This window comes from Bacteroidota bacterium (genome assembly GCA_016195025.1).
In the GTDB taxonomy this organism is placed as follows: Bacteria; Bacteroidota; Bacteroidia; order Palsa-948; family Palsa-948; genus Palsa-948.
Genome location: JACQAL010000014.1, coordinates 1 through 45,134 on the forward strand (window position 1 = coordinate 1; position 45,134 = coordinate 45,134).

Annotated in this window: 38 protein-coding genes and 1 pseudogene; 20 read left to right on the forward strand and 19 right to left on the reverse strand. The window is 40.1% G+C overall.

Annotation, left to right across the window (positions count from 1 at the left end; translation table 11 throughout):
- The 6 genes and pseudogenes from HY063_01935 to HY063_01960 all read right to left on the reverse strand — a co-directional run.
- Positions 1–519 (reverse strand): aminotransferase class V-fold PLP-dependent enzyme (locus HY063_01935; protein MBI3500527.1); only part of this gene is annotated, 519 nt, incomplete at its 3' end.
- Entirely contained in the window at positions 516–1,844 is a 1,329-nt protein-coding gene (sufD, locus tag HY063_01940; protein MBI3500528.1) for a Fe-S cluster assembly protein SufD, read from the reverse strand. The genes sufD and HY063_01935, both read right to left, overlap by 4 nt.
- Before the next feature lie 2 nt (positions 1,845–1,846).
- The gene (sufC, locus tag HY063_01945; protein MBI3500529.1) at positions 1,847–2,599 is read right to left on the reverse strand and encodes a Fe-S cluster assembly ATPase SufC; all 753 of its coding nucleotides are present in this window, start codon (positions 2,597–2,599) and stop codon (positions 1,847–1,849) included.
- A gap of 17 nt (positions 2,600–2,616) precedes the next feature.
- Positions 2,617–4,022, reverse strand: a pseudogene (gene sufB, locus HY063_01950) (Fe-S cluster assembly protein SufB).
- A gap of 130 nt (positions 4,023–4,152) precedes the next feature.
- Complete coding sequence (locus tag HY063_01955; protein ID MBI3500530.1) at positions 4,153–4,479, reverse strand: iron-sulfur cluster assembly accessory protein; 327 nt, start codon at positions 4,477–4,479, stop codon at positions 4,153–4,155.
- 71 nt (positions 4,480–4,550) lie between these two features.
- On the reverse strand, positions 4,551–6,098 hold the full coding sequence (locus tag HY063_01960; protein MBI3500531.1) for a hypothetical protein: 1,548 nt from the start codon (positions 6,096–6,098) through the stop codon (positions 4,551–4,553).
- Positions 6,099–6,478: 380 nt separating this feature from the next.
- On the opposite strand from HY063_01960, the gene HY063_01965 reads away from it, so the two are divergent.
- The 8 genes from HY063_01965 to pyk all read left to right on the forward strand — a co-directional run bounded on the left by HY063_01965 (position 6,479) and on the right by pyk (position 15,644).
- Positions 6,479–9,055 (forward strand): T9SS type A sorting domain-containing protein, encoded by a 2,577-nt coding sequence (locus HY063_01965; protein ID MBI3500532.1) that lies wholly within the window; start codon positions 6,479–6,481, stop codon positions 9,053–9,055.
- A gap of 57 nt (positions 9,056–9,112) precedes the next feature.
- Positions 9,113–10,294 carry a hypothetical protein gene (locus HY063_01970; protein ID MBI3500533.1) on the forward strand — a complete coding sequence of 394 codons (1,182 nt, stop codon included), beginning with the start codon at positions 9,113–9,115 and terminating at the stop codon, positions 10,292–10,294.
- Positions 10,291–10,785, forward strand: coding sequence for a gliding motility lipoprotein GldH (locus HY063_01975; protein MBI3500534.1), 495 nt, complete (start codon positions 10,291–10,293; stop codon positions 10,783–10,785). The genes HY063_01970 and HY063_01975 overlap by 4 nt, the downstream gene beginning before the upstream one ends.
- A gap of 71 nt (positions 10,786–10,856) precedes the next feature.
- The gene (locus HY063_01980) at positions 10,857–12,242 is read left to right on the forward strand and encodes an iron-sulfur cluster-binding protein (GenBank protein MBI3500535.1); all 1,386 of its coding nucleotides are present in this window, start codon (positions 10,857–10,859) and stop codon (positions 12,240–12,242) included.
- Positions 12,243–12,335: 93 nt separating this feature from the next.
- Positions 12,336–13,304, forward strand: coding sequence for a tryptophan--tRNA ligase (gene trpS, locus HY063_01985; GenBank protein ID MBI3500536.1), 969 nt, complete (start codon positions 12,336–12,338; stop codon positions 13,302–13,304).
- Positions 13,305–13,377: 73 nt separating this feature from the next.
- A complete protein-coding gene (locus tag HY063_01990) occupies positions 13,378–13,683 on the forward strand; it encodes a GIY-YIG nuclease family protein (protein MBI3500537.1) in 306 nt (101 codons plus the stop codon).
- 106 nt (positions 13,684–13,789) lie between these two features.
- Positions 13,790–14,212, forward strand: coding sequence for an IPExxxVDY family protein (locus tag HY063_01995; protein ID MBI3500538.1), 423 nt, complete (start codon positions 13,790–13,792; stop codon positions 14,210–14,212).
- Between the two features lie 4 nt (positions 14,213–14,216).
- Positions 14,217–15,644, forward strand: a complete 1,428-nt coding sequence (gene pyk, locus HY063_02000; protein MBI3500539.1) for a pyruvate kinase — start codon at positions 14,217–14,219, stop codon at positions 15,642–15,644.
- An 87-nt stretch (positions 15,645–15,731) separates the two neighbouring features.
- On the opposite strand, the gene HY063_02005 is transcribed toward pyk, so the two are convergent.
- The 3 genes from HY063_02005 to HY063_02015 all read right to left on the reverse strand — a co-directional run bounded on the left by HY063_02005 (position 15,732) and on the right by HY063_02015 (position 18,899).
- Positions 15,732–16,031 carry a hypothetical protein gene (locus HY063_02005; protein MBI3500540.1) on the reverse strand — a complete coding sequence of 100 codons (300 nt, stop codon included), beginning with the start codon at positions 16,029–16,031 and terminating at the stop codon, positions 15,732–15,734.
- 104 nt (positions 16,032–16,135) lie between these two features.
- Complete coding sequence (gene tilS / locus HY063_02010; GenBank protein ID MBI3500541.1) at positions 16,136–17,512, reverse strand: tRNA lysidine(34) synthetase TilS; 1,377 nt, start codon at positions 17,510–17,512, stop codon at positions 16,136–16,138.
- A gap of 79 nt (positions 17,513–17,591) precedes the next feature.
- Entirely contained in the window at positions 17,592–18,899 is a 1,308-nt protein-coding gene (locus HY063_02015) for an anthranilate synthase component I family protein (GenBank protein MBI3500542.1), read from the reverse strand.
- Between the two features lie 253 nt (positions 18,900–19,152).
- Here HY063_02015 and HY063_02020 point away from each other — a divergent pair, with 253 nt between their 5' ends.
- The 7 genes from HY063_02020 (at position 19,153) to HY063_02050 (ending at position 28,086) form a co-directional block, all read left to right on the forward strand.
- Positions 19,153–20,466 carry a hypothetical protein gene (locus HY063_02020; GenBank protein MBI3500543.1) on the forward strand — a complete coding sequence of 438 codons (1,314 nt, stop codon included), beginning with the start codon at positions 19,153–19,155 and terminating at the stop codon, positions 20,464–20,466.
- Positions 20,467–20,475: 9 nt separating this feature from the next.
- Positions 20,476–21,057 (forward strand): Uma2 family endonuclease, encoded by a 582-nt coding sequence (locus tag HY063_02025; GenBank protein ID MBI3500544.1) that lies wholly within the window; start codon positions 20,476–20,478, stop codon positions 21,055–21,057.
- 127 nt (positions 21,058–21,184) lie between these two features.
- A complete protein-coding gene (locus tag HY063_02030) occupies positions 21,185–21,403 on the forward strand; it encodes a hypothetical protein (GenBank protein ID MBI3500545.1) in 219 nt (72 codons plus the stop codon).
- Positions 21,404–21,409: 6 nt separating this feature from the next.
- On the forward strand, positions 21,410–21,694 hold the full coding sequence (locus HY063_02035; GenBank protein ID MBI3500546.1) for a type II toxin-antitoxin system RelE/ParE family toxin: 285 nt from the start codon (positions 21,410–21,412) through the stop codon (positions 21,692–21,694).
- Between the two features lie 138 nt (positions 21,695–21,832).
- Positions 21,833–24,154 (forward strand): hypothetical protein, encoded by a 2,322-nt coding sequence (locus HY063_02040; GenBank protein ID MBI3500547.1) that lies wholly within the window; start codon positions 21,833–21,835, stop codon positions 24,152–24,154.
- Between the two features lie 293 nt (positions 24,155–24,447).
- Positions 24,448–24,807: an aspartyl protease family protein gene (locus HY063_02045; GenBank protein ID MBI3500548.1), complete on the forward strand. Its 360-nt coding sequence runs from the start codon at positions 24,448–24,450 to the stop codon at positions 24,805–24,807.
- A gap of 1,671 nt (positions 24,808–26,478) precedes the next feature.
- Positions 26,479–28,086, forward strand: a complete 1,608-nt coding sequence (locus HY063_02050; protein MBI3500549.1) for a glycosyltransferase family 39 protein — start codon at positions 26,479–26,481, stop codon at positions 28,084–28,086.
- 12 nt (positions 28,087–28,098) lie between these two features.
- Here the strand turns inward: HY063_02050 and HY063_02055 are convergent, their stop codons facing one another.
- The 4 genes from HY063_02055 to HY063_02070 form a co-directional block, all read right to left on the reverse strand.
- Positions 28,099–29,943 (reverse strand): hypothetical protein, encoded by a 1,845-nt coding sequence (locus tag HY063_02055; GenBank protein MBI3500550.1) that lies wholly within the window; start codon positions 29,941–29,943, stop codon positions 28,099–28,101.
- Positions 29,940–31,538, reverse strand: coding sequence for a hypothetical protein (locus HY063_02060; GenBank protein MBI3500551.1), 1,599 nt, complete (start codon positions 31,536–31,538; stop codon positions 29,940–29,942). The genes HY063_02055 and HY063_02060 overlap by 4 nt, the downstream gene beginning before the upstream one ends.
- A gap of 316 nt (positions 31,539–31,854) precedes the next feature.
- Positions 31,855–33,843: a hypothetical protein gene (locus HY063_02065; protein MBI3500552.1), complete on the reverse strand. Its 1,989-nt coding sequence runs from the start codon at positions 33,841–33,843 to the stop codon at positions 31,855–31,857.
- A 29-nt stretch (positions 33,844–33,872) separates the two neighbouring features.
- Complete coding sequence (locus HY063_02070; GenBank protein ID MBI3500553.1) at positions 33,873–35,666, reverse strand: ABC transporter ATP-binding protein; 1,794 nt, start codon at positions 35,664–35,666, stop codon at positions 33,873–33,875.
- A 140-nt stretch (positions 35,667–35,806) separates the two neighbouring features.
- Between HY063_02070 and atpG the strand changes: the two genes are divergently transcribed.
- Positions 35,807–36,694: an ATP synthase F1 subunit gamma gene (atpG, locus tag HY063_02075; GenBank protein MBI3500554.1), complete on the forward strand. Its 888-nt coding sequence runs from the start codon at positions 35,807–35,809 to the stop codon at positions 36,692–36,694.
- Positions 36,695–36,768: 74 nt separating this feature from the next.
- Here atpG and HY063_02080 read toward each other — a convergent pair whose 3' ends face one another.
- Together HY063_02080 and purN are read right to left on the reverse strand one after the other, a co-directional pair.
- The gene (locus HY063_02080; GenBank protein MBI3500555.1) at positions 36,769–37,161 is read right to left on the reverse strand and encodes an energy transducer TonB; all 393 of its coding nucleotides are present in this window, start codon (positions 37,159–37,161) and stop codon (positions 36,769–36,771) included.
- Positions 37,158–37,727 carry a phosphoribosylglycinamide formyltransferase gene (gene purN / locus HY063_02085; protein ID MBI3500556.1) on the reverse strand — a complete coding sequence of 190 codons (570 nt, stop codon included), beginning with the start codon at positions 37,725–37,727 and terminating at the stop codon, positions 37,158–37,160. Before purN ends, HY063_02080 begins: the two co-directional genes overlap by 4 nt.
- Positions 37,728–37,813: 86 nt before the next feature.
- Between purN and HY063_02090 the strand changes: the two genes are divergently transcribed.
- The 4 genes from HY063_02090 to pheS all read left to right on the forward strand — a co-directional run bounded on the left by HY063_02090 (position 37,814) and on the right by pheS (position 41,319).
- Entirely contained in the window at positions 37,814–38,059 is a 246-nt protein-coding gene (locus HY063_02090) for an acyl carrier protein (protein MBI3500557.1), read from the forward strand.
- A 93-nt stretch (positions 38,060–38,152) separates the two neighbouring features.
- Positions 38,153–39,403 carry a beta-ketoacyl-ACP synthase II gene (fabF, locus tag HY063_02095; GenBank protein ID MBI3500558.1) on the forward strand — a complete coding sequence of 417 codons (1,251 nt, stop codon included), beginning with the start codon at positions 38,153–38,155 and terminating at the stop codon, positions 39,401–39,403.
- Positions 39,404–39,452: 49 nt separating this feature from the next.
- Positions 39,453–40,181, forward strand: coding sequence for a peptidylprolyl isomerase (locus tag HY063_02100; protein ID MBI3500559.1), 729 nt, complete (start codon positions 39,453–39,455; stop codon positions 40,179–40,181).
- A gap of 103 nt (positions 40,182–40,284) precedes the next feature.
- Positions 40,285–41,319, forward strand: coding sequence for a phenylalanine--tRNA ligase subunit alpha (gene pheS, locus HY063_02105; protein ID MBI3500560.1), 1,035 nt, complete (start codon positions 40,285–40,287; stop codon positions 41,317–41,319).
- On the opposite strand, the gene lnt is transcribed toward pheS, so the two are convergent.
- The 4 genes from lnt to rpsI all read right to left on the reverse strand — a co-directional run.
- Complete coding sequence (lnt, locus tag HY063_02110) at positions 41,308–42,894, reverse strand: apolipoprotein N-acyltransferase (GenBank protein ID MBI3500561.1); 1,587 nt, start codon at positions 42,892–42,894, stop codon at positions 41,308–41,310. The two genes, pheS and lnt, sit on opposite strands and share 12 nt — an antisense overlap.
- 72 nt (positions 42,895–42,966) lie before the next feature.
- Positions 42,967–43,797, reverse strand: coding sequence for an elongation factor Ts (locus tag HY063_02115; protein ID MBI3500562.1), 831 nt, complete (start codon positions 43,795–43,797; stop codon positions 42,967–42,969).
- A gap of 27 nt (positions 43,798–43,824) precedes the next feature.
- A complete protein-coding gene (rpsB, locus tag HY063_02120; protein ID MBI3500563.1) occupies positions 43,825–44,646 on the reverse strand; it encodes a 30S ribosomal protein S2 in 822 nt (273 codons plus the stop codon).
- Between the two features lie 130 nt (positions 44,647–44,776).
- On the reverse strand, positions 44,777–45,134 hold a 358-nt coding region (gene rpsI / locus HY063_02125), incomplete at its 5' end, for a 30S ribosomal protein S9 (GenBank protein MBI3500564.1).

Genomic DNA, 45,134 nt, shown 5'->3' on the forward strand with positions numbered 1-45,134 from the left:
TTTTGTTTTTTCACTCAACAATTTTTTGAACTCATCTATTCTTAATTCTCCCGCATCATTTATTGGGATTACTTTTAGTACCGCGCCTTTTTCTTCACATAGTGTTTGCCAAGGAAGGATGTTACTATGGTGTTCCATTTCTGAAACAATTATTTCATCCCCTGTCTTCACCAACTTTTTTCCAAAAGCAGTTGCCGCGAGATTTATTGATTCTGTTGTTCCGCGCGTAAAAATTATTTCGTTGGGAGATTTTGCGTTAATGTGTTTCTGAATGGTTATGCGCGCATTCTCGTATTGCTCCGTTGCATCCTGGCTCATGCGGTGAACCCCTCGGTGAATGTTTGCGTTCTGCTCTGAGTAATATTTTACAATCGCATCAATTACCTGTCTGGGTTTTTGCGTAGTCGCTCCATTGTCGAAATATATCAATGGCTTTCCGTTCACCGTACGGGAAAGAATCGGAAAATCTTTTCGGATTTTCTGAACGTCAAGCGCGATATTTTTTTCTTTCGTTATCATTTCTCTAATTTACTATTGACTAATTCCTCAAGATAATTTTTCAGCGATTCAATTTGTATTGTGTTCAAAATATCATTCGCGAAAGCATTCAGCAGCAAACGCCTTGCACTTGCTTCGCCCAATCCTCGCGAACGCAGATAGAACAAAGCATCCTCATCTATTTTTCCGGTTGATGAGCCGTGCGAACATTTCACGTCATCGGCATAAATTTCCAGTTCTGGTTTGGTGTTGATTGTCGCATCATCGGTCAGCAGAATATTTTTTGAACTCTGGTAAGCATTTGTTTTTTGTGCATCGCGTTCCACAAAAATTTTTCCGTTGAAGACACCTGTGGATTTTCCATCGAGGATTCCTTTGTATAACTGGTTGCTTTGGCAATGTGCTTTGCCGTGATACACGCGCGTATGGTTATCCACAAACTGGGAATCCAATGTAATGAACAAACCATTCAGATGCGTTTCGCAATTCTCGCCTTCAATGGAAATGTTCAACGTATTGCGCACCCAGTTGCTGTCAAGCGTAATAGTATTCGTGTCGAAATGCGAATTTTTTTTCTGAACTACTTGCGTGTTGTGCAGCTGAAACACACTTGAATTCTCATTCTGGATTTTGTAGTAATTCAGTTTGGCATCCTCTTCCGCAAAAACTTCCGCCACAGAATTTACAATCACACGCTTATTCACGTTCAAGGAAATGCTATGCTCAATGATATGTGCTTCAGAGTTTTTTTCTGCGATGATTAAGTGCCTCGGGCTTGCCAGCAATTCATTTTCTCCGGTGCAGATGTGAATGATTTCTATTGTTTTTTCTAAAATAATGTTTGCCGGCAAATAAATAAATGCACCGTCAAACCACAATGCAGTATTCAACGCTACAAATGCATCAGAGTTATTTTCAAGTGATGAACCCAAATATTTTTCCAATAAAGCTCTATGCAGAAACAAACCGTCATTCGCCATACTTCCCACCACAACTCCTTTTGGAAGAGTTGCGCTCAATGTAGAGTCCTTATATAACCATCCATTTACAAAAACTAGTTTGACGGAATTCTTGTCAACGGAAATTTTAATATAGTCAAGAGCGAGGTTGTGGACATCATTATGAACTGCAGAAAATGTTCCCGCAAAAAATTTTCTTACATCCGTATATTTATATTCCTCGTTCTTTCTCGTGGGAATTCCTGCATTCAGGAATTTTTCAAACGATTCTTTTCTTTTTTCTTTCAGCCAATCGGGTTCTGCAGAAAAAGTTTTTCCAAGAAGGAATTGAAATTCTTCTTCGAGTTGTAACGGAATTATTTTTTTATTTTCTATTATCGCTACCATCTTTATGCGACTGCCACTTTTTTAATCCAGTCGTAACCTTTTTCTTCCAGTTCCATCGCCAGTTCTTTGCCTCCTGATTTCACAATTTTCCCCTCGTAAAGTATATGCACAAAATCAGGAACAATATAATTTAGCAAACGCTGGTAGTGTGTAATCACCACAAACGAACGCTCTTTCGAACGAAGTTTGTTCACGCCATTTGCCACAATGCGAAGTGCGTCAATGTCAAGCCCGCTGTCCGTTTCATCCATAATCGCAAGCGTTGGTTCCAGCATCGCCATCTGAAAAATTTCGTTGCGTTTTTTTTCTCCTCCTGAAAATCCTTCGTTCACCGAGCGGTTGGCAAGGTTGCCTGTGATCTCCACGAGCGCCTGTTTTTCTTTCACCATCTTCAGAAAATCTTTCGCGTCAATAGGAGAAAGATTTTTGTGTGCGCGGATTTCATTAATCGCTGTCTTCAGAAAATTAATGTTGCTCACACCGGGAATTTCCACTGGATACTGAAACGCAAGAAACAATCCTTCGCGCGCTCGGTCTTCAGACGACATCTCTAAAATATTTTTTCCTTTGAAAATCACTTCGCCTTCAGTAACCTCATACTCTTTTTTCCCAGCGAGCACACTCGAAAGCGTGCTTTTGCCGGAACCGTTCGGCCCCATGATGGCATGCACTTCCCCTGCCTTCACTTCAAGATTTATTCCCTGCAGAATTTCTTTTCCCGGAATTCCCGCATGTAAATTTTTTATTGATAACATGTTTTTTTGATTTTTTATTATCCTACACTTCCCTCTAAACTTACCGCTAAAAGTTTTTGTGCTTCTACAGCGAATTCCATCGGCAATTGATTTAAAACTTCACGGCAATATCCGTTCACGATGAGTGCCACTGCTTTTTCATTGTCAATTCCTCGCTGGTTGCAGTAAAAAATCTGGTCTTCCCCGATTTTACTTGTAGTGGCTTCGTGTTCGACTATTGCGGATTTATCTTTTATCTCTATATAGGGAAATGTATGCGCCCCGCATTTATCGCCCATCAGCAAGCTGTCGCACTGCGAAAAATTCCGTGCGTTGCTTGCGCCTTTCGCGACCCGCACCAATCCGCGATAAGAGTTATTACTTTTCCCTGCAGAAATTCCCTTGCTCACAATCGTACTTCGTGTATTTTTCCCGATGTGCGTCATCTTTGTTCCCGTATCGGCCTGCTGAAAATTATTTGTTACCGCAATAGAATAAAATCCGCCAACGGAATTATCTCCCTTCAGAATTACACTCGGATATTTCCATGTGATTGCTGAACCAGTTTCCACCTGCGTCCAGGATATTTTTGAATTTTCTTCCAGACAAATTCCGCGCTTCGTAACAAAATTATATACGCCTCCTTTTCCTTCTTTATCACCGGGGTACCAGTTCTGCACGGTAGAATATTTTACTTCTCCGTTTTTATGCGCCACGATTTCCACCACGGCAGCATGCAGTTGATTCTCATCGCGGGCGGGGGCAGTGCATCCTTCGAGATAGGAAACGTATGCGCCTTCATCGGCAATAATTAATGTTCTTTCAAATTGTCCGGTGCCTGCAGTGTTAATCCGGAAACATCGGAAAAGACCGCGCTGTTCAGTGACGCGTAAAAATTATCTGTATAAGGAACAACGCTTCCCATATATTTTTTCACGAGTTCGGGATGTTCCTGTACCGCTTCGCTGAACGAGCAGAAAATAATTCCTTTCTCGGCAAGCACTTCCTTGAAAGTTGTCTTCACGGAAACGCTGTCGATCACCGCGTCAATCGCAATGGTGGACTCAACGCCAGTCAAACGTTTTTGTTCCTCAAGGGAAATTCCGAGTTTCTCAAATGTTTTTAAAAGTTCGGGATCCACTTCATCCAAACTTGCAACGGTTGCTTTTTGTTTTGGTGCCGCGTAGTAAATAATGTCTTGGAAATCGATGAGCGGCCATTTCAAATGAGGCCAGTGGCGGGGTTCTTCCATGGTGAGCCAATGACGGAATGCTTTCAACCTCCACTCCAGCATCCACTCGGGCTCGTTTTTCTTTTTCGAAATAAAACGCACAATCTCCTCGCTCAAACCTTTCGGTGCCGAGTCCATTTCAATATTGCTCGACCAACCGTATTTATATTCGGTCGAAATTTGTTTTTCTAATATTTCGTTTTTGTCATTCATTTTCTTTTGTCTGTCATTTCGAGCGAAGTCGAGAAATCTTTTTTATGAGATTCCTCGCTTTCCTCGGAACATGCTTATTTAGATTCATTCCAAACATTTTTTCGGGCAAAAAAATTTTGCCTGGTATTTTTTACACTGCAAAACTTTCTCCACATCCGCAGGTGCGCTGAGCGTTAGGATTTTTGAATTCAAATCCTTTTCCGTTCAGTCCGCCTGAGAAATCCAACTCTGTTCCAACGAGATAGAGAAAACTTTTTTTGTCCACCACTATTTTCATTCCCTTGTCTTCAAAAACCTGATCGCCTTCTTTAATCTGGTTGTCGAATTCCATTTTATAAGAAAGTCCTGAACAGCCACCGCTTTCTACGCCCACACGAATGAACGTGTCTGCAGGTTTGTTCTCTTCCTTAATTAATGCCAGCGCTTTTTGCTTTGCGCTTTCTGAAACTGTTATCATAATTTATTTCCTTTTTATTTCTACACAAAGATACCGAAAAGTAGGTAGATGGCAAAAGAAAAGTTGGAGTCTTATTCTTTCGATTTCTCCTCCACAATCTGCCTGAAATACCGATTCTCCGCCTTGCTCTGCGCCCATGAAACGAAATCGAAAAACTCAAACACAGGCTGTTCAAGAGGATCTTTTTCAAGTGACTTTAAGTCATTGTATAAGGAGCGGTATTGTTCAGCCAAAACTTTTTTCTGTTTCTCTTTCATCAGCCGTTCCACGAATTTCAAAAACACATTTTCGAATTTATACGCACGCTCGCGATGTTTGAGATAGCGGTGCGTAGCGCGGTAGGTATAGGGAATGAGCGATTCATTTTTAAGTTCGATGTGGACAATGAGATTAAAAATTTTAGTGAAGCAGTGAATGTCCTGGTGCTGTTCGATGGATTTATCGTTGAGGATTTTGTTGTTCCAGCGAAGCGCTTGAGAAAACTTTTCAGAGCCGAAACACGCCACGGCAATGCTCGAATAAAAATATGCTTCGCGGAGTTTGTTGATTTTACTTGAGTATTTATCCAATCCGTCCTCGATGACAGGAATTAGTTCCATTGATTTTTCAAAATCACCGAGCGTATTATATAAGGTAATCTCGATGCTGAAAGTGGAAGAGAAAAGTTTTATCTCCATGTCCTTGTTCTTGCGGATGTCGAACGTGTGAGGCACTTCACGAAGTTTTTTCAAGTAGAAAAATGCTTCCTCAAATTTTTTTAATTGGCTGGAGATATAAATGATGTTAGTGAGCACAGAGAAATAAATATTCGGCTCTTCTTCAAAAATGTGTTTGGAATTCTCAATGAGTTCTACGTTTTTCTTCAGATGCTCGTAACTTTTTTTGTAATCACCGATTCCAAAATAATATGCCATGTAGATATGGTGGTAGAGATATTTTGTTTCGGTGGAAAGCGCTTCCGATTCTGTTTTGAGTAGCGTGTTGTCAATTATTTTTTTGAATTGCCGAAGTTCATCTATTGTTCTTGCTTTGCCCTGCTTGTATAAAATCATAAAGAGGTGGCTCTTGATGTTCCAATAGTCATTGAAGTTTTTTATTTTCTCTCCTATGAGTTTGTCTTCTTCAAGAAATTTATTTATGTGTTTTTCTGTTTTGCCAGAGTAGTTGTCTTTCTCAATTAATTTCTTTTCCCAGAGATAAATATCAAGCAAGGCAGAATACTTTTCATACTTCACAGCGATTTTTTTTGCACTTGATAAAACTTTCGCGCATTGGTCGTACAGCGATTTTTTGCAAAGAATTTCTGCGTAATGGATTTCGCGTTTCAGTTCCGCATCAATGGAAGAGCCGGCATGATAAATATCCAATGAACGAAGAATGGATTCATACAATCTTGCTTTAGCTATACTGAATTTCTTGATGAACTTTTCTTTTTTGAATTTCTCCAAAACTTTTGCCTCATCATATTCTTTATGATTTGCAATGGCATCAAACAGTTTCACATAATTGGTGTCGTTCGCATCGTAATGGCGGGAGGAAAAGATTTTGAAATACCGGATCTCCGCTGGTAAGAGCGACCAAATCAGTTTATGCAAATCATCGGAAGCAGTTCTGGACATGTAGCTTTAAATCAGATTAAAGTTTAATATATAAAGTTTAAAGTTCAATAACAAATGTAATAATTATGTTTTGGATATGTATATTAAAACAAGAATTGGTAAATGGTCTTGACTTGTATAATTAAGTCGTTTTATTAAATGTTGAATGTTAGAAGATAATAGGTTAAAACATCAAATATCTAACATCTAATCTCAAACGACTATTTTCTGATTAGTATAACTACTCCTCATTCTGATTTCAAAACCTCCTTTCGCCAACCGATATTTGTTTTACAAAAGAAAAGGAGCCATATAGCCGGCAGACAGGCATCAGGGAACTAAAGGGATGTTGCTTGCTGCCGGTGAGTGCTCCGGAAAAATAAAAATTAAAACTCACTACAATGAAAAAAATAACTCTCATGACTGCAATACAAATAATGTGTTGCTTAACATTTTGCAATGCACAATATGTAACTATTCCCGATACAAAATTTGCCGATTGGCTGAATGCGCATATTCCTGTGGCAATGAACAACAATCAAATGGATACAACTAATTCTGTAGTCACTTCTCTTGCGAGGATTGAAATTGAAAACGATTCTGTTTTTGATTTAACTGGGGTTCAATATTTTTCTTCGCTTATTACTTTGGATTGTGGAAACGGAGTCTATGCATATGCTCCTAACAGATTAAAATTTCTTCCGCCACTACCTCCAACTCTTGATACGTTGATTTGCGGAAGCAATCTTTTGGATAGTTTACCTTATTCTTTGCCGCCTACACTTAGATTTTTAAAATGTTATAATAATCCATTGCATCAGCTTCCTGTTTTGCCAAATGCGCTTACTTATTTAGAATGCTATTCTGATTCACTGAAAAATCTTCCTGCGCTCACGCCAGCACTTTATTTTTTGAATTGCGGATTTAATTCTTTGGATAGTATTCCAACTTTACCGGGCACACTTCAAATATTATATTGTAATTCTGATTCGCTGTACGTGCTTCCCGCGCTTCCTAATTCACTTGTTAGTTTAGATTGCGGAAATAATTTTTTGACATCTCTTCCTTCCTTACCAAGTTCCCTTCAAGGACTTGAATGCAGTAATAATGCGTTAGCAAGTCTTCCTGCTTTACCGTCATCGCTTTATTGGCTTGCTTGTGCACAAAATCAATTAGCTAATTTAACTGCATTGCCCAATTTGCTTTCAGAGCTGGATTGCGGATATAATCCACTGGCAAATCTTCCTGTTTTGCCCGCTTCTCTTTATTGGTTGAGTTGTGAGCAAGATCAGTTATCCATTCTACCTGCATTGCCAAATTCCCTGGCTTATCTTTATTGTGAGAATAATCAATTAACAAATCTTCCTCCGCTTCCGAGTTCATTGGTAGATGTAAGATGTGATTTTAATTTCCTCACCTCACTTCCTGCTTTACCAAACCTTCTCATTTATCTTTCATGCCAGAACAATAATATTCCCTGCTTTCCTCTTTTTCCGAATTCAATTGTTTGGCTAAATATTTATAACAATCCGTTCAACTGCTTGCCAAACTATATTCCGAATATGGATTTAACCACATTGTCATTTCCTCTTTGTTCTCCTGCCAATTCAAACGGATGTCCTCCGGCAGAGGGAATTGTGGGATTTACTTACAAAGACAATAACGGAAATTGCACGATGGACGCGGGAGATGGGGCTTTAATAAATATTCCAGTTCAGTTATATGATAATGCAAATAATTTTCTCGCAAAAACTTTTACTGCAATCAACGGGGTATATGATTTTCCCCAGCCGGCAGGAACGTATACTGCTTCAGTAGATACGGTGGCAATACCTTTTGTCATGTCCCTTTGCGCAAATCCGGGATTGGATTCGGTTGTCACTACAACTTTACTTGATACAAATGTGAATTTTGCTGTTGCCTGCAAGCCTGGATTTGATGTGGGCGTTCAGTCCGCCACAACTGGATGTCAACTGATTTTTCCCGGTTTTCAGCACGAATTATTTATATCAGCAGGCGATATGTCAAAACGATACAATCTTAATTGCGCAACAGGGGTGAGCGGGCAGGTTCAGATTTCTGTAACTGGCAACGTGAATTACATCGGGCCTGCACCGGGAGCTCTTATTCCTTCCGTTTCAGGAAATGTTTTCACTTATTCGATTTCAGATTTTAGTTTGATAAATAACTCTACTGATTTTAATTTGATTTTTCAGACCATGACCAGCGCGCAGGCAGGAGATATAATTTGTGCGAGTGTAAGTGTGTCTCCTACAGCGGGAGATATTGACACGACTAATAATATTTATTCATATTGTTATGTTGTAGAAAATTCTCACGACCCAAATGAAAAAGAAGTTTATCCCAAAACTGTTCCGATTGGTTATCAGGGGTGGTTTACATATACTATTCGTTTTGAAAATACGGGCACTGCACCGGCTATGAATATTCATCTTACGGACACCTTAGATAAAAATTTAGATCCATCTACGCTGCAGGAAATTAATTACAGCCATACGAACACGGCAATAGTAAATGGCAACGTCCTTGCGGTAAATTTTCCAAACATTAACCTTGCGGCTAATGCAACTGGCTTTGTTCAATACAGGATAAAACCCAAACAAACAATTGTAGGAAAATACATTCACAATATGGCATATATTTATTTTGATTACAATGAACCGATTGTAACAAATGACGCGGTGAGTTCTTTTCATGATATTCTACCTACCGGCACGAATGAATTAAAAGAAAATGAAATTTTTATTTTTCCTAATCCAACCTCTGAATTCATTTACTTAAACTATGCGAGAAAAAATCCGCAAGCACAATTTGAAATCCTTGATTTGCTCGGAAGAAAAATTCAAAGCGGAATGCTGCAAACCCGAATAGATGTTTCTTTACTTGAAAGCGGATTTTATATGCTTAAGATAACGGATGGAGATTTCAGGTTCTCAGCCAGTTTCGTAAAAGAATAGTTCTCCAATAATTTTTCTTAGGTTTGTATCTAAAGTTTAAACTCAGGTACAAACCTTATGTCTTGCTCAGGATGTTCAACCGGAAGAGGATGCGGCACTGCCAGCGGTGGTTTGCCGGGCGGATGCCGTAACAATGGCGCGTGCGGAATTGGCGGATGCAACAAACTGAATGTGTTCGACTGGCTGGCGGATGTGCAATTACCCTCTGAGCAAAAACCATTTGACTGCGTTGAAGTGCGTTTCAAAAATTCGCGCAAAGAATTTTTCCGCAACGTAAATAATCTTTCGCTTAAAGTCGGGGATGTGATTGCCACCGAAGCATCGCCTGGTTATGACATAGGAATTATTTCTCTTGCAGGCGAACTCGTGCGCACGCAGATGAAAAAGAAAAATGTAAATCCTGAATCTCAAGAAATAAAAAAAGTATACCGCATTGCAAAGCAGACAGACATTGACAAGTGGAAAGAAGCGCAGGCGCTCGAAGCGCAAACGCAGGTGAGGGCGCGCACAATGGCATTGTTCCTCCGGCTTCAAATGAAAATTTCAGATGTGGAAATTCAAGGCGACAAAAGCAAAGCGATTTTTTATTACACGGCTGAAGGAAGAGTAGATTTCCGCCAGCTGATAAAAGATTATGCGGGCGCATTCAGAATGCGAATTGAAATGAAACAGATTTCTCTCCGCCACGAAGCAGGAAGATTAGGTGGTATTGGAGATTGCGGAAGAGAGCTTTGCTGTTCCACCCGGCTAACAGATTTCCGCGCGGTGAACACAACGGCTGCGCGCTACCAGCAATTGTCCATCAATCCTGTCAAACTCGCAGGGCAGTGCGGAAAATTGAAATGCTGTTTGAATTATGAATTGGATTCTTATCTCGATGCAATAAAAGATTTTCCGAATACAGAAATTCCACTCGAGACGCAGAATGGAAGAGCATTTCACATGAAGACGGATATTTTCAGGCGCACAATCTGGTATGCGCACGAAAATGACAGAAGCGTTTTTGTACCGCTTTCTGTAGAGCGTGTGAAAGAAATTATAGCAATGAACAAAGAAGGAAAAAAACCCGAAGAGTTAAAAAAAGCAGAAGCATTTGTTCCGAAAATAAAAGAACCCGATTATCAGAATGTGGTAGGACAGGATAGCATTTCGCGCTTTGATAAAAATAAAAACCGCGACAGAGACAATAATAGAAACAGAGGAAGGAATAGAAATAACCGCAACAGGAATCGCAGATGAGAAAAAAGTTGGCAGTCGGCAGTCGGCAGTTGGCAATAGTTCTGCTGGTGTTTATGCTTTCTGCTTGTGATTCAAACAGAGTTTTTGAAGACAACACCGATATCCCCGATTATAACTGGGATGTGAAAAATAAAATTTCGTTTGATGTAGATATTCCCGATACTACTTCGCTTTATAATTTATATGTGAACGTGCGCAATGCGAGTCATTATCCGTATGCCAACCTTTACATTTTTGCCACCATCACTTTTCCTAATGGAAAAACAAGAAAAGATACCGTTGAATGTATTCTTGTCGATGAAAACGGGCAATGGAAGGGCGATGGCGCGGGCGATATCTGGGATAATCAAATTCTCTGGATGCCGAAAGTGAAATTCCCTCTGGCTGGAAAATATCATTTCCAGTACGAGCATGCTATGCGCACGGAGCAAGTTCCGTTTATTATGGATGTGGGTTTGCGCGTGGAGAAAGCGAAGAAGAAAGAAAAATAATGTTGATAATTCTTTTCCATTCATAGTCAAGAATAACTTTTCCTCTGTATTTTTGATTTCGATTTTTATTTATGGCAGTTTCCACCGCAGAAAAATTTCTGGATGACGCAGAAAAAAAAGTGTTCGACCCCGAACACCGCAGGAAACTTTTTTTCAATATTTCACAGTATGATAAAAAAGTTGTAGAAGGGAAAAAACAATTTTCTGATTTAGAACTTGCGAAGGAGCGCGCTTCTGCTTTGAAAGCAAAAGCAATTGACAACCTCGATAAATATTTAATTGAGTTTGAAGCGAACTTTATCAGGCGCGGAGGAAAAGTGATTTGGGCGCGCGATGCAGAAGAAGCGAATCAGGAAATTCTGAAAGTGCTCAAGCGCTACAATACAAAAACCGTGGTGAAATCAAAATCCATGGTCACGGAAGAAATTCACATCAACGAAGCGCTGGAGAAAGAAGGAATTGAATCATTGGAAACTGATTTGGGAGAATTCATTGTTCAACTCAGAAAAGAAGCGCCTTATCACATCGTGACTCCCGCCATGCACCTTTCGAAAGAAGATGTGGCAAAAACATTTCACGAGCAAAAAGGAACGCCAGAAGATTTTACTCCTGTGCAAATCACCGCATGGGTTCGGAAATTTCTCCGCGAAAAATATGTTTCTGCCGAAGCGGGAATCACGGGTGGAAATTTTCTCATCGCGGATATTGGAGGAGTTGCACTCACAGAAAACGAAGGCAACGCATGGCTTTCTATGGCGTTTCCAAAAGTTCACATCGCGATTGTCGGAATAGAAAAAATAATTCCTTCGCTTGCGGATATGGAATTATTCTGGTCCTTGCTCGGAACTTTCGGCACGGGACAAAATGTTACGGTGTATAATTCCATTCTCACAGGCCCGAAACAAAACGGAGAAGTTGACGGCCCTGAAGAAATGTATGTGGTTCTTCTCGATAACGGACGAAGCAATGTTCTTGAACAAGTTGAACAGCGAAGAGCATTGCATTGCATTCGTTGCGGTGCATGTTTGAACGGTTGCCCGATTTATCAGGGAGTTGGCGGGCATGCGTATGCTTCTCCTTACAGCGGACCGATTGGTTCTGTGCTCACTCCGCAATTATGGGGAATGAAAGAGTTCAAGCATTTGAGTTATTCATCTTCGCTCTGCGGAAAATGCACCGAAGTTTGCCCGGTGAAAATTGATTTGCATAAATTGCTGTTATATAACAGAAGAGACGCAGTAAAAGAAAAAACTTCTTCTTCCACGGAAAATCTAATGTGGGTTTTCTGGAAGAAGGCGATGATGAAACGTAAAACGATGGAAAAAGGCGGAGCGACTTTGAAAAATTTTATGCTCAACCAGTTTTTCAAAAAGCAATGGGGAAGCCGAAGAGAACTTCCGAAAGTTGCACCGAAATCTTTCAACCAGATTTGGAAAGAATCACATGGAATGAAATAAAAATAATGCGTGTCATTCTGAGCGAAGCGAAGAATCTTCTTCGTCTGGCACAAAAGGAAATTTCTCCCTTTGGTCGAAATGACAGAAAAAACTATGTCTAGAATTTTAACCGGCATAACACCCACAGGAGTTCCGCATCTTGGAAATATTCTCGGAGCGATTGCGCCCGCAATTGAACTTTCCAAAAAGAAAGAAAATGATTCTTTTCTTTTCATTGCTGATTTACATTCTTTAATTTCTGTTAAAGACGCGGCCGTAAGAAGAGACCATACTTATTCAGTTGCCGCAGCATGGCTGGCGTTTGGTTTTGACACTGAGAAAAATACTTTTTACCGTCAGAGCGATGTGCCGGAAGTTTGTGAACTCACCTGGTATCTTTCATGTTTTACTCCTTACCCGATGCTTGCAAATGCACATTCATTCAAAGAAAAATCAGAAAGATTATCAGAAGTGAATGCCGGGCTTTTCACATATCCTGTGCTGATGGCGGCCGATATTATTTTATATAATGCGAATTTTGTTCCCGTGGGCAAAGACCAAAAACAGCATTTGGAAATGGCGCGCGATATGGTAACTGCATTCAATAATTATTACGGAGAAACATTTGTAATGCCCGATGCGCTAATTGATGAGCGCGTGATGGTTGTTCCCGGAACTGACGGACAAAAAATGAGCAAGTCATACGGCAATTACATAAACCCTTTTCTTCCTGAGAAAGAGTTGAAGAAAGTTGTGATGGGCATTGTCACCGATGCAACTCCGCTCGAAGCGCCAAAAAATCCTGACAAGGATAACGTGTTCAAGTTATACGAACTTCTCGGGAACGAATCGCAGACAAAAGAGATGCGGGAAAAGTATTTAAAAGGAGGATATGGTTATGGCCACGCGAAGACAGCATTGTTTGAACTCATCCTGGATAAATTCAAAACCCCGCGCGAGGAATTCAATCGTTACATGAATGATAAAGCCGAACTGGATAAAAAACTTTTGCACGGAGCGGAGAAGGCAAGAAAAATTGCGCGAACGACTTTGAAAAGAGTGCGGGAGAAATTAGGATATTGAATTATTGCGGCTGTCATTTCGAGCAAAGCGAGAAATCTCCTGATGTTGAGCAAAGGCATTATTGAGAAGTAAAATGAGGCAACATAATTATTACGTTTATATTTTAACGAATAAGCATAAAAACGTTCTTTATATAGGAGTGACAAATAATATTATGAAGAGATTGTACGAACACACGGTAGAAAAATCTAAAAAGAATTCATTTGCTGTTAAATATAATTGTGAATATTTGGTTTACTATGAGCACCACATAAGCATTGAACAGGCAATCGCAAGAGAAACAGAAATAAAAAAATGGAGAAGGGAAAAGAAAGATAAATTGATTAATTCATTTAATCCGAAATGGAAGTTCTTAAACGAAGAAATAATGTCATGGTAGAAATTCTCATTTCGAGCGAAAGCAAGAAATCTCCTGATGATATGCAGAATCTTTATCGGGAGATTCCTCACCCGAGGCGGGATTCGGAATGACAGATAAGTAAATTATGGCACCAAAAAAAAAATTACTCATACATAACGACTATGATTTTTTTCTTTTTGGAATCAGTTGCGGAGAAAAGCCCTATCGCTTGTGCTGGGCGCTGAACAATCAACTGAAAGCAACATTTGCAAAAGATAAAGACATGGAAGTGCAGGAGAAAAACCAAACTACCCAGACAAAATTTCCCATGTTTGCTTTTCGAAATGAAGCAATGTTTACGGATTACAGAATCATATTGAACAAAGCCGAAAATAAATTCCTGGTTCCTGAATTCAAGCAGGCAGATTATTTACTCATGGTGCAGGGAAGCATTCCGTCCGTTGAAAAGAATTCCATACTGAAAAAAGTGAAAGACGTTACCTTCGTGCAAACCGCATTCGAGATAGACCCGAAGAAAATTAAATCGAAAGAAAATTTTGTATTCTGAAAAAATGATCAAGCATAACAAAACAAAAATTGTCGCAACGGTCGGTCCTGCTTCTTCATCGGAAACAGTTCTGAAAAGAATGATTGAAGAAGGCGTAGATATTTTCCGCATTAATTTTTCTCACGGCTCGTATGGTGATGTAAAGAAAATAATATCGCACATCCGCGCGCTCAATAAAAAAATGAATACCAATATCGGCATACTTGCCGATTTGCAAGGACCGAAAATCAGAATCGGAAAAGTTAAGAATGATAATGTCCTTCTGAAAGAAGGAAAAGAAGTTGTTTTCACTTCTTACGATGGATTGGGAGATGAAAAACGTTTACACGTTCCTTATGTACATTTCGCAAAAGACGTGGCGGTGGGCGACAGCATTCTGATTAATGACGGAAAGTTTTTGCTGGAAGTAGTTGGGACAAATAAAAAAGATAAAGTAAAAGCAAAAATAATTACAGGCGGAGAACTTTCCTCGAACAAAGGCGTGAATCTTCCCAACACAAAAATTTCTCTGCCGTGCTTAACTGAAAAAGATTTAAAAGATTTAGATTTTGCTTTGGAAAATGATGTGGAGTGGATTGGACTTTCGTTTGTGCGCTCAGTTACGGATGTGGTTGATTTGAAAAAGAAAATAAAAGAGAAACATAAACATGCGCGCGTCATAGCAAAAATCGAAAAACCCGAAGCGCTGAAAGAAATTGACAACATCATTGACCTTGCAGATGGAATCATGGTGGCGCGCGGAGATTTAGGCGTGGAACTTCCGATGGAGCAGGTGCCGATGATTCAGAAAATGCTGGTGGAAAAATGCATCAGCGCCTCAAAGCCCGTCATCATCGCCACACAAATGATGGAAAGCATGATTGAAAATTTTACTCCCACCCGCGCGGAAGTGAACGATGTTGCCAATGCGGTGATGGACGGAGCGGACGCGGTCATGTTAAGCGCAGAAACTTCTGTTGGAAAATATCCCGTAGAAGTTATCATCGCCATGCAGAAAATAATTGAGCGCGTGGAACAGGAAACAAAAATTTATTACCGCGAGCACCCGCCTCTTTTGAAAACCCAAACTTTTATTTCTGATTCTATCTGCTACAACGCCTGCGTAATGGCTCACCAGGCGAATGTTTCCGCAATTGTTACTATGACAAATTCCGGTTACACTGCTTTTAAAATTTCTTCGCATCGTCCGCACGCGAATATTTTTGTATTCACGGATAATCGTACCCTTCTCTCTGCGCTGAGTTTGGTTTGGGGTGTTCGCGGATTTTACTATGATAAATACGAGAGTACCGATAAAACAATGAATGACCTGAAAGATTTTTTGAAACGCGCAGGGCATGTGAAAACCGATGACCTAATCATCAACACCGCAAGCATGCCGTTGATTGAGAAAGGAAGAACGAATATGCTTCGGCTGAGCCACGTGGAATAAAAAAATTAAGCCGCCCGATCCCTCGGACGGCTTATCCCCATGAAAAACCCCCATCTCCCGTGAACCGGGAAAAGGAATTTATCTTTATCAGAGTTTTACCTCGTGAATTCTGTGTATTGGTATTACAATTCCCTGTTTCAAAATTACGCGCTTGTCCGTGAGTCCCCAGATGTGCGTTTCAATCTGACGGATGCATTCGTCATCTTCAAAAATTAATTTTGTCTTCCCCTTGAATGTGTTTCCGAGAACAACTGCGCGTTCGAGCAGAATTTTTCGCTGTTCAATCGCGTCCGAAGACATCAGAACTTCCTCTGTTGGAAAACGGAGTGTGTTGATGTCTTCTTTGTTAATCGGTGAAATAATTGTTGCGGTAGACGTTGGGCTCATGTTTTGTGTTTTCATTTTCTAACGCCAGAATGTTTGAAATGTTTTAAGGATTTAGACGAATAAGGCAAAATCAAAGACGAACGCTGGGATATTTTCGCTTTTCGTCAGGCAACCCGTGCAACCTTGTAAATTTTCTTTGTGCGCGGAGTGATTTTATGGCGCTCGTCAATGCGGTGGCCGATAACCCATACTATATTAGTAGAAGATTCCAGCACCCATGTTTCTTCCTTATTATTGAGCGGGAGTTTAATATCAATAAAAAAGTCGCTGAGTTTCTTTTTCCCTTTCATGCCTAAGGGAAAAAAGAAATCGCCCTGCTTCCATTTGCGGAGCGTTAACGGAAATTCAAGTTTCGCCAAATCAATATAAGCCGTCTGCGGAGATTTGTCTTTCACTTCGGAAATATTTCCATCCATAATTTCCATCTTCAGTTTCAGATTTTCATTCTGAAATTCGGTTTGATTTTTTTTCAGAAGAAACTTTTCTTTGTCCCCCTTCGAAGGGGGTGCTCCGACTTGTCGGAGCGGGGGATGTTCTTGCGCAGGATGTGTTGGTGTCAGAATAAAAAACTCCCTGTCTTTAATCAGCCGATAGGTTGGTGAAAGGAATTTTTTCCCTGCTGTCGTGTACATTCTTTGCGCAATGAGTTCTGTGGTTTCCGGATTGAAATCGTATGCGCGGAGAATTTCATGGAGAACGGTTTCGGCATGACCGCTGTCTTTGAGTTTTTTAATGTTGAGGAGAATATTTTTCCCATCTTCCACAATGATTTCTTTTTTCTTTTCCTCGATAAACTTTTTGAAAATATCTCCCGCTTCTTTGAAGTAAGATAATTCTTTGGTGATGGTTTTTTCAAATCCTTTATTCAACCTTTTCAGAGAAGGAATTAAATGATGGCGGATGGAATTGCGCAAATATTTATCGGTGAAGTTGGAACTGTCTTCCCTCCACTGCAGTTTATTTTCATCCGCATAATCGTGAATCATTTTCTTGTTTGCAAAAAGCAGTGGGCGGATAATATTTCCCTGCTTCACCTGAATACCCTGCAATCCTGCAATTCCTGTTCCGCGCAAAAGATTAATGAAAAATGTTTCGATGGAATCATCCAGATGATGAGCCGTTGCGATGCAATCATATTTTTTATCCTTCGCCAATCGCTTCAGCCATTCATAGCGCAATTCGCGGGCAGACATCTGGATGGAAATTTTTTTTCTCTCCGAATATGCTTTTGTGCTGAATGACTTTTTATGAAATGCAACTTTGTATTTCCCTGCCACTGATTTTACAAACTCCTCATCTTCTTCCGATTCTTCTCCCCGCAATTTAAAATTACAATGCGCAATGCCGAATGAAAATCCCGCTTTGAAAAACAAATCGCACATTACAATAGAATCAACGCCACCGCTTACGGTTAGCAGATAACTACGGGAATTATCTCCCAGTTTTTCTTTCCGGATAAAATTTAAAAATTGTTCCAGCATAAAATGAAATTCCAAAATACAAAACTCAAATTACAAATAATCCCGATAACTATCTGGACAAATAGTCAAATTCAAAACATCAAACCAAAGAGTTCTGGTATTCTTTGGAATTTGTTTTTTCGGATTTGGGATTTTCTGCGCCTAGCGCAGAGAACATTCCTTTCGCTTTCAGCAAACACTCTTCGTATTCTTCTTCGGGAATTGAGTTGGCGGTGATGGCGCCTCCGACCGAGAAGGATAAATAGTTGGAAACGGAATTATAGAGAATACTCCGGATGACAACGTTGAAATCAAAATCTCCTTCAGGTGTAATATAGCCAACCGCTCCGGAATAAAGCCCGCGCTTTGTTTTTTCAAACTTGTCAATCAGTTTCATCGCGCTGAGTTTTGGTGCGCCTGTCATGGAACCCATAGGGAAAGCGTTTTTGATTACACCGGTAAAATGAACTCCGTCTTTCATTTCTCCGCTCACGGTGGAAATCATCTGGTGCCATTGTTTGAACGAATAAATGCCGAAGAGCTCTTCCGTTTTTACATTCTCGCACGTTCTGGACAAATCGTTCCGCACTAAATCCACTATCATCACATTCTCGCTTTTATCTTTTACGCTGTTTGCTAATTTTTCTTTTTGCAGCAAATCTTCTTCAAAAGTTTTTCCCCGCCTTGCAGTTCCCTTAATCGGCTGGGAAATTATTTTCTTTCCTTCCTTCTTTAGAAACCGTTCGGGGCTTGCGCATAGTAAATAATTATTGTTCCTCCTGTAAAATGCAGAGAAAGGCGCTTGCGAAGTTTCATTCAGTTTCAAAAAAACTTCTGCGGGATTTATCTCTGCAGTATCAGAAAAAAATTCCATGCAGTAATTCATTTCGTAAATATCGCCTCGCTGAATGTGTTTTTTAATTCTCGTTATGGTTTGAATGTAATCTTGTTTTGAAATTCTTTGTGAGATTTCAAGGGACAAGGGGCAAGGGACAGGGGGCAAGGAGAAATTCAGAATTTTATAAAACAAATTCTCAATTTCATTTTCCAAAGAAACTTCCGGCAGAAATCCAATTTCAACTTTATTTTTCCTGACAATGAAAACATATTTCGGCTGAAAGAAATGCGCTTCACCTCCTGTATCCATTTGTAAATGGGAAGCCGGATACGATAAAAACCCAAACAACCAGTCCTGTTTTGATTCGTAAAAATTTTTCAGCATATCGAAACAGTTCTCCTTGCAAATAATTTCTTCCGCGCAATCAAGCGCAACAAGCATCTCGGTTTCGCTGCCGTTATATTCATTGCTCTGAAGAACACCCGCGCGCGAAAAACCCGATGCGCAATGCAAAATATTTTCTTTGAAAATGTTTACATCACTTATTTCAAAGTGCAGCCATTTTCTCATTCGGCAAAAGTAAATTAACTTGTTAAAGTATCAATCTGGCGCTGGCTGTTATTGGTACATTAGTATCCATTCGTAATTTAGTAGGTGGCAATCAGCAAAATACATGCCCTGAAACTTTCAACAAGCCCAAAATTCATCGAAGAAATTGCTACATTCGTCTATTATAAACAGGAACTGGTCGAAATGTTTTCTTTACTGCTTGTTATTTACAATATAGTGCTTAAACTTGTAATTGATTGGTAATGTTCTGCACATGAAACAAAAACTATCTGCCACAGGACAGATCCCGACAAAGTCGGGACGCGCAATCATATTTTCTTTTTTTGCTTTACTTGCACTGCTTGCATGGCAAAATAATTCTTATGGGCAGGCAATACTGAAGTTCGGAGGAACAGCAACCTATATTAAACTTTCAAATGGCACAAGCGGAACTCCAATTTATCTTGTTGTTGACAACCCTGCCAACACTGCTATTCAGGGAGCTTCAAGCACTGCAGGATGGATTATTTCAGAAAGCGATTTTAACTATGTGAAATGGGATGCCGGAACAACAGTTGCTTCTTATATAATTCCTTTCGGTTATAACACAAGCGACTATATTCCTTTCACTTTTAATAAAACTTCTGCGGGCAGCGCTAACTTTTATGCCTCTACCTATCATACAGCAGCATCAGACAATTTACCATACGCATATTCTTCACCTACTGCAATATTTCAGGGCACCGGAGGAACCTTTACCAATGATGTGATTGACCGCTGGTGGAGAATCAATGTTTCGGCTGCTGCAACGGCCGATATGACCTTTTCTTATCCTTCAGCCGAAAATACTTTAGCCGCATCAAATACCGATGTTATCAAACCCCAGCGATGGAATGGCACCGGATGGGATGCGCCCGTTGGAGCCGGAAGCAATGCTGTTACAAGTGGTGTGGGAACTGTTAATTCAGGAAGTATATCCAGCTTTTCTCCATGGGTGCTTTCCCGCGCAAGCAATTTTCTTCCTCTCGAATGGCTCTCTCTTTCTACCGGATGCGACAGAGCTGATGTAATTATTAAATGGAGCACCGCCACCGAGCAGAACTCCGATTTTTTTACGGTGGAAAAAAGTTCAGACGGAAATAATTTCACCGCCATTGCCGCTGTGCCCGCGTCAGGCAATTCAAGCACGGTGAAAAATTATTCGGCAGTTGATCGCGATGCGTACGGAACTAATTTTTACCGCGTGCGCGAAACCGATCATGACGGAACTTTTTCCCTCAGCGAAACAGTTGCCGCCAGCGGATGCGCGGGCGATAACGTGAACATTTACGCAGAAGGCGGAAGCATTATGATTGACATTGCCGCGGCTGAAGACGGAAAATATGCCATTGAACTTTTCACCGTGCTGGGGCAGCGGCTGGATGCCGAGCAGCGCACGGTTCTGAAAGGAAACAATCATATTAAACTTATGCCCGAACTTGCCAGCGCGGTTTACTGCGTGAAGGTTTACCCCATTGGAAATTCCTACGGGGTGAGCGGCAACAACAATACAATAACAAAAAAAGTTTTTATACGTTCAACAGAATAAAAACAGAGTATGGAACCCATTGTGCTGAAACATAAAAAAGCCGTTGAGATGACCGATGACGAGTTCGCGCAGTTTTGTGCCGAGAACCGCGATTTGCGAATTGAGCGCAACAGCAATAAAAATATTTTAATCATGAGTCCCACCCATTCTTATACCGGGAAACACAATTCGGAAATTATCCGCCAACTTTCTAACTGGAATCACAAACATAAATCCGGTTATGTTTTTGATTCAAGCACAGGATTCACACTATCCAATAACGCCATGCGCTGCCCCGATGCAGCATGGCTTAAAAAAGAACGGTGGGATGCACTCAGCGAAAAAGAAAAAAAATCATTCGCTCCGCTATGCCCCGATTTTCTCATAGAACTAAAATCAGATACCGACTCGCTTCCCGAACTCAAAAACAAAATGCAGGAATGGCTCGCTCAGGGCTGCCGCCTGGGCTGGCTCATTGATATTGACGCGCAAAAAATTTACATATACAAGCCCGGCACCGAAGTGAAAACCATGAGTGGCTTTGACGGCAAACTTTCAGGCGAAGAGGTATTGAATGGCTTTGAACTTGATTTAACGGAACTAAAATTATAAAGCAACCAAAAACATTTTTATACGTTCAACAATGATACAGATAACTAATCACTACGAATTTACGAATGGGGCTGCTTATTCGCAGATTCGTTTTCATTCGCTATCAGCACAACAATAATCAACGCCAATGAAAACATTAATTGCTCCGCTCAGAAACGAAAAACAAGCAGACCTGTTTCTGAAAATATTTAAAAAGATGGGCGTGAAAGCAAAACTCTACAGCGAAGAAGAAATGGAGGACTTTGCGCTGGCAAAACATGCACAGGAAGCGCTCAATGAAAAAGAAGAACTTCCGGTGGAAGAACTATACGAATACTTGCGCAAACAGGGAGTTGAAATGGACTAAAGCCGGATGAATGTAAAATACAAACCCAAGTTCAGAAAAGACCTTGGGAAAATTAAAGACAAAGAAACACATAAAGCGATATACCGCGCATTAAAGAACATAGAAAAAGCAAACCATGGCTCACAAATTAACAATATAAAGAAACTGAAAAATTATGAAACCCTATACAGAATACGAATTACAATAGATGCAAAAAGGGACTACAGAATGGTAATAAGAATAAAAAACAATAATGTATTGCTTCTGCGGTTCTTGCCGCGCAAAAAAGTATATTCACAAAAACCATATTAACCATAGCAACAAAAAAAGTTTTTATCCGTTGAACAATGGTACAGATAACTAATCACTGCGAATTTACGAATGATAATACAATGGATGTTATTCGAAGATTCGCAACTATTCGCTATCCGCACAAATAACCCAACACCAATGAAAAAAATAATTTTACACTCCGCACTGTTACTCTCCGCCTTCTTTCTCCCTTTAGGGCAGGGGCTTCTTGCGCAGAACATTTCCGTTAATACATCTGGTGCTGCAAACAGTACGCTAAGCATGCTCGAAGTGCTGCAGATAAGCACTACTGCAAGTACAAAAGGATTACACATAGCGCACAGCGGAGCAATTGCCGGAACGGGTTATGGAATATGGGCGGAAAAAACAGGGGCATCCACAACAAATATTGCCGGCTATTTCAGTGCATCAGGCGCAACAAATAATTATGCGTTGATTGTTCCAAGCACCGGTGGAAGGGTAGGTTTTGGAACCATTACACCATTATATGGCGTACAGGTAGATAATACTGGCGATGTACCGTTTTTATTTTTTAATACAACATCGGGTGTAAATAAAAGAACAAGGATAAACTTTGGACAAACCGGCACACTGGGTATGGAAATAGGCAGTGACTATTCAATGAACAATACGAATGATTTATATTTCTATAACCGCGCAACAGGAGCCACAGGCGGATACATGAATCCAGGAACCAGTATTTGGTTTTCTGCTAGAAGCACTAGTGCTGACTTTTATATGACCAACGCGGGTAATACAGGAATCGGAACCATAACACCCGGCACAACAAAACTAGATGTGGTGGGTCCTGCAACCGGAAGCGGTATAACAATTTATGCAGATGGAGGCGGAGATATTGTTTCGGCAAGCGGTGGTTCACTTTTCTTTGATGGAAATTATAGTTATGCCGGAGGAAATTATATCAGGCCCATAGGAGGAGCAAACACTCAGGGCTTTTATACATCCGGCACTCAAAGAATGAGGATATTATCTGGCGGACAAATTTTAGTGAATAATACCGGAGCATCAACTTATGCGAGCGATTTATTTGAAGTGTTAGGCAACGCAACTTATCCGGATCCTGTAAATGGACTTACATCAGTCACCACAGGTACTGCGGTGTATGGTGAAAACACTGCTGCATCAGGAGGAAGTACGGGTGACGGTGTTGATGGATATACAGCACAGTACTCTGGTTATGGTATGTGGGGAGGAAATGGCAATGCAGGAGTTGCGGGTTCTTATAACGCAATAGGAATTCGAGGCGATAATACTGCCGCGGCAGTAGCGGGAGCAGGAGGTTCTGGTGTTGCAGGTTCATCAAGTCAGCCAACTAGTGCGGGGACAATAGGATGGAACTTTAATTCTACAGGAACAGGGCTTGTTGGTTTAGGAAACAATTTGGCCACAGCTACTTTTTTAACGGTCGGAAGCGGAGGTGCTTTCACAGGTAATCAGGTTGGGCTTTACGCAAATCAACCAACAGCCAGTAATACTCTTTCCGGTTCAGGATATAATAGCGGGAATTCTTATGATGGCGTATTGTGCGATGCGAATGTGTCTTCTTCTTCTTATCACTTCGGATTACATGGTACTCTTCAGGGTTCGGGTTCAACTCGTTCTGGTGCTGTTTTAGGTTACAAAGGTACTTCGGGCGAATGGGGGTCTATTGGTTATAGAACTTCTGGTAGTGCCAACTATTCTGGTTATTTTGTAGGCACTGCCATTGGTAATAATGTTGGCACAGGAAGAATGGCAAATTCTATTCCACAACAACGAACAAGTATGGGAATAGGTGTGTATGGTGATGTGGGAAGTTGGATAAGAGGAAATATTTATGGTCTGAATATTAAAGGTGAAAGATATAGTATGTATGTCGATGGAAAATCTTATACTAATGATGTGATTGCGCAATTAAATGATAATGGACCGGGTGCGGACAGAACTGTTTCTTATGTTCCTACTTCCACCAGCGTGGATGTGTATGCTAAAGGAACAGCAGCGCTTACTAATGGAAAAGCATTTGTAAGGTTCGACAGAAACTACAGTTCCATGGTTTCTTCAGAAGTTCCGGTAATTGTTACCGTAACACCTATGGGAAAAAGCAGCGGAGTGTATATTGAATCGGTAAGCGCAGAGGGATTCACCGTGGTTGAAAACAATAACGGAACATCCAATGTGCAATTATCATGGATTGCTGTAGGCACCAAAAAAGGATATGAAAAAGTTGAAACCCCAAAAGAACTGCTTTCTCCTGAATACGATTCCAACATGAACGAAGTTATGTTTAATGAAAATGATTTAGAGCATGCAGGAAAACCCATGTGGTGGGATGGCAGCAAATTAAGATTTGATGCTACTCCCCTAGAGCCAGTTGCTGTAAAAGATGAAAGCATTTACGGACACGCAACTCTAGCCCCTCCTCCGAGAAAACCATCTAAATCCGCAAGCAAGCAGTAAAGATTATTTCCAACGTACGCGTTAAGCTCTGCTTAGTGCGTGAGTAAAAACCAAAGCCCCTTGATTTTCCCCGCTGGCGCGCGTTTGCAACGCGTGTCAAGAGGTTTAGCATTTGTAATGCAAGCATAAAAAACCAAAGCCCTGTGCTCCGTAGGAGTGGCTATGCCACAAAATATGCGCGGGGTTTTTGTTTAAGAACTCACCCCAACCCTCCCGACAAATCGGGACAGGTCTCTTTAAAAAAGAGAGGGAGTAGAGAAAAAAAAGTTTATCTTTGTATAAAAAGAGAAAATATGGGTTCTACTATAAAACATTTTATTGTCAAAGAAAGCCGCAAGGCAAATAAAAAAATTCAAGTTGAGTTTTTAATTGATTCGGGCGCTGTGTATAGTTTAGTTCCGGCAGAGCAATTAAAAAAACTTGGCATTAAACCATATAAAACTCTTGATTTTGTTTTAGCAGACGGAAGCAAAATGACACGGCAGGTTGGTGATGCTTATTTTGAATATCAGGGAGAAGGCGGGTCAGCGCCTGTAATCTTTGGAGAAAAAGGCGATGAGCCGCTGCTCGGAGTTACCACGCTCGAAAGTTTAGGATTAGTATTGAATCCTTTTAAACGAGAGTTATATCCGATGCGAATGCTGATGGTGTAAATTTCCCGTACGCGCTCCGATGCATCGGAGTGCGGGAGTCCCGATTTTATCGGTCCGAAGGACTCTCGGAGGAGTCCCATCGGACTCCTTCGGAGGATACAGAGCCATAAAAAAATATAAAACCTCCCGTTTACTTGCAGGGAGAAGAAGCAGTGCGTTTTCGTTTATCGCGATTTCATTTAACGAGTAAGACATTGCTGCTTTACATACAACAAAACGCTTGTCAAACACTACTGATTTACTGGAAGTTAAAAAATGTTAAATAGGACGAATGCCCGTAATTCTCCTATGAGTTTTATGTTTTCTCCTATGAAGTTTCAGTTTTTATAGAGGAGGGGAATGAAAAAATAATTTCAGCGGAATAAAATTTTGAAAATAATTTTGGGAGATTCCTCATTTCTCCACCTATGGCGGATTCATTCGGAATGACATTTTTTGATTGATAAGGCGGGTGCGGACATTGGATTTTTTCTTTTTACAAAAATTTGCTTGTCCGCGCCAATTTTACTCTCTGATTTTAACCTGTCATTCCGAGCCGGGCGAGGAATCTCATTTTTGTTTCAGGTGAGCATAAAAAAATTCAGAAGTTTTTCCTTCGTTTTAGCTATGACAAATCAGCATTTCGTTTTCGTAGTGATTTTAAAGCATCCTGACAAAAACGGATACATCTTTCCTAAAAACGTTAATGATTTGTTACAAGACGTTTACATTTTGACGCAGGACGTTAAGATAAAGTGACAAGACGTTAATGTTTTTTAGCGGGACGTTAAGATAAAGTGACAAGACGTTAAGATAAAGTGACAAGATGATATCATCCCGTCACAAATTGTAACGATAAAGTGACAAGATGATATCATCCCGTCACAAATTGTAACGATAAAGTGACAAGATGATATCATCCCGTCACAAATTGTAACGATAAAGTGAAAGATTGTTTACGTTTTTTCCAAATGACAGAAATGTTGAAATTTGTGGCGGGCAAAAAATTTACTGTATCACAATCTTTTTCTCGTAAATGGCATCGTTGCTGGTGGCAACAACCGTGTAAATTCCGGGTAATAATTTTTGCTGGGGGTCAATAGCAATCACTTCTTTGTCATTGTAGATGATAGCGACTTTGGAATAGCATTCTCTTCCGAGAAAATCCCCCGTACGCGCCCGTACGCGCTAAGCTAGGAAAGTTCTCTCAAAAAACCACAAATTTCAAGGCAAAAAGAAATTTTTCAGAAATTAATGCGATTTTAATCTAAAACTCAAAGTGACGAAATCATATGGTTTAGTGAAGAAACCATCTGATTTAGTGACGGAACCTACTCATTCCTTCACTAAACGTACTGTTCCGGTAATCAAATGTTATTATTTAGTCGCTTTTTCATGTGGTTTCGTGAAGAAACGTTTTCTTTCGTTGAAGAAAAGGCGCGGTTGAATAAGCGAACCGTATCATTCATTCTCTCAACCAAATCATGTAGCAACAAAATCAAATCTTTTGTTAAAGAAAAGAATTGATTGCATGAAGGAATGCAGTGATTTGTTTGCCTTAACATATCATTTCACCTGAGAAACATTTCTTCCTGTTAAGAAAACATGCGGTTGCCTTAGCGAAACAGATATTCTTATTGCTTTATGCCATCTTCCTGGAGGCAATAATTTCCTTACTTTTATTTTTTTTACATGAAACAACTGCGTTTGTTTTTTACTGACCGCAATACTAAATACGGTGTTATTTTTATTCTGCTCTTTCTGTTGCTGTGCGGAATTTACCAGTATCATTTAATTCTTTTTTTTCGCCCGCAGGGGTTTCATCAGTGGAGGCAGACGATTGGGCTGTCCATTGCCTTGAATTATTATTCTAACGGCATGAACTTTTTTCTGCCGGAAGTTAATCATCTTTTAGCAGACGGAGGCAAAACAGGATATGCAGTTGCCGAATGCCCGCTGCTGTATTATTTATATGCGGTGTTATGGAAGATTTTTGGCGTTCGTGAATTTATTCCGCGCCTCATAAGTTTGCTGCTTGTCTTCGGAGGTTTATTTTCAGTTTATAAAATTGCGGCAAAGCGGCTCGGCATTTTTTGGAGCATGCTGCTGCCCTTATTCATTTTTACTTCTCCCGTTGCCGCGTATTACAGCATCAGTTTTCTTCCCGATAGTTCTGCCTTCGGAATTGCGCTCATAAGTTTATATTGCTTTGACCGCTTCAGGTCAACGCAGGAAAACAAATGGATGTATTTATTTTTTGCTTTATCGCTGCTTGCGGGACTTTTGAAAACCACTTCTGCCATGTTCTTCGCGGCTGTGTTTGTGGTTTTTCTGCTCGAGAAAACAAAAATAGTTTCGTTTGATAAAAAAATATTTAAAGGCGGCTACAAGGAATTTATTTTATTCTTTGTTGCGCTGGCAGGAATTGCTTCGTGGTATTTATGGGCAGCGCATTACAATGAAATTCATGATGCCCATATTTCTGATAGCCGGATTCTTCCTATATGGAGTTTAACCAAAGACGAAATACTTACTGTTATTCGCGATGTATATGAAATTAACTGGTACCAGTTTTTTTGCCCGCAAACTTCTTTTCTTTTTATTTTTCTCACAGCAGGAATATTTTTTCTTAAAAAGAATTCAGATTCTTTTTTATGGCTCCTTTCTCTCTTGCTGGTTGTGGGCGCAATTATTTACATCCTTCTCTGGTTTGCCGTTTGGGGAAGGCACGATTACTACATGTTCCCGCTGTTTCTTTCGCTGATAGTGCCGCTGATAACTTTTTGGGATTACCTGAAAAAAAATTTTCCATCTCTGCATGAATCCAGGGCATTAAAGATTCTTGTTTTCATTTTTTGGGGATATAATGTATGGTATTGCAGCAATAATGTGCGCCTGCGAAACGGAATTGGCGCGGGAGAGTTGGTTTTAACTTCCACTAATTTGGAAAAAGGATTCTGGGATTGGTATTCATGGGACCACAACACGAGAAGAAAAGCATACGAAACAATTGAATCGTATAACAGGGAAATCGGCATAATGCAGAATGATTTGGTGATTTCATTGCCCGATGAAAGCGTATGCATAACCCTTTACCTGATGAATCAGCGGGGATGGAATGAATACGGGGATTTCCGTTTTGAAAACCCAGGAATAAAAAACAAAATTGATTTGGGAGCGAAATACTTATTTGTTGGCGATTCTACGTTGCTGACTCATCCGAACATTCAGCCCTTCACACAGCATAAAATAGGGCAGTATGAAAATATTTCTGTTTATGATTTGAGGGCGTATAAATGATATTGTTTAGAATCATTTTTCGCGAAGAATTTCATATTTCAAATCATCAATAAAAATTTCTTTATCGGTATTCGGAAGCCAGACAAAAATTTTAACTGTATCGCTCTTGCTTCTTATTGCCGATGTCGGGATTTCCAATGAAATATTGCTCCATTTCCCGGGCGTTGATTCTACACAATAAAAATCCAAATCCTTATAGAAATATACGCCTGTGTCGCATGTAAAAGTAAGTGCGAGTAAATTCTCCTTTACACCAACTTCACTCTTTGAAAAAAATTTTACAGATGCCATTCTCTTTCCGGTAGTAGTATCCTTTAAAATTTCTTCTGCACGGAGAGAGAGAGCAGGAGAAAATGAATGCTGTTGATTTAATAGGAGAGAATATTTTCCGCTAGCAGCAACAGATGTTGAGTAAAAAGCATTTTCTTTTTCCACACTGTTTTCGAAATTTAATTCTTTAATTGTAGTATGCAAAAGCATTTTTTCATTTTCATATTCTGGAAGCCCCATGTGTGCGCTCTCAATATCAGGTTCTTTTAAGCATTGCCAAAAGGTTCCCGGCACATCTGTTTTCAGGAAAGAAAGCCAATAAGATTTTTTAGTCATTGAAGCGCAGGTGATATATCCATTCTCATATTGCCATTCCTGAAAAACATTTAAAGAAATTAAAAGTGTGGCAACTGTTAAAATCACTCCCCGCACAAGATTTTTTTTGCTGAGAAAGAAATTATAGCATGATGCCATCGTAATGGCAAGCAGGGAATAGATATCAATATAGGCGCGCAGACCGAATCCTCCATGCCACCACGCCCACCAGCAATGTAGTACATAAATAAAAATTACAAGTATGATTAAAATTGGCAATCGCATCTGTTTGATTTTTTCCTTCATTAAAAAAATCCCAATGATGCCGAACAACATTATTGGAGTATAAAGAAGCCATCCGTTTCTATATCCAAAAAGCCCTGCCATGATATGCGGGTTGTTGCAAAAAAATCTGTCGCCCGTGTATGAAAAGTAGAGCCATTCTCCTGTAATATATTTCCAGTAAATAAGCTGAGGAATTCCGGGGAGAATAAAACAAAGCAGAATAATAAATGCTTTCCCAAGATTATTTTTTAAGAGATGCAGTTTTTCTTTTGCAGAATGCAAATCAGTTATTCCGTACAACACAGGAAAGAGTATGAATAAAATCAAATTTGGCCGGATGATAACGAGTAATCCTCCTGTAAATCCTAATAAAGCAGATATTTTTTTTGTCGGATTAGAATGCCATTTGACCGTTGACCACAAAAACAAACAGGACACAAAAAATACATATGCATGTGCCATCAATGCCTCTGCAGTTGCATAATAAAGAAGATTTGTTCCGAAGAAGAGAGAAAAAATAACTAATGAAACTATTTTATCCGAAAAATAATTCAACAAAAGTTTTCTTAGAAAAATAAATCCGATGATAAGATATATTAATGTCCCGAATTGGAGAAAAACCTGATAGGGCACTGAAAACCCATCTTGCGGTTCGTTTGCAATTCCTGCATATAAATGCCCGAGAAAGAAAAAAGGCGCGTATAAAAAACTTACACCCATTGCCGTTTTAATTACTTTTCCTCCGTTATGCGCGGTCTCGGGCCAGAATTTCAGAACAAAAAAATTTGGATTCTTCTCAATAAAATGCATGGTAATGTCTTTATAAATAAAAACAGCCGGCAAATAATCATAATAGGAAACAACATCCCAGACAATAGGATTTTTATCCCAGCGCTTATTGGCAACGAAAGAAGAAACCCAGTACATTACAATCAGTAGAATGCAAACTTTGCTGAGAAGATTTTTCTTTGAAGAAAGAAGGTTCATTGGAATTCAATTTTAAAATCATCAACAAAGAATGTTTTCTTTGATTTATTCCAGACATAAAGTTTAATACTGTTTTCAGGGCTCACTAAATCGGCAGAAGGAATAAATTTTGTTTCAAATAGGTTCCATTCATTTTCTCTAGATGCATCCATTTTAATTTCTTTTCTTTCCCAAGATAAATTATTGCCGGCAGGATTATTTATCTCCATTACAAAAAACACATCGCTTAATTTTTGGGGAGAAAAAATTTTTAACTGAATTTTTATTTCCTGCAGGTCAGCATAATTTAATTTTTTATTAACCGTTGCGCTGAATTCATTTCTTTCGGAAAGTTTTGAACTAAATTTTCCCGATGAAGATTTTTCCTGCGTGAGTGTATTTTCGTTATCAAGTTCCCCCCTTTGCTCCATATCAAAAAATTCAACATAGGTTTTTTTAGTTTTATGTATTCTTTCCCTGCTGAATACATAAACTGCAAATTTATTTCCCCCCAGCACAGTGAATTCTTCTTTTGGCTTAAATACTTTCAGCAAACTGAAATTTGTATCGTTCATAATTGTATCCAGCGGAATTCTGGCTTCGTTTGCACCATAATGAGCGTCCCACACAATCAATGATTTTTCCGGTACGGTTGTAATTCCCCATTTCTTTATTGCGGGATACAATGACCACAATTCAACTACTCTATTAGTATCGAATACGTCAAGCGAAAGTACATGACCAAGGAACGGATGCAGGTAATATATCCTCTGGGTTTTATACTTAGAATTTTTAATCCATTCTCCCGCTTTTTTTATTACCATTTGTTCGCCTTCAATCCTATAAGGAAAATAATATTGTCTGAATGGAACGCAGATAACTATCGCCATGAAAGCGCAAACAGCAATTAATTTCACTTTTGATTTTTTAAAAGGAGAAAAAATGAAGTTTAATCCTCGCAGTCCAACAAGAGCCGCTACCGGAATAATGCCCGCCATTACGCGAATTAACCCGAGCGAACCCGCAATGCCTTTCCACCAAAAAACAGAATGCGCTACAAAAACAATTACAAACGATCCGTAAATAAGAAAAGATTCTTCAGCAAAGAAATTTTTTTCACGAGCTGTATTTTGTGATTTCAGGAAAAACAACCGATAAAAGAAATAAACGATGCCGCAAAGAAGCACCAATGTTAGCGGCTTGCCGAAAATTTCATCATAGTTGTTTACAAAATGTAAAAGTTCTCCATGGCCATATAGGTCGCTGTTTTGTCCAGTATACGGATTTTGGTTTTTTATCCAGAAAAGGTCATGATAATAAAAATATCCAATAATAGAAAATGCAATGGTTCCAAAAGCAAGGAAAGGGAACATGAAAATTTTTCTTCTGTAAATTAAAACAATAAAAAAAAATGGCAGTATCAAATATCCTTCTGAACGCACATAAGGCAAAAATGAAACTAACATGGCGGATAGAAAAAAACTTTCTTCAAAAGTTAAATAAACAGCAAGCATTAATACAAAACCGAAAAAGGGTTCGGTCAAACCGCTGTTCATGGTTGGAAAATAAATAGATGAAAAAAGCAATAAGAAAATTACGGCAAGAGGAATTTTCATCTTCAGTTTTTTTGCTGTCAGGTAGCATAGCAATGAAGAAAATATTCCACACAGAATATTAAAAACATTTATTCCTAACAAGCCGAACTGTGAAAACGGGGAACTTATTAAGGTGAAAAAAGGTTTTCCCCAACTATAAAGGAATAATTGCGGATGTTTCCATGAATACCGCGATACCATATAATGCCTTAACCCATCCCCCGAATCAAAAGTTCCTTCAGAAAAATATGCTATAACAAAAAAGAAAATAAAAAGCACAATGAAGAGCGAAGTCAGCAAAATCTGTTCGCTTATTTTATCCCGTATGGAAAAAACCTTACTCAATGGTCAATTCGTATAATTCCCCCATAATATCTCTCTTCGGAAACGGAATATATTCCTGTTTGAAAGGAATAGGCGGCCACCATTCCGATAAATGATATTCCTGCGTAATCACAGCAATCATCTGATTGTTCGGAATGGAAGTAATATCCTGCGCCATGTAGCCAACCACGCGCAATTTATTTTTTTCAGGACCAATCCGCCAGATAATATAATTGGGCGTCCATTCAAACTGGTAATAATAATACGGGCTTTTAAAAAGTTCATCATCTTTTGCGGGCGTGCGCGTGGTGAGCGCCTGGTAGCCGTTATCCCACCGGAATATTTCATACTTGGTGCTGTCAAAGTGAACGGAATCCAAACCAACGGTATACCATCGGCAATCTTTGCAAGTCATGTCCCAGTTGGTACAGGCAACAACAATGTCATCGGTTTTCTGCGCGTCCTCAACATATAAATCAGGATTTACTTTATAATATTCATTCGGCCAATAGCGGCTTGTCTTCACCAGTTCAAAATCAATTTCCGAATAATATGTTTGCGGAGAACGGGGCGCATCATTTCGTCCATCTCCTTTTTTGGTGTAACCGCTGTTGCAGGTTCTGCGGTAATTCCATTTTCCTTCATCCTGAAATAAAAGCCAGAAAGCATTCGTTAAACCATCCCACACATTGTATTTATTAATGAGTTCCGGAAATTTTATTTTGGCGGTGATTTTTCCATAGGTAAAACCAATTCTTGATTTAATTCCCATGTTTGATTTATGCGCGTCAGATAAATTTTTATTGCCCGGGTTTATTATTTCAATTGCTTTTTTATTTTCATCGTACCGAACATTCGCGCAGGGATTTTCTGTATTGCGGATGAAATCTTTTTTTAAAGCAGTACTTGAAAATTTTTTTTCTGCCTGCTGATATTCTTCCAGCGTGTAACTTGAATCATTCACATCTTTAAGCAGGGGAATGGTGTTCATCGGAAATTTTATTGCCGTAGTAAAAAACTGGGCGAACTGCGCATTCATGTATAAATCCTTATTCCATCCGCAACTTCCTTCAGCAGGAATTTTTCCTGCGCCCGGATATTCCAGCCCATCGGCATAAATTCCTGAAGCAAGATTCAGCGAAGCATTCACCGTAACAAAATTTGAATCGAGAAAAACTTTTGTATCGGGAAAAGAATCTTTATTTATTTTATCTGAGAAAAACCAATAGGGAGAAATAAAATTTCCATCGGGAGAAGTTTGATTGATATGCTGAATGCAGGAAGGAATTTTTTTCAGGTCAGTTTCAGAAGTAACAACAATCATCAAACTGTATTTTCCCATTCTCGGATTTCTTTTCCAGCGGTTATTTTCTTCTGACTTGGAATCATTATTTTTCAAACTCCATTTTGCATCAAGAATTAATTGTTCGTCAATACTCAGTTTATTTTGTTTTGCCTTAGCAACAATGGAGGCATACCATTCTTTTGTGGCTTTAATATTTTTTACCGTCTTATGAATGCTGTCTTCATTAGAAAAAGATTTTTCAAACGGCTGCCCGAAATATTTTTTTTCATTGCGCGGATTGCCGATAATTTTTATAGAGTCCGTAATTTTTTCCTCAATGGAGGAAACAGATTTAAATCCCGTCACCGTATCTTCCCATGAACCGTAAAAATTTTCAGAAGCCAGAGGGTTATGAAGTTTTGTCGTGTCTTTATTCTCGGGGAACTTATAACTTTCATTCTGATAATAAATTTTATAAAAATATTTTTTGCTTCTGTTTCCTTTAACATCAAAGGAAATTTTAAAATTCCCGGAAGGAATCTGCCTCTTCGTTGGAATTTCTATTCCCCTGTAAAGGGCTTCCGTTAAATCTGCCTGCATAATATGATTGGTGAATTTCCCAAAATCATATTCTACATTCATGATTTCAGTTTTCCGGCAGGAAGAAAAAGAAATAATAATAAATGAAAAAGTTATAAGGCGGCAGAAAAGTTTCACTGTAAAAATTTTGTAAATGTAAAGTAAAATTAAACCCGCTCTTTCTCTTCCATTCGCCTGCGGATATCTTCCAGTTCTCCTTTGGGAATTGCGCTGATGAGCCGCTGGGTATATTCGGTTTTAGGATTTGCATAAATGGAATCCGATTCTCCCATTTCCACAATTTTTCCCTGCTCCATCACCAGCATGCGGTCGCTCATGAATTTTGCCACCGATAAATCATGCGTAATGAAAATATAAGTAAACAAAAATTCTTTTTGCAACTGCCGGAGAAGATTCAGCACTTGCGCCTGAATAGATACATCGAGCGCGGAAACGGACTCATCGCAAATAATAAAGCGCGGATTGAGTGCCAGCGCGCGCGCAATGCAAATGCGCTGCCGCTGCCCGCCCGAAAATTCATGCGGGTAGCGGTAAAAATGCGATTCGTCCATGTTTACTTTTTTCAGAAGTTCTATTGCCCAGTTTTTTCTTTCCCAATCGGAATGATAAAGTTTATGCACGTGCATGGGTTCGGTAATGGCTTCGCCAATGGTGATGCGGGGATTCAAAGAAGAGTAGGGGTCCTGAAAAATAATCTGCATGTGCCTGCGCAGCGGGCGCAGTTGGTTGATGGATAATTCCATTATGTTTTTTCCTTCAAATGAAATTTCTCCTTCGGAAGGTTCTATTAACCGCAGAATAGTTCTGCCGAGCGTGGTTTTTCCGCAGCCGGATTCTCCCACGAGACCGAGCGTTTCACCCGGGTAAACATCGAACGAAACATCGTCCACTGCTTTCACAAATTCTTTCGAGCGTCCGAAAATTCCTTTGCGTACGGGAAAATATTTTTTCAGATGTTTTATTTCGAGAATCGGCTTCTGAGAATAAATTTCTTTATGCCTGTTTTCGCGCTCGCGCCTCGATATAATTAATTTGCTGGTCACTTGCTCAATGGTGAACTGGCTTTCGGTGAGTGTTCCGTCTTCGCGCGTTAACATGAAATCAGAAATCGTAGGCAGCCAATGATACCTTCTGTTCAGAGGAGGGCGGCAGGCAAGCAGCCCTTTTGTGTAAGGATGCTGCGGGTTGGCAAAAATTTTCCAAACACTTCCTTCTTCCACAATTCTTCCCTTGTACATTACAATCACGCGGTCGGCAAGTTCGGCAATCACGCCAAGGTCATGCGTGATGAACATGATAGACACATCGCGTTCGCGCTGAAGTTTTTTCAGCAGTTCCAAAATGGTGTGTTCAACGGTTACATCGAGCGCTGTGGTGGGTTCATCGGCTATGAGAATTGCAGGGTTGCAGGAAATTGCCATGGCAATCATGATGCGTTGGCGCTGCCCGCCCGAAAGTTGATGCGGGTAAGTAGCATACATTTCTTCGGGACGGGGCAACTGCACTTCGCGAAAAAGTTCAATTGTTTTTTGTTTGGCGGTTTTTAGCGTGCACTTTTGGTGAAGGAGAATGGCTTCCGCCACCTGGTCTCCGCAACTGTAAACCGGGTTGAGCGAAGTCATTGGCTCCTGAAATATCATCGCGATTTCGTTTCCGCGATAGAGGCGCAGTTGTTCTTCGGGAATACTTGCCAAATCAACCGCTCCGTGCTTCTTGCTGTGATAAATCATTTCTCCGCCAGTAATTTTTCCTGGCGGACTTTTTATCAAATGCATGATTGAAAGTGCTGTCACTGATTTTCCCGTGCCCGATTCTCCGACAATGCCAAGAATTTCTCCTTTGTGAAGCATGAAAGAAATTCCGTTCACCGCGCGCACGGTTTCATCTTCCGTGCGGAATTCGGTAACAAGATTTTTTACTTCGAGTAATCTGGGTCCCATAATGGGGCGAAGACGCAATTGAATGTTGGCTAATTTACATTTTATCTTGTTAACAAAAACGGATTGGCAATTCTTTTTATCTTCGCTCGCCTTTTAAATTTAATTTATAATCTATAATTTTTAATTCATAATTTCCTGCTATGCCGAGTTTAAAAGAAGTCCGCACGAGAATTGCTTCCACCATTTCCACGCAGCAAATCACCAGCGCCATGAAAATGGTGAGCGCTGCCAAACTCAAGCGCGCGCAGGATGCCATTCTTCAACTTCGACCGTATGCGGCAAAACTGAAAAGCATTCTTGAAAATGTTACCTCTTCATCGGGCGGAGCCTCCGGTGGAGTTTTTGCAAAAGAAAGGTCGGTGAAAAATGTTTTGCTGGTGGCAATTACTTCCAACCGCGGGCTATGCGGGGCATTCAATTCAAATGTTATTAAAACTGCAAACCGGCTGATACGCGAAGAATACAAAGGAACAAAGGTGAGCGTGATTTCCATCGGCAGAAAAGCAAATGACTATTTTAAAAAAACCGAATACGGAATTGTGGGCTCGGATTTGCCGCGGGGATTGAATGAACTTTTCGACCACCTGACTTTTGAAAAAGTGCTGCCTGTTGCCGAAACCATTATGAAACGTTTTTCTGAAGGACAATTCGACAAAGTGGAATTAATTTATAACCAGTTTAAAAATGCCGCTTCGCAAATGATTTCGGTGGAGCAATTTCTTCCGGTGGCAAAACCTGCTCAGGAAAAACAAGAAAAACAAGTTTCGGTAGATTATATTTATGAACCTTCGCAGGAAGAAATCATAAAAGATTTAATTCCCAATGCGCTGAAAACACAACTCTACAAAGCGCTGCGCGATTCGCTTGCATCAGAGCATGGCGCGCGCATGACGGCAATGCATAAAGCCACCGACAATGCAGGAGAAATTCTTCGCGACCTTCGCCTTACTTACAACAAAGCCCGCCAGGCAACCATCACAAAAGAAATTCTGGAAATTGTTGGCGGAGCGGAAGCATTGAAGAACTAAGAAGTAAGATTTTAGAAGTGAGAAGTGAAATGCGGTATTTACTTTTAACTTCTCACTTTCAACTTTTCACTTTTTCAATGCGCCTTCACCGGAAAATCCATTATCAGGTTTGATTTCACCTTCACGCCCATTGTTACACCCGGAGCGAATTTTAATTTCTCCAAAAGTTTTTTTACTTCATTGCCAACTCCCGAGCCAACATCGCTGAGGATTTTTATATTTTTTATGGTACTGTCGGGCATCACATCAAAACTTAATTCCACCGTTCCTTCAATATATTTTTTCTTTGCCTCTTCGGAATATTTTGTGTTGTACAAAACATAGTTATATAATTCCTGTTCGCCTTTGGGATAATGCGCTTCCTGCGATGAAGTCACCGTCATATTTTGTTTATCGGAAGAAGAACTGCTTTGAGAAAAGCAATAAGAAGAAAACAGCAGGCAGAAAAGAGAAAAGAATTTTTTCATGATTTGTTTTTTAAAAGTTGTTCAATCGTTTTCGGGTACCACGCATGCTCGAGTTGATGAATTTTTTTTGCCAGCGATTCGGAAGTTTCATTTTTCTCCACTTCGCATTTCTTTTGTAAAATAATTTCTCCTTCATCGTAATGCTCGTTCAGAAAATGAATTGTGATGCCGCTTTCCTTTTCTCCTGCGTCAATCACCGCTTTGTGAACGTTCAATCCATACATTCCTTTGCCTCCAAATTTAGGAAGAAGCGCGGGATGAATATTTACAATCTTATTTGGAAATGCGTGAAGGATGCTATCGGGAATTTTCCACAGAAAGCCGGCACAAATAATCAAATCAATTTTTTCGTCCTGTAATTTTTTCAGCAAATGATTCTCGTTAGAAAATCCTTCCTTATTAATAAGGAAGGATGGAATATTGCTTTGCCGGGCGCGGTTCAAAACATTTGCTTTGGGGTTATTGCAAACAATTAAACTTATTTTTACCTTACTTCCCCTGAAATAATCAATAATATGCTGAGCATTAGTGCCTTCTCCCGAAGCGAAAATCGCAAGCCGTTTCATATATAAGAAGTAAACCTACTAAAATTCTTTTTTGCCGTTAAAACGGAACTTATATCTTTGCCGGACAATTTCAAAATCTCATTCAAATGACAAAAGTAGCAGACATTGACGCAAAAGTTAAAGCCATCATTGCCGACAAACTCGGAGTGGATGAAAAAGAAATTACTCCGCAGGCAAGTTTTACCAATGACCTTGGCGCTGATTCGCTCGATACCGTTGAACTCATCATGGAGTTTGAAAAGGAATTCAACATTGCAATTCCTGACGAGCAGGCAGAAAAAATCAGTACCGTTGGCGAAGCCATCGAGTATATTAAGAAGAACATTAAATAATTTTTCTTTTTGAAGATAAACCTGAAAGTCAAAAGTCAGAAGTGTGCATTATCTTTTGGCTTTTGACTTTTGGCATTTATCAGCATTGCTGAAATGGAATTAAAACGGGTTGTCATAACAGGCATTGGCGCAGTTACTCCGCTCGGGAATAATGTTTCCGATTATTGGAATGCATTAGTGAACGGAGTCAGCGGTGCTGCGCGCATTAGTCGGTTCAATCCCGAAAAATTCAAAACACAGTTTGCCTGCGAAGTAAAAAATTTCAAAGCCGAAGAACATTTCGACCGCAAAGAAGCCCGCAAGCTCGATCCGTATTCTCACTATGGAATTGTTGCCGCAACGCAGGCATTTAACGATTCGGGATTGGATAAAGAAAAAATAAATCTTGACCGCTGCGGAGTTATCTGGGGTTCAGGCATTGGCGGGCTTGAAACTTTTCAGCAGGAAGTTTCCGGTTTTGCGAAAGGCGATGGCACTCCGCGCTTCAATCCGTTCTTCATTCCAAAAATGATTGCGGATATTTGTGCGGGACATATTTCTATTCTCTACAGTTTTCGCGGACCAAACTATACCACTTGTTCCGCCTGCGCATCTTCCACCAACGCAATGATTGACGCGTTCAATTATATCCGCCTTGGAAAAGCCGATGTGTTTATCACAGGCGGTTCCGAAGCGGCAGTGAATGAATCAGGCGTTGGAGGATTTAACGCAATGCACGCGCTCTCGGTGCGAAATGATTCTCCGCAAACGGCTTCGCGTCCGTTCGATAAAGACCGTGATGGATTTGTTTTAGGCGAAGGCGCAGGCGCGTTGATTCTCGAAGAACTTGAACACGCAAAAGCGCGCGGTGCAAAAATTTATGCCGAAGTTGCCGGAGGAGGAATGACTGCCGATGCGCATCACATCACTGCTCCGCATCCCGAAGGTTTGGGTGCGCTCAACGTAATGCGAAACGCCTTGAGCGATGCAAATATGAAACCGGATGAAATAGATTACATCAACGTTCACGGAACTTCCACTCCGCTTGGCGACATTGCCGAATCAAAAGCCATCAAAGGAGTTTTTGGCGAGAGCGCATATAAATTAAATATCTCTTCCACGAAATCAATGACCGGGCATTTGCTCGGAGCGGCAGGAGCAATCGAAGCCATTGCTTCCATTCTTGCTGTGAAAAATGATATTGTTCCTCCTACAATAAATCATTTCACCGATGACCCTGAGTTTGATACGAAACTAAATTTCACTTTCAACAAAGCGCAGAAAAGAATTGTTCGTGCAGCTTTGAGCAACACCTTTGGTTTTGGCGGGCATAATGCTTCGGTGATTGTGAAAAAATTCCAGTAAGAAATTCTTGCTGCAAGATTCCAAAATTCATTGTAGTTTCGCTTTCTCTATGAGAAAATTTATTTTAAAATATTCTTTGGCTGTTTTTTCCATCTGCCATTTGCCATCTTGCATTTTACATGCTCAAGATTCCACCCGCCTCATTCTCATCGAAACTTCCTATGGAAATATTAAACTTAAACTTTACAATGAAACTTCTCTTCATCGGGATAATTTTTTAAAGTTAATCGGAAAACATTTTTACGATTCTCTTTTGTTTCACCGCGTGATAAATACATTTATGATTCAAGGCGGTGATCCGGATTCAAAAAATGCTCCGCCTGAAAAAATGCTGGGCGATGGCGATGCGGGCTATTTAATCCCTGCTGAGTTCAATCAAAAACTTTTTCATAAACGCGGAGCGCTTGCTGCCGCGCGTGATGGCGATGAAGTGAATCCGGAGCAAAAATCATCCGGCTGCCAGTTTTACATTGTGCAGGGAAGAATTTTTACCGATAGTTTGCTCGACCTCGTGGAAAAAAGAATTACGCACATGAAAGCATATAATAATGTGGTGAAAAAACCGGAGAACAAAAAACTTCTGGAGAAATACTGGCAGTTCATGCAGCAGCAAAATCCTGACAGCATGTTCGCGGCAAAGAAAAAAATTGACGCTCTCACCGAAGAAGAATTTGCAAAACTTCCTCGTATAAATTTTCTCAAGAACAAAGAAATGCATACAAAACCATTGGCGGAGCTCCACACCTGGATGGAAGCTACACGGTGTTCGGAGAAGTAATTGAAGGAATGGATGTGGTGGATAAAATTGCTTCTGTTCCAAGAAACAGAATGGACAGACCATTGACTGATGTAAGAATGAGAATTTCTATTATCAAATAATTATGCGGGATAGAATTGATAAGTTACTTTCTGAAATTGAAGAATTGGAAATAAAATCCAAAGAGCATCTGGAAGAATTTCGTTTGAAGTATCTGGCGAAGAAAGGAATTCTTGCTGCGATGTTTGATGATTTCAAAAATGTGGCAGTGGAAGAGAGAAAAGAAGTAGGGAAAAGATTAAATGAACTGAAAACAAAAGTTCAGGATAGATTCAACCAGCTCAAAGAAAAATTTGAAAGCACGGAAGAAACTTCTTCCGAAACAGATTTGACAAAACCTGCCGAACCGATTTATTTCGGTTCGCGCCACCCGATTTCCATAGTGAGAAATCAGATTGTAGAAATTTTTTCTAGAATTGGTTTTACTGTGAAAGAGGATAGAGAAATTGAAGATGACTGGCATAATTTTTCCGCGCTCAATTTGCCCGAAGACCATCCGGCAAGAGATATGCAGGATACATTCTTCGTGAAATTCCAAAATCCAAATAACAAATCCCAAATCGTTCTGCGTACGCACACTTCTTCAGTTCAAATCCGCGTGATGGAAAATTCACAGCCGCCCATCCGAAGTATTTTTCCAGGAAGAGTTTACCGCAAGGAAAATATTTCCGCGCGCGCGCATTGTTTTTTTCACCAGGCGGAAGGATTATATGTAGATGAAACTGTTTCGTTCGCGGATTTGAAGCAAACGCTTTTATACTTTGCTCAGGAAATGTTTGGAGAGAATACAAAAATTCGTTTGCGCCCTTCTTATTTTCCGTTCACCGAGCCGAGTGCGGAAGTGGACGTGACCTGTTTCATCTGCGGAGGAAAGGGCTGCAACATTTGCAAAGGCAGCGGCTGGGTGGAAATTCTCGGATGCGGAATGGTGCACCCGAAAGTTTTAGAGAATTGCAAAATAGATTCCAAGAAGTTTACAGGCTTCGCTTTCGGAATGGGAATTGAACGCATTGCTATGCTCAAATATCAAATCAATGACATCCGTTTGTTTTATGAAAATGATATTCGCTTTCTGGAGCAGTTTAAATCAGCGCTTTAGAAATCTGGCAGCAAGAGTAAAACAGAGAATCAATCCTGAAAGGTAAAAGCAAACTCTTCCGATAATATCTCCAAACTTTGTGTAAAAAGTTTTTTCAGAATTGCTGTTGATGCTTGCCTTAATAACTGCCGGCTTCCACCATTCTGTTTCCTGTGAAAAATCTCCGCGCTCGTTGATGAAGCAGGAAATTCCCGTATTCGCGGAACGCGCAATGCTTCTTCGCGACTCAATCGCGCGCAATCTTCCATAGAGCAAATGCTGTTTATATCCTGGCGTATCTCTCCACCAGCCATCATTCGTGATAATGAAAATTAATGCTGCTCCATTCTTAATGTAATCGCCAACATATTCTCCATAGATGGATTCGTAGCAAACAACAGGCGCAATTCCTTCTTTGCCTGTGAAAACAGTTCTTTCATCCTGCGTTCCCAAACTTCCGGACATTCCTCCCAAATCAATGGCAAGTTTTCCAAGAAATCCGAACACGGCAGGATACGGCATTCGTTCCACACCCGGAACTAATTTTGACTTGTGATAAATTTGAATTTTGTTTGAACTGTCAATTTGCAAGGCCGTATTGTATGCATCGTAATAGCCATCCTCTTGTTTGAACTTGCGCGCGGTGACAGAAAGTTTTTCTCCTTCCTTATATAAATACCAGGTGGAAGCGCCCGTAATGATTTTTAATTTCGGATACGGTTTCAAAAACTCTTTCAGAATTTTTATGCTTGCTGTTTGCTCCAAATCATTTTCCCAGATTTCTTCAGTGAGAGCGGTTTCGGGAAAAACTAAATAATCTGTAGTTGAATCTATTTTTTCTTTTGCAAGCGCGAGCATTTTATTCAACTGCTCTTCGAAATTCATCCCGCTGAACTTTTCGCTGTACGGGTCAATGTTCGGCTGAACACAAACAATGTTTACTGGATTTTCTTTTTCTTTGTATGAGTAATAAATAAAATAAGAAATAACAATTGGAATTAGAATCGCTGGAACAATCACAAAAACTTTTTTGGGTTTGCCATTCAGCCATTCGAAGAAAAATAAATTCAGAGCAAGCACCCATAAACTTCCTCCGGGAACTCCGGTGAATTCATACCACTGAATCCATGTATGGTTTTTTGCAAAAGCATTTCCAAGTGTGAGCCAGGGCCAGGTTAAATCCCAGCGGTGGTGAAAATATTCAAATGCAATCCAGGAAATTACAAACAGCCAGTTGGCAGTAGCCAGTTGGCAGTAGGCGGATTTTAACAGTCGTCTTTTTACTATATGAAAAATCCAGAAGACCATCGCCATTAAAAAAGAGTTGGCGAGAATTGCCATTGCCGCTCCGCCCAGTGAAGCATTGTAAACCCACCACGTGCTAGAAATATTCCAGATGAAAAAAGTTAGATAGGAAAGTCCGAACAATAAAGTCCTTCTTGCTGTTGTTTGTCCTGAGGAAAACGCGTGTTCAATTTTCAGGAGGGGAACAAATGCAAAAAATAAAATCACCGGGAAACCAAACGGAGGCCAGGCAAGAAAAAATAAAATTCCGCTGAGAAGGGAAAGAAGAAAAAGTTTTTTTCTGGAAATCACAGAACGAATGTAGCGAAATAAAAAATCCCACCTGAAACCAGATGGGATTTGAAGTGTTATAGTTTGTTAAAATTACCCGAGAGCAATTCTTTTGAAAGCAACAACCTTTGCCTCTTTATCCGCTTCTGCCAGATACTGCGCAACGGTTTTTTTTGCTTCGCGGATATATTCCTGATTTAACAAGGTTGACTCGGAATAAAACTTATTGAGTTTTCCCTGCGCGATTTTGTCAATCATATTTTCCGGCTTGCCTTCTTTGCGTGCAAGTTCGCGTCCGATTTCCAGTTCGCGGTCAATGATTTCCTGCGAAACATCATTTTTATCTATGGAAACAGGCGCCATTGCTGCAACCTGCATCGCAATGTTTCTTCCGACTTCTTCAGAAATATTTTTCGTGAAGCCAATAATCACTGCCAATTTATTTCCGGGATGAATGTAAGAAGCAACTTTCTCTGTAGAAATTGTTTCATAGCGGGAAACGTCTAACTTCTCTCCGATTTTTCCAACGAGTTCGCTGAGTTTATCGTTCATGGAAAGATTTCCTTCGTAAGAAAGTGTTTTCAGCACATCAACATTGTCCGGAAATTTTTCCAGCGCGATGGTTGCCACTTTTTCTACAAACGCTGCGAACTCCTGGTTGCGCGCCACAAAATCTGTTTCTGAATTCACGGAAACTAAAATTCCTTTTTTACCGTCTGCCGAAACTTTTGCAAGAACAATTCCTTCTTTCGCTTCGCGCTCGGCACGGCTTGCTGCAACTTTTTGTCCTTTCTTGCGGAGGATTTCAATTGCTTTGTCATAGTCGCCTCCTGCTTCGGTTAATGCTTTTTTACAATCCATCATCCCTGTGCCTGTAATCTGGCGAAGGCGGTTCACATCGGCTGCTGATATTGTTGCTGTCATTGTCATAGCTAAAAAAATTTCTACTTATTATTTTATTTTCCCTTCTTCTTCCATCGTAAGTTTCTTCTCAATCTTTTTCACTTTTTCTTCTCTTTCTTTTTGTTCTTCTTCAGCTGCGGCTTCAATCATTGATTTTTCTTTGTCGCCCGAATCTTTGTCTGCTTTTCTTTCTGCCAAACCTTCTTCAATAGCTTTTGTGATTACGCCAACAATGAGTTCAACGGAAGTTGCCGCGTCATCATTAGCCGGAATCGGGAACTCAACCACATTCGGGTCAGAATTTGTATCTACGATTGCGAATGTGGGAATGTTCAACCGTTTTGCTTCCGCAACCGCGATGTGTTCAATGTTCACATCCACTACGAAAAGTGCAGCGGGAAGGCGAGTCAAATCTGCAATGCTTCCAAACAAAGTTTGAAGTTTGTCGCGGTGACGGCTCAGCATTAATCGTTCTTTCTTATTCATTGAATCCATTGTGCCGTCTGTTTTCATTCGGTCAATGGTTGCCATTTCGCGGATGCTTCTGCGAATGGTTACAAAGTTTGTGAGCATTCCACCGGGCCAGCGCTCGGTAACAAAAGGCATGTTCACGCTTTTTGCTTTTTCGGCAACTGCGTGCTTGATTTGTTTTTTTGTTGCAACGAAAAGAATTTTTCTTCCGCTCTTTGCAATTTGCTTGAGAGCAGCAGCGGCTTCTTCAAGTTTCGCTTGAGTTTTGTTCAGGTCGATGATGTGAATGCTGTTTTTGTCTCCGAAAATATAAGGAGCCATTGCAGGATTCCATTTGCGGGTGAGGTGCCCGTAGTGTGCGCCTGCATTCAGAAGTTCGTCAAAAGTTACGCGTGACATTTATTGTTTGATTAAGTTTATTTTTTATGAGAGAATTTTGTTTTCAAAGTTTTATTTCGGAAGGTTGGATGGTTGGAATGATGGATGGCTGTAAAGACAAACATCCAATATTCCATTCTTCCATTGTATATTAACGTTTAGTGAACTGGAATCGTTTGCGTGCTTTTTTCTGTCCGGGTTTTTTGCGTTCCACTTTGCGCATATCGCGGGTCATCATTCCATCTGCGCGAAGCAATTTTTTTGTTTCGGGATTGGAATCAATCTTCACCATAGCTCTTGCTATTGCAAGGCGAATGGCCTCTGACTGGCCGGTGATTCCTCCACCTTCAACAATAATATCAATATCATATTTATTCAGGCAATCCAGTTTAACAAGCGGCTGAGTTACCTTAGCATGCAAAACCATTGAAGGAGAATATTGCTTTGATTCTTTATTATTGATAAGAATTTTTCCGCTGCCTTTTGTTACGAGCGCGCGGGCGATGGAG

Excerpts from the sequence above, each read along its gene's own strand:
- tilS (MBI3500541.1), bottom strand. The coding sequence starts at position 17,512 with ATGCTGGAACAATTTTTAAATTTTATCCGGAAAGAAAAACTGGGAGAT.
- sufD (MBI3500528.1), bottom strand. The coding sequence starts at position 1,844 with ATGGTAGCGATAATAGAAAATAAAAAAATAATTCCGTTACAACTCGAA.
- HY063_02005 (MBI3500540.1), bottom strand. The coding sequence starts at position 16,031 with ATGAGCCCAACGTCTACCGCAACAATTATTTCACCGATTAACAAAGAA.
- fabF (MBI3500558.1), top strand. The coding sequence starts at position 38,153 with ATGGAATTAAAACGGGTTGTCATAACAGGCATTGGCGCAGTTACTCCG.
- HY063_02070 (MBI3500553.1), bottom strand. The coding sequence starts at position 35,666 with ATGGGACCCAGATTACTCGAAGTAAAAAATCTTGTTACCGAATTCCGC.
- HY063_02090 (MBI3500557.1), top strand. The coding sequence starts at position 37,814 with ATGACAAAAGTAGCAGACATTGACGCAAAAGTTAAAGCCATCATTGCC.
- HY063_02060 (MBI3500551.1), bottom strand. The coding sequence starts at position 31,538 with ATGAAAATTCCTCTTGCCGTAATTTTCTTATTGCTTTTTTCATCTATT.
- HY063_02040 (MBI3500547.1), top strand. The coding sequence starts at position 21,833 with ATGAAAAAAATAATTTTACACTCCGCACTGTTACTCTCCGCCTTCTTT.
- rpsB (MBI3500563.1), bottom strand. The coding sequence starts at position 44,646 with ATGTCACGCGTAACTTTTGACGAACTTCTGAATGCAGGCGCACACTAC.
- HY063_02025 (MBI3500544.1), top strand. The coding sequence starts at position 20,476 with ATGGAACCCATTGTGCTGAAACATAAAAAAGCCGTTGAGATGACCGAT.
- HY063_01990 (MBI3500537.1), top strand. The coding sequence starts at position 13,378 with ATGAGGCAACATAATTATTACGTTTATATTTTAACGAATAAGCATAAA.
- HY063_02050 (MBI3500549.1), top strand. The coding sequence starts at position 26,479 with ATGAAACAACTGCGTTTGTTTTTTACTGACCGCAATACTAAATACGGT.
- HY063_01955 (MBI3500530.1), bottom strand. The coding sequence starts at position 4,479 with ATGATAACAGTTTCAGAAAGCGCAAAGCAAAAAGCGCTGGCATTAATT.
- HY063_01995 (MBI3500538.1), top strand. The coding sequence starts at position 13,790 with ATGGCACCAAAAAAAAAATTACTCATACATAACGACTATGATTTTTTT.
- pyk (MBI3500539.1), top strand. The coding sequence starts at position 14,217 with ATGATCAAGCATAACAAAACAAAAATTGTCGCAACGGTCGGTCCTGCT.
- HY063_02015 (MBI3500542.1), bottom strand. The coding sequence starts at position 18,899 with ATGAGAAAATGGCTGCACTTTGAAATAAGTGATGTAAACATTTTCAAA.
- HY063_02100 (MBI3500559.1), top strand. The coding sequence starts at position 39,453 with ATGAGAAAATTTATTTTAAAATATTCTTTGGCTGTTTTTTCCATCTGC.
- atpG (MBI3500554.1), top strand. The coding sequence starts at position 35,807 with ATGCCGAGTTTAAAAGAAGTCCGCACGAGAATTGCTTCCACCATTTCC.
- HY063_01960 (MBI3500531.1), bottom strand. The coding sequence starts at position 6,098 with ATGTCCAGAACTGCTTCCGATGATTTGCATAAACTGATTTGGTCGCTC.
- HY063_02055 (MBI3500550.1), bottom strand. The coding sequence starts at position 29,943 with ATGAACCTTCTTTCTTCAAAGAAAAATCTTCTCAGCAAAGTTTGCATT.
- HY063_01965 (MBI3500532.1), top strand. The coding sequence starts at position 6,479 with ATGAAAAAAATAACTCTCATGACTGCAATACAAATAATGTGTTGCTTA.
- purN (MBI3500556.1), bottom strand. The coding sequence starts at position 37,727 with ATGAAACGGCTTGCGATTTTCGCTTCGGGAGAAGGCACTAATGCTCAG.
- HY063_02080 (MBI3500555.1), bottom strand. The coding sequence starts at position 37,161 with ATGAAAAAATTCTTTTCTCTTTTCTGCCTGCTGTTTTCTTCTTATTGC.
- HY063_02035 (MBI3500546.1), top strand. The coding sequence starts at position 21,410 with ATGAATGTAAAATACAAACCCAAGTTCAGAAAAGACCTTGGGAAAATT.
- HY063_02020 (MBI3500543.1), top strand. The coding sequence starts at position 19,153 with ATGAAACAAAAACTATCTGCCACAGGACAGATCCCGACAAAGTCGGGA.
- HY063_02115 (MBI3500562.1), bottom strand. The coding sequence starts at position 43,797 with ATGACAGCAACAATATCAGCAGCCGATGTGAACCGCCTTCGCCAGATT.
- HY063_01970 (MBI3500533.1), top strand. The coding sequence starts at position 9,113 with ATGTCTTGCTCAGGATGTTCAACCGGAAGAGGATGCGGCACTGCCAGC.
- HY063_02030 (MBI3500545.1), top strand. The coding sequence starts at position 21,185 with ATGAAAACATTAATTGCTCCGCTCAGAAACGAAAAACAAGCAGACCTG.
- HY063_01975 (MBI3500534.1), top strand. The coding sequence starts at position 10,291 with ATGAGAAAAAAGTTGGCAGTCGGCAGTCGGCAGTTGGCAATAGTTCTG.
- HY063_01980 (MBI3500535.1), top strand. The coding sequence starts at position 10,857 with ATGGCAGTTTCCACCGCAGAAAAATTTCTGGATGACGCAGAAAAAAAA.
- HY063_02045 (MBI3500548.1), top strand. The coding sequence starts at position 24,448 with ATGGGTTCTACTATAAAACATTTTATTGTCAAAGAAAGCCGCAAGGCA.
- pheS (MBI3500560.1), top strand. The coding sequence starts at position 40,285 with ATGCGGGATAGAATTGATAAGTTACTTTCTGAAATTGAAGAATTGGAA.
- sufC (MBI3500529.1), bottom strand. The coding sequence starts at position 2,599 with ATGTTATCAATAAAAAATTTACATGCGGGAATTCCGGGAAAAGAAATT.
- trpS (MBI3500536.1), top strand. The coding sequence starts at position 12,336 with ATGTCTAGAATTTTAACCGGCATAACACCCACAGGAGTTCCGCATCTT.